Source organism: Caballeronia sp. GAWG1-1 (assembly GCF_023631465.1).
GTDB lineage: Bacteria > Pseudomonadota > Gammaproteobacteria > Burkholderiales > Burkholderiaceae > Caballeronia.
Genome location: NZ_JALQDB010000034.1, coordinates 112,956 through 168,715, shown reverse-complemented (window position 1 = coordinate 168,715; position 55,760 = coordinate 112,956). Strand labels below are relative to the sequence as shown.

General features: G+C 63.0%; 56 protein-coding genes and 1 tRNA gene (2 of these 57 cut by a window edge). 36 read left to right on the top strand and 21 right to left on the bottom strand.

Annotation, left to right across the window (positions count from 1 at the left end; all coding sequences use genetic code 11):
* From NCT03_RS24060 to NCT03_RS24040, 5 genes are all read left to right on the top strand, one after another.
* Positions 1-1,037 carry the 3' portion of a helix-turn-helix domain-containing protein gene (locus NCT03_RS24060; protein ID WP_250494179.1) on the top strand. It extends 184 nt beyond the left edge of the window, so only the last 1,037 of its 1,221 coding nucleotides appear in the window; the start codon falls outside the window, past its left edge; it ends in the stop codon at positions 1,035-1,037.
* Between the two features lie 41 nt (positions 1,038-1,078).
* Complete coding sequence (locus tag NCT03_RS24055; RefSeq protein WP_250494178.1) at positions 1,079-1,717, top strand: Vgb family protein; 639 nt, start codon at positions 1,079-1,081, stop codon at positions 1,715-1,717.
* A gap of 161 nt (positions 1,718-1,878) precedes the next feature.
* Entirely contained in the window at positions 1,879-3,996 is a 2,118-nt protein-coding gene (locus tag NCT03_RS24050; protein ID WP_250494176.1) for a hybrid sensor histidine kinase/response regulator, read from the top strand.
* Positions 3,997-4,137: 141 nt separating this feature from the next.
* On the top strand, positions 4,138-6,372 hold the full coding sequence (locus tag NCT03_RS24045; RefSeq protein WP_250494175.1) for a putative bifunctional diguanylate cyclase/phosphodiesterase: 2,235 nt from the start codon (positions 4,138-4,140) through the stop codon (positions 6,370-6,372).
* A gap of 89 nt (positions 6,373-6,461) precedes the next feature.
* Positions 6,462-6,680, top strand: a complete 219-nt coding sequence (locus tag NCT03_RS24040) for a hypothetical protein (protein WP_244830044.1) — start codon at positions 6,462-6,464, stop codon at positions 6,678-6,680.
* A 76-nt stretch (positions 6,681-6,756) separates the two neighbouring features.
* Here the strand turns inward: NCT03_RS24040 and NCT03_RS24035 are convergent.
* Positions 6,757-6,833: transfer RNA gene (locus NCT03_RS24035), tRNA-Val, on the bottom strand.
* A 180-nt stretch (positions 6,834-7,013) separates the two neighbouring features.
* On the opposite strand from NCT03_RS24035, the gene NCT03_RS24030 reads away from it, so the two are divergent.
* The 4 genes from NCT03_RS24030 to NCT03_RS24015 all read left to right on the top strand — a co-directional run bounded on the left by NCT03_RS24030 (position 7,014) and on the right by NCT03_RS24015 (position 10,234).
* The gene (locus NCT03_RS24030; RefSeq protein ID WP_244830045.1) at positions 7,014-7,412 is read left to right on the top strand and encodes a VOC family protein; all 399 of its coding nucleotides are present in this window, start codon (positions 7,014-7,016) and stop codon (positions 7,410-7,412) included.
* A gap of 62 nt (positions 7,413-7,474) precedes the next feature.
* A complete protein-coding gene (locus tag NCT03_RS24025; RefSeq protein WP_244830046.1) occupies positions 7,475-8,122 on the top strand; it encodes a twin-arginine translocation signal domain-containing protein in 648 nt (215 codons plus the stop codon).
* A gap of 81 nt (positions 8,123-8,203) precedes the next feature.
* A complete protein-coding gene (locus tag NCT03_RS24020; RefSeq protein ID WP_250494174.1) occupies positions 8,204-9,787 on the top strand; it encodes a GMC family oxidoreductase in 1,584 nt (527 codons plus the stop codon).
* A gap of 99 nt (positions 9,788-9,886) precedes the next feature.
* Positions 9,887-10,234, top strand: coding sequence for a ribbon-helix-helix domain-containing protein (locus tag NCT03_RS24015; RefSeq protein ID WP_244830050.1), 348 nt, complete (start codon positions 9,887-9,889; stop codon positions 10,232-10,234).
* 39 nt (positions 10,235-10,273) lie between these two features.
* Here NCT03_RS24015 and NCT03_RS24010 read toward each other — a convergent pair whose 3' ends face one another.
* On the bottom strand, positions 10,274-10,474 hold the full coding sequence (locus NCT03_RS24010) for a hypothetical protein (protein WP_244830052.1): 201 nt from the start codon (positions 10,472-10,474) through the stop codon (positions 10,274-10,276).
* A gap of 289 nt (positions 10,475-10,763) precedes the next feature.
* Here NCT03_RS24010 and NCT03_RS24005 point away from each other — a divergent pair, with 289 nt between their 5' ends.
* The 5 genes from NCT03_RS24005 to NCT03_RS23985 all read left to right on the top strand — a co-directional run bounded on the left by NCT03_RS24005 (position 10,764) and on the right by NCT03_RS23985 (position 14,864).
* On the top strand, positions 10,764-11,444 hold the full coding sequence (locus NCT03_RS24005) for a CsgE family curli-type amyloid fiber assembly protein (RefSeq protein ID WP_250494173.1): 681 nt from the start codon (positions 10,764-10,766) through the stop codon (positions 11,442-11,444).
* A 33-nt stretch (positions 11,445-11,477) separates the two neighbouring features.
* On the top strand, positions 11,478-11,918 hold the full coding sequence (locus NCT03_RS24000) for a curli assembly protein CsgF (RefSeq protein WP_250468527.1): 441 nt from the start codon (positions 11,478-11,480) through the stop codon (positions 11,916-11,918).
* A 14-nt stretch (positions 11,919-11,932) separates the two neighbouring features.
* A complete protein-coding gene (locus NCT03_RS23995) occupies positions 11,933-12,871 on the top strand; it encodes a CsgG/HfaB family protein (protein WP_244830057.1) in 939 nt (312 codons plus the stop codon).
* Between the two features lie 24 nt (positions 12,872-12,895).
* Positions 12,896-13,426, top strand: a complete 531-nt coding sequence (locus tag NCT03_RS23990; protein WP_250494172.1) for a hypothetical protein — start codon at positions 12,896-12,898, stop codon at positions 13,424-13,426.
* Between the two features lie 166 nt (positions 13,427-13,592).
* Positions 13,593-14,864 carry a hypothetical protein gene (locus NCT03_RS23985; protein ID WP_250494171.1) on the top strand — a complete coding sequence of 424 codons (1,272 nt, stop codon included), beginning with the start codon at positions 13,593-13,595 and terminating at the stop codon, positions 14,862-14,864.
* 76 nt (positions 14,865-14,940) lie between these two features.
* Here NCT03_RS23985 and NCT03_RS23980 read toward each other — a convergent pair whose 3' ends face one another.
* On the bottom strand, positions 14,941-16,989 hold the full coding sequence (locus NCT03_RS23980) for a glycoside hydrolase family 28 protein (protein ID WP_250494170.1): 2,049 nt from the start codon (positions 16,987-16,989) through the stop codon (positions 14,941-14,943).
* Between the two features lie 268 nt (positions 16,990-17,257).
* On the bottom strand, positions 17,258-17,893 hold the full coding sequence (locus NCT03_RS23975; protein ID WP_244830063.1) for a TetR/AcrR family transcriptional regulator: 636 nt from the start codon (positions 17,891-17,893) through the stop codon (positions 17,258-17,260).
* A 151-nt stretch (positions 17,894-18,044) separates the two neighbouring features.
* Here NCT03_RS23975 and NCT03_RS23970 point away from each other — a divergent pair, with 151 nt between their 5' ends.
* On the top strand, positions 18,045-19,163 hold the full coding sequence (locus NCT03_RS23970; protein ID WP_284503441.1) for a porin: 1,119 nt from the start codon (positions 18,045-18,047) through the stop codon (positions 19,161-19,163).
* Between the two features lies 1 nt (position 19,164).
* Here NCT03_RS23970 and NCT03_RS23965 read toward each other — a convergent pair whose 3' ends face one another.
* Complete coding sequence (locus NCT03_RS23965; RefSeq protein ID WP_250494169.1) at positions 19,165-19,911, bottom strand: SDR family oxidoreductase; 747 nt, start codon at positions 19,909-19,911, stop codon at positions 19,165-19,167.
* A 105-nt stretch (positions 19,912-20,016) separates the two neighbouring features.
* Between NCT03_RS23965 and pdxR the strand changes: the two genes are divergently transcribed.
* Entirely contained in the window at positions 20,017-21,465 is a 1,449-nt protein-coding gene (gene pdxR, locus NCT03_RS23960) for a MocR-like pyridoxine biosynthesis transcription factor PdxR (protein WP_250494168.1), read from the top strand.
* Between the two features lie 7 nt (positions 21,466-21,472).
* On the opposite strand, the gene NCT03_RS23955 is transcribed toward pdxR, so the two are convergent.
* The 6 genes from NCT03_RS23955 to NCT03_RS23930 form a co-directional block, all read right to left on the bottom strand.
* Positions 21,473-22,090, bottom strand: a complete 618-nt coding sequence (locus NCT03_RS23955) for an FMN-dependent NADH-azoreductase (protein ID WP_250494167.1) — start codon at positions 22,088-22,090, stop codon at positions 21,473-21,475.
* Entirely contained in the window at positions 22,087-22,545 is a 459-nt protein-coding gene (locus tag NCT03_RS23950; RefSeq protein WP_250494166.1) for a GNAT family N-acetyltransferase, read from the bottom strand. Before NCT03_RS23950 ends, NCT03_RS23955 begins: the two co-directional genes overlap by 4 nt.
* 92 nt (positions 22,546-22,637) lie before the next feature.
* On the bottom strand, positions 22,638-23,489 hold the full coding sequence (locus NCT03_RS23945; RefSeq protein WP_250494165.1) for a sugar phosphate isomerase/epimerase family protein: 852 nt from the start codon (positions 23,487-23,489) through the stop codon (positions 22,638-22,640).
* Between the two features lie 4 nt (positions 23,490-23,493).
* On the bottom strand, positions 23,494-24,657 hold the full coding sequence (locus NCT03_RS23940) for a dihydrodipicolinate synthase family protein (RefSeq protein WP_250494164.1): 1,164 nt from the start codon (positions 24,655-24,657) through the stop codon (positions 23,494-23,496).
* A gap of 8 nt (positions 24,658-24,665) precedes the next feature.
* Positions 24,666-25,445 (bottom strand): 3-ketoacyl-ACP reductase, encoded by a 780-nt coding sequence (locus NCT03_RS23935; RefSeq protein ID WP_250494163.1) that lies wholly within the window; start codon positions 25,443-25,445, stop codon positions 24,666-24,668.
* 127 nt (positions 25,446-25,572) lie between these two features.
* Positions 25,573-26,238 carry a TetR/AcrR family transcriptional regulator gene (locus tag NCT03_RS23930; protein ID WP_244830074.1) on the bottom strand — a complete coding sequence of 222 codons (666 nt, stop codon included), beginning with the start codon at positions 26,236-26,238 and terminating at the stop codon, positions 25,573-25,575.
* 196 nt (positions 26,239-26,434) lie between these two features.
* On the opposite strand from NCT03_RS23930, the gene NCT03_RS23925 reads away from it, so the two are divergent.
* The 5 genes from NCT03_RS23925 to NCT03_RS23905 all read left to right on the top strand — a co-directional run bounded on the left by NCT03_RS23925 (position 26,435) and on the right by NCT03_RS23905 (position 31,043).
* Positions 26,435-27,955, top strand: coding sequence for an acyl CoA:acetate/3-ketoacid CoA transferase (locus NCT03_RS23925; RefSeq protein WP_250494162.1), 1,521 nt, complete (start codon positions 26,435-26,437; stop codon positions 27,953-27,955).
* Positions 27,956-27,981: 26 nt separating this feature from the next.
* Positions 27,982-28,752 (top strand): enoyl-CoA hydratase/isomerase family protein, encoded by a 771-nt coding sequence (locus tag NCT03_RS23920; RefSeq protein WP_250494161.1) that lies wholly within the window; start codon positions 27,982-27,984, stop codon positions 28,750-28,752.
* A 71-nt stretch (positions 28,753-28,823) separates the two neighbouring features.
* A complete protein-coding gene (locus NCT03_RS23915) occupies positions 28,824-30,122 on the top strand; it encodes an MFS transporter (protein WP_250494160.1) in 1,299 nt (432 codons plus the stop codon).
* Positions 30,123-30,170: 48 nt separating this feature from the next.
* Positions 30,171-30,665: an MOSC domain-containing protein gene (locus NCT03_RS23910; protein ID WP_250494159.1), complete on the top strand. Its 495-nt coding sequence runs from the start codon at positions 30,171-30,173 to the stop codon at positions 30,663-30,665.
* 45 nt (positions 30,666-30,710) lie between these two features.
* Entirely contained in the window at positions 30,711-31,043 is a 333-nt protein-coding gene (locus NCT03_RS23905) for a DUF2322 family protein (RefSeq protein ID WP_250494158.1), read from the top strand.
* 59 nt (positions 31,044-31,102) lie between these two features.
* Here NCT03_RS23905 and NCT03_RS23900 read toward each other — a convergent pair whose 3' ends face one another.
* On the bottom strand, positions 31,103-32,464 hold the full coding sequence (locus NCT03_RS23900; protein WP_250494157.1) for an MFS transporter: 1,362 nt from the start codon (positions 32,462-32,464) through the stop codon (positions 31,103-31,105).
* 89 nt (positions 32,465-32,553) lie between these two features.
* On the bottom strand, positions 32,554-33,471 hold the full coding sequence (gene kdgD / locus NCT03_RS23895) for a 5-dehydro-4-deoxyglucarate dehydratase (RefSeq protein ID WP_244830083.1): 918 nt from the start codon (positions 33,469-33,471) through the stop codon (positions 32,554-32,556).
* A gap of 194 nt (positions 33,472-33,665) precedes the next feature.
* Between kdgD and garD the strand changes: the two genes are divergently transcribed.
* From garD to NCT03_RS23875, 4 genes are all read left to right on the top strand, one after another.
* Positions 33,666-35,258 carry a galactarate dehydratase gene (garD, locus tag NCT03_RS23890; protein ID WP_250494156.1) on the top strand — a complete coding sequence of 531 codons (1,593 nt, stop codon included), beginning with the start codon at positions 33,666-33,668 and terminating at the stop codon, positions 35,256-35,258.
* Positions 35,259-35,432: 174 nt separating this feature from the next.
* Complete coding sequence (locus tag NCT03_RS23885; RefSeq protein WP_244830087.1) at positions 35,433-36,134, top strand: ABC transporter ATP-binding protein; 702 nt, start codon at positions 35,433-35,435, stop codon at positions 36,132-36,134.
* On the top strand, positions 36,131-38,698 hold the full coding sequence (locus NCT03_RS23880) for an FtsX-like permease family protein (protein WP_250494155.1): 2,568 nt from the start codon (positions 36,131-36,133) through the stop codon (positions 38,696-38,698). Before NCT03_RS23885 ends, NCT03_RS23880 begins: the two co-directional genes overlap by 4 nt.
* Positions 38,698-39,888: a lipocalin-like domain-containing protein gene (locus NCT03_RS23875; RefSeq protein WP_250494154.1), complete on the top strand. Its 1,191-nt coding sequence runs from the start codon at positions 38,698-38,700 to the stop codon at positions 39,886-39,888. The genes NCT03_RS23880 and NCT03_RS23875 overlap by 1 nt, the downstream gene beginning before the upstream one ends.
* Before the next feature lie 6 nt (positions 39,889-39,894).
* Here NCT03_RS23875 and NCT03_RS23870 read toward each other — a convergent pair whose 3' ends face one another.
* Positions 39,895-40,599: a DUF4148 domain-containing protein gene (locus NCT03_RS23870; protein ID WP_250494153.1), complete on the bottom strand. Its 705-nt coding sequence runs from the start codon at positions 40,597-40,599 to the stop codon at positions 39,895-39,897.
* A 198-nt stretch (positions 40,600-40,797) separates the two neighbouring features.
* Entirely contained in the window at positions 40,798-41,454 is a 657-nt protein-coding gene (bluB, locus tag NCT03_RS23865; RefSeq protein ID WP_250494152.1) for a 5,6-dimethylbenzimidazole synthase, read from the bottom strand.
* Between the two features lie 248 nt (positions 41,455-41,702).
* Between bluB and NCT03_RS23860 the strand changes: the two genes are divergently transcribed.
* The 3 genes from NCT03_RS23860 (at position 41,703) to NCT03_RS23850 (ending at position 44,489) form a co-directional block, all read left to right on the top strand.
* Positions 41,703-42,926 carry a PepSY-associated TM helix domain-containing protein gene (locus NCT03_RS23860; protein WP_250494151.1) on the top strand — a complete coding sequence of 408 codons (1,224 nt, stop codon included), beginning with the start codon at positions 41,703-41,705 and terminating at the stop codon, positions 42,924-42,926.
* A gap of 172 nt (positions 42,927-43,098) precedes the next feature.
* A complete protein-coding gene (locus NCT03_RS23855; protein WP_244830100.1) occupies positions 43,099-43,512 on the top strand; it encodes a DUF1801 domain-containing protein in 414 nt (137 codons plus the stop codon).
* Positions 43,513-43,625: 113 nt separating this feature from the next.
* Complete coding sequence (locus tag NCT03_RS23850; protein WP_250494150.1) at positions 43,626-44,489, top strand: NmrA family NAD(P)-binding protein; 864 nt, start codon at positions 43,626-43,628, stop codon at positions 44,487-44,489.
* 4 nt (positions 44,490-44,493) lie between these two features.
* Here the strand turns inward: NCT03_RS23850 and NCT03_RS23845 are convergent, their stop codons facing one another.
* From NCT03_RS23845 to NCT03_RS23835, 3 genes are all read right to left on the bottom strand, one after another.
* Positions 44,494-44,871, bottom strand: coding sequence for a DUF1090 domain-containing protein (locus NCT03_RS23845; protein WP_250468453.1), 378 nt, complete (start codon positions 44,869-44,871; stop codon positions 44,494-44,496).
* A gap of 183 nt (positions 44,872-45,054) precedes the next feature.
* Entirely contained in the window at positions 45,055-45,696 is a 642-nt protein-coding gene (locus NCT03_RS23840) for a DUF1109 domain-containing protein (protein WP_250494149.1), read from the bottom strand.
* Entirely contained in the window at positions 45,693-46,238 is a 546-nt protein-coding gene (locus NCT03_RS23835; protein WP_250469490.1) for a sigma-70 family RNA polymerase sigma factor, read from the bottom strand. Before NCT03_RS23835 ends, NCT03_RS23840 begins: the two co-directional genes overlap by 4 nt.
* Positions 46,239-46,560: 322 nt before the next feature.
* On the opposite strand from NCT03_RS23835, the gene NCT03_RS23830 reads away from it, so the two are divergent.
* The 3 genes from NCT03_RS23830 to NCT03_RS23820 all read left to right on the top strand — a co-directional run bounded on the left by NCT03_RS23830 (position 46,561) and on the right by NCT03_RS23820 (position 48,275).
* The gene (locus NCT03_RS23830) at positions 46,561-47,175 is read left to right on the top strand and encodes a cytochrome b/b6 domain-containing protein (protein WP_250494148.1); all 615 of its coding nucleotides are present in this window, start codon (positions 46,561-46,563) and stop codon (positions 47,173-47,175) included.
* Between the two features lie 19 nt (positions 47,176-47,194).
* Positions 47,195-47,971 carry a molybdopterin-dependent oxidoreductase gene (locus tag NCT03_RS23825; RefSeq protein WP_250494147.1) on the top strand — a complete coding sequence of 259 codons (777 nt, stop codon included), beginning with the start codon at positions 47,195-47,197 and terminating at the stop codon, positions 47,969-47,971.
* 70 nt (positions 47,972-48,041) lie between these two features.
* The gene (locus NCT03_RS23820; protein WP_244830106.1) at positions 48,042-48,275 is read left to right on the top strand and encodes a pentapeptide MXKDX repeat protein; all 234 of its coding nucleotides are present in this window, start codon (positions 48,042-48,044) and stop codon (positions 48,273-48,275) included.
* Between the two features lie 94 nt (positions 48,276-48,369).
* Here the strand turns inward: NCT03_RS23820 and NCT03_RS23815 are convergent, their stop codons facing one another.
* Entirely contained in the window at positions 48,370-49,482 is a 1,113-nt protein-coding gene (locus tag NCT03_RS23815) for an MBL fold metallo-hydrolase (RefSeq protein WP_250494146.1), read from the bottom strand.
* 95 nt (positions 49,483-49,577) lie between these two features.
* Between NCT03_RS23815 and NCT03_RS23810 the strand changes: the two genes are divergently transcribed.
* Both NCT03_RS23810 and NCT03_RS23805 read left to right on the top strand, forming a co-directional pair.
* Complete coding sequence (locus NCT03_RS23810) at positions 49,578-50,216, top strand: TetR/AcrR family transcriptional regulator (protein WP_250494145.1); 639 nt, start codon at positions 49,578-49,580, stop codon at positions 50,214-50,216.
* A gap of 34 nt (positions 50,217-50,250) precedes the next feature.
* Positions 50,251-50,991 carry a beta-ketoacyl-ACP reductase gene (locus NCT03_RS23805; protein WP_244830109.1) on the top strand — a complete coding sequence of 247 codons (741 nt, stop codon included), beginning with the start codon at positions 50,251-50,253 and terminating at the stop codon, positions 50,989-50,991.
* A gap of 10 nt (positions 50,992-51,001) precedes the next feature.
* Here NCT03_RS23805 and NCT03_RS23800 read toward each other — a convergent pair whose 3' ends face one another.
* Both NCT03_RS23800 and NCT03_RS23795 read right to left on the bottom strand, forming a co-directional pair.
* Positions 51,002-52,411, bottom strand: a complete 1,410-nt coding sequence (locus NCT03_RS23800) for an HdeD family acid-resistance protein (RefSeq protein WP_250494144.1) — start codon at positions 52,409-52,411, stop codon at positions 51,002-51,004.
* 113 nt (positions 52,412-52,524) lie between these two features.
* Positions 52,525-53,397, bottom strand: a complete 873-nt coding sequence (locus NCT03_RS23795; protein ID WP_250494143.1) for a GNAT family N-acetyltransferase — start codon at positions 53,395-53,397, stop codon at positions 52,525-52,527.
* A 237-nt stretch (positions 53,398-53,634) separates the two neighbouring features.
* Between NCT03_RS23795 and NCT03_RS23790 the strand changes: the two genes are divergently transcribed.
* From NCT03_RS23790 to NCT03_RS23785, 3 genes are all read left to right on the top strand, one after another.
* Positions 53,635-55,113: an aldehyde dehydrogenase family protein gene (locus NCT03_RS23790; protein ID WP_250494142.1), complete on the top strand. Its 1,479-nt coding sequence runs from the start codon at positions 53,635-53,637 to the stop codon at positions 55,111-55,113.
* Between the two features lie 70 nt (positions 55,114-55,183).
* Complete coding sequence (locus NCT03_RS33875) at positions 55,184-55,315, top strand: hypothetical protein (RefSeq protein WP_255784709.1); 132 nt, start codon at positions 55,184-55,186, stop codon at positions 55,313-55,315.
* Positions 55,312-55,760, top strand: partial view of a haloacid dehalogenase type II gene (locus tag NCT03_RS23785; protein WP_250468443.1) — the 5' portion only. 220 nt of this gene lie beyond the right edge of the window; 449 of the gene's 669 nt are visible here — the first part of the coding sequence; it begins with the start codon at positions 55,312-55,314; the stop codon falls past the right edge of the window. The genes NCT03_RS33875 and NCT03_RS23785 overlap by 4 nt, the downstream gene beginning before the upstream one ends.

Sequence of the window (55,760 nt, the reverse complement as noted above, 5' to 3'; positions counted from 1 at the left end):
CGAAGGAAGCGGTTGCGCGTTCGCGATGCGTGGTCGCCGAAGCGGAGATCGCGTTGGCATCGCGCGATCTTGCGTGGCCGCAGAAAGCGCTCGATGCCGCGCGCGTCACGCTCGAAGCGCATGGCGACCACGTCAACGCGGTCCATGCGCGCATTTTGGCGGTGCGCAGGCTCGCGTTGCTCGGCCGGTTGGACGATGCTCGGCTCTTGCTCGCATCGCTCGACGCGGTAAGTCTTCCACCGGCATCGGAGGCCGCGCGCGAACTCATTGCGGCGGCAATCGCGATACGGCGTGTGGAGACGCAGCCTGCGCGCGAAGCGTTGACGCGCGCGCGAGAGGCGGCGCATCGGTCGGGTATCGCCGCGCTCGAAGCCGAAGCGGAAAGCGCGTCGAGCGTGCTCGATGCGCCAGCGGCCAGACGTATCGCACAAGGCGAAGCGCGGCTCCTGCGGCTCGATGAAGTGGAGGCGCTGTTTGCATCGGCTGCGTTCATCGTGGATGCGTGTCGCAATGTCGTGCGCGAAGGCGGCGTGACCATTGCGCTCGCCACGCGTCCGGTGCTTTTCACGCTGGCGCGCGCGCTTGCTGAAGCATGGCCGGACGATGTGCCGCGCGACACGCTCATCGTGCGGGCGTTTCGCATGAAGCATGCGGACGACACGCATCGGGCGCGCTTGCGGGTCGAGATCGGGCGCTTGAGGACGATGCTGCAATCGCTCGCAACGGTGAGCGCGACGCCGCGCGGCTTCACGCTGACGCCGCGTCGGGCAGATGAAGTCGTCGTTCTGGCGCAGCCGACGGAAGACGCCTACGCGACGCTGCTGGCCGTTCTCGCCGATGGTCAAACGTGGTCCAGTTCGGCGCTTGCGTTGGCGCTTGGATCGAGCCAGCGCACGGTACAGCGTGGGCTTACGACGCTCGCGGCGGCGGGCAAGGTTCACGCATACGGACAAGGACGCGCGCGCCGCTGGATGACCGCACCCCTGCCCGGTTTCACGACGGCCTTGTTACTCCCCGCTGGTTTGGCCTACGACTAGCATGAAGTCTCGATCAACCAGTGAGCAAAGAGGAAGGCGACATGAAACGCGCAAAGGCGGAGATCATCCGCGAATACGGACCTTTTCCCGAAGTGGAAGGCGTGCACGGCGTGAGCTGGGACGGACAGCAAGTCTGGTTCGCCTCGGGCGATGCCCTCAACGCGCTCGACCCCGAAAGCGGCAAGACCCGACGCAAGCTCGCGGTCGCGGCGCACGCGGGCACGGCCTTCGATGGCGAGCATCTGTATCAGATTGCCGAGGACCGCATTCAAAAGGTCGATCCAAAAACCGGCGAGGTCGTCTCGACCATTCCCGCTCCCGGCGGTGGCGCGGATTCCGGTCTCGCGTGGGCAGAAGGCACGCTCTGGGTCGGACAATATCGCGAGCGCAAGATCCATCAAGTCGATCCGGGCGATGGCAAAATTCTGCGCACCATCGATTCCGATCGCTTCGTCACGGGCGTCACCTGGGTCGATGGCGAACTCTGGCACGCCACGTGGGAAAGCGACGCGAGCGAACTGCGACGCATCGACCCGGCCACCGGCGAAGTCTTCGAGCGGCTCGACATGCCGGAAGGCGTGGGCGTCTCGGGACTCGAATCGGACGGCGGCGAGCGCTTTTTTTGCGGCGGCGGGCGCGCAGGCAAGATAAGAGCCGTGAAAAAGCCGAAGCCAGAATGATGCACCGGCGCTGTGCCGAAACCGTCAAGCCTCGAGTCGAAGACCAGGCATCCCCCTTGCGAACACGCTACTCCGACATTTCGCGCGCCGCGAATTAGCTTTACTCTGTCGGATTGGTGCGCGCCCTTCGCGCATCGTTCAAAGGAAAAGGATTCCCCGATTTGGATTCGACTTTTTTCGGTCGCCCTCAACTCGATTCATGGGTCGGCGAAACGGCGCGCTTCATACGCGATTTCGACTGGCGCAAAACGCCGTTGGGCCCGATCGGCGACTGGCCGCCGGTCTTGCGGTCGGTCGTGCAGGTCATGCTGCCCAACGCATTGCCGATGGCCCTGCTTTGGGGCGACGAAGGCACGCTCGTCTACAACGAAGCCTATGCGAAGTTCTCGGGTGTGCGGCATCCGGGCATCCTCGGCATGGCTATCGAGAAGGCATGGCCCGAGGCGGCGGACTTCAACCGTAACGTGATCGATTCGGGCATGCGCGGCGAATCGCTGACTTACCGCGACACGCGCTTCGTGCTGGCGCGCGAGCACGATCCCGTCGAAACATGGCTCGATCTGCACTACAGCCCGGTTGCATCGGATGAAGGCGTGCCGGTGGGCGTGCTTGCAGTCGTCGTCGAGACAACCGAGCGCGTGCTGCTCGAACGCAATCGGAGTGCGGCCGAAGCGGCGTTTCGCGGAACCAACGAGCGGCTGCAACTCGCGTTGAATTCGGGCGCCGTGCGCGGCACCTTCGTGTGGGAAATCACGCAAAACCGCGTAAAGGGCGACGAACGTTTCGCGCGCACTTTCCTCTTCTCGCTTCAGGAAGTGGAAACCGGCTTGCCGATCGAGGCGGCGCTCGAGATCATCCATCCGGACGACCGCGGACGCGTGACTTCGCTGATCGCCGCGACCTTGCGCGATGGCGCGCCGTATCGCGCCGAATATCGCATCCGCACGCCGGACGAGGGCTGGATCTGGATTCTCGCGTCCGGCCGCTGCGAATACGATGAAGCCGGAGCGCCGCAGCGGTTTCCCGGCGTGATCGTCGATATCAACGACCGCAAGATCGCCGAAGAAAGCCTCAAGGAACTGACGCGCGGTCTCGAAGACAAGATTTCCGAAGCCGTGGCGGCGCGCACCGCGGTCGAGGCGCAATTGCGCCAAAGCCTGAAAATGGAAGCGCTCGGCGCGATGACGGGCGGCGTCGCGCACGACTTCAACAACACTCTGCAGGCCATCAGCGGAAATTTGCAATTGATGCAGTATCTGCCGCCGACCGACCCGCGCGTGCCCGAACGCGTTCAGGCTGCGCTGGACGCCGTGCAGCGCGGCGCGACGCTCGCCTCGCAACTGCTGTCGTTCGCGCGGCGGCAGCCGCTCTCGCCGGTGGTCGTCAATCCGCAGCGGCTTTTTGCCGAGTTGCGCGAACTTCTGCAGCACGCGGTGGGCGCGTCGGTGGTGATCGGCGCCGCGTTGCCGGAACAGGCGTGGAATTTCTGCGTCGACCGCAATCAGCTGGAGAACGCGCTGCTCAATCTCGCGATCAACGCGCGCGACGCCATTCGCGGCGATGGCCGGCTCACGCTCACGTGTTCGAACGAGTCGCTGGATCACGCCGCGTGCGAGGGCAACGACCTGCGTCCCGGCGAATACGTGCGTCTTTCCGTATCCGATACGGGCACGGGCATGCCGCCCGATGTCCTCGAACGCGCCTTCGAGCCATTCTTCACCACCAAGCCGGAAGGACACGGCACGGGGCTCGGCTTGTCGATGGTGTTCGGCTTCGTCAAGCAGTCGGGCGGCCATATCCATGTGTCGAGCACGGTGGATGTCGGCACGACGGTGGAGATCTACTTTCCGCGCAGTTACGACGACGAGACCTCGTCGGCCGAAGCGGGCAGCATTCCCACGCACACAGGCAGCGCAACCGTGCTCGTCGTCGACGACGACGTCGCCGTGCTCTCCTCGACGGTCGCGATTCTCGAAGCCATGCATTACACCGTGCTCAAGGCCGCAAACGGCGACGCGGCGATGAGCGTGCTGGAAAGCGGCATCGGCGTGGACGTGATCCTGACCGACGTGGTGATGCCGGGCAAGGTGAAATGCGCCGATCTCGCCGAATGGGCGTTCGCCCAGCCGCAGCCGGTGCCGGTGATCTACGCGTCCGGCTATACCCGCGACATCATCTCGCGCGACGGCGTGCTGCGACCCAACGTGACGCTGCTGAACAAGCCTTATCGGGCGGAGCAACTGGCGAAGGAAATTGCGTCGGTGTTGAAACGCGAGTGAGCGCGCTTTCCATTCCATCTAAAGTATTTACCGATCCCGCCGTTATGCATCAGTAAGATAAACCAAAAGCAACAGCAACAGCGGACGGGGTCGAAGGTGCAGGGCAGAGCGTCTGATTTTCTCGGGATCATCGGCGAAAGCGTGGCCGGCGAATCTCACTATGTCGAATGCACACGGCGCCTGGACGGTTTTGGAGCCGCGTTCTTCGGCGTCTTGCTGGTCGCCGCGGTGACGCCTTTCATTCCGCTGCCGTGGAACCTGCTGCTGGCGGCCATCGCCATCGCGGCGGTCGTCGTGATCCAGCAGATGCAGCGCGCGCACCGGCAAACCTTCGTCGCGCGTCAGCTCTCGAATGGTCTTCTCTCCATCGCGGACGACTGCATCAAGCTTTTGAGTCCGGAAGGCAAGGTCGTCTGCATCTCCGAAGTCGGCCAGCGCCTGATCGAAGCGCGCGCCGCCGACGATGTCGTCGGCATCGACTGGCTCGCGCTCTGGGACGGCCCCGACGCGCGCCGCGCTTTCGAACGCGCCAAGGCCGGCGAATCCACGTCCTTTACCGGCGCGTGCTGCACCATGCGCGGCAATCTGCGCTGGTGGACTTCCACTTTCGCGCCGGTCTACGGCGAGTTCGGCAAGCTGATAGCGGTACTTTGCAAGTCGCGCGACATCACGGCGGAGCGCACGCTCATCGACGAATTGCGGGGCAAGGCGCGCGTGCAGAAGGACATGGAAGATCACGTCGATGCCGTGTTCTGGACCGCGAGCCACGACTTCCGCGAACTGCTGCATGTGAGTTCGGCATTCGAGCGCATGTGGGAAATGCCCGTGTCCGCGCTCGAAGCGGACGAGACCGCATGGTCGCAGCGCGTGCATCCCGAGGATATCGCCGGGCTGCGCACGCAGATGCGCGCCGCCGTCAACACGGCCATGCCCGCGCAAAGCTATTTCCGTTTGCGCTTGCCAGAGGAACGCACGCGCTGGGTTCGCGCGGATATCTATCCCGTCAGCGAAGACGGCGCGGTGTCGCGCGTGGTGAGCGTTTGCGTCGATGCCACCGAGGAGCGCAACCGGCTTCAGCAATTGCATCGCCTGGCGAACATCGACAGCCTCACGGGTCTTCATAATCGCAACGCGATTGTCGAGGCGCTCGACGCGCGCTGCGCATCGGGCGAGCCGTTCGCTTATCTCTTCGTCGATATCGACCGCTTCAAGTCCATCAACGACACCGCCGGCCACACCGCCGGCGACACCGTGCTCAAAGCCCTGGCCTCGCGCATTCAGGAAGCGCTGCCGCCCGATGCAATCGTCGCGCGGCCGGGCGGCGACGAGTTCACCGTGATCCTGCCGGGCGCGTTCGATCACGAACAAATCGCGCGGGCGTGCCGACGGCTTGCCATTGCGTGTCATCGCCCGATAGCGATGGATTGCAAGAGCATCGCGATGACCTGTTCGATCGGCGTGGCGCTCTTTCCCGAGCACGGCAGTTCGCCCGAGTCGCTCTTCATCAGCGCCGACATGGCCATGTACGCGGCCAAACGCGCGGGCCGCAACACGTTCCGCGTGTTCGGCGAGCGCGAGAAGGACGAACTGGCGCGCGCGCATCTCGAATCCGAACTGTTGAACGCGATTCGCCAGAACCAGTTCCTGCTGCATTTCCAGCCGCAATATCGCGTGGATTCCGGCACGCTCGTGGGCGTGGAAGCGCTGTTGCGCTGGAATCATCCGCTGCTCGGTCTGCTCGGTCCGGGCGCGTTCGTGCCGATGCTCGAAGAGAGCGGCTTGATCGTCGAAGCGGGGCACTGGATCATTCGCGAAGCCGTGCAGGCGGCGTCCCGACTCTCGCATGCAATGCCCGCCGTGCATTCGATGGCGGTGAACGTATCGCCGAAACAGTTTCGCGATCCGCGTCTCGTCTCCGTGCTTAGGCACGCGATCAAGCGATGCTGTATCGACCCGAACAACGTCACGCTGGAAATTACGGAGTCGGCGCTGATCGAAAACGTCGACGATGCACAGGACGTGCTGTCGAAAGTGCGCGAGATGGGCGTGCGGATTGCCATCGACGATTTCGGCACCGGCTATTCCAGTCTCAACTATCTGACGCGTTTCAGGCCCGACGTGCTGAAGCTCGACAAGTCTTTCGTCGATAACATCGCCACCGACGAGATGATGCGCATCGTGGTGGAAGGCGTGATCGAGCTCGCGCATAAGCTCGGTGTGACGGTCGTCGCGGAAGGCGTGGAAACGGCAGAGCAACTGGACTGTCTGCGCGAGGCGGGTTGCGACAAGGTGCAGGGCTATTTGCTGAGCCGGCCGGTCCCGCTCGACTCGCTGCTCAAGACAGTCACGAAAGTGCAGCGGCTGGCAGCGGGCTGACGCTGCGGCCTGCTTGTCGGCACGGCTCGCAGGCGGGTATACAATCGACTTGTTTATCTGTCGCGCGTTCGAATGCGCCTGCCGCCATCATGGAAACTCCATCGACCAAGGAAACGCCCAAGAAGCGGATGTCTCCCGTCATGCTCAACGTGCTGACCGCGCTCGTTGGCATCGGCACGCTTGGCGTGGGTATCGGCTGGCTGATCTATAGCTGGGTCGTGGATTTGGAAGTGCCTTACTTCGCCATTCCGCTCGTGCTCACCGTGCCGGTGATCGCCGCTGTCGCGTTCCGTAACTGCTGGGACTGAAAACACTCGATTTGATCGACGAAAAAAAACGCCGCGTTCTTATACGCGGCGTTTTTTCTTGATGCAATGCATTCGTTGGTAGGCTCGATTGGATTCGAACCAACGACCCCCACCATGTCAAGGTGGTGCTCTAACCAACTGAGCTACGAGCCTGTGAAGCGGCGGATTATAGAGAGCGGCATCGCAATGCACAAGAGCGCACGCAAAAATTTTTGCGGCGGCGCGGCAGGCTTTCAATTCGCCTCTCAGGGCAAGTCCCGAGTCGGCTATTTAGCCGGGCATTACCTTGACCCCAAGCGTCTCCCTAAACTTGCGTCACAAGGAGGAGACGCCATGTCAAAGCTGATCCACACGATGATTCGTGTGCAGGACCTCGACCGCTCGCTGCGCTTTTACCAGAACGCGCTGAATCTCGAGACGGCGCACCGGCTGGACTTCCCGGACTTCACGCTCGTCTATTTGCGTAACGACGAAACCGACGCTGAAATCGAACTCACGTGGAACAAGGGACGCGCCGAGCCCTACACCCATGGCGATGGCTACGGACACGTCGCCGTGAGTGTCGCGGATGCCAAGGCCGAGCGTGAGCGTCTCATCGAACTGGGCATGACGCCCAACGACCTGCGCGAATTCCGCGACGACGACGGCGCGCTCATCGCCCGTTACTTCTTCATTCAGGACCCGGACGGATACAAGATCGAAGTGCTGGAGCGGCACGGCCATTATCAGTAACACGATTTCGAGCAGCGCATACACATAAATAAGCTGTTGCAGTACCCCACAAGGAGATAGACATGCGAGACACGATCATTCCGATCGTCGCGCCGCGGCGGGCGGGCGACGTCATCGAGGCGGGCGTGCGGCACTCGGAAACGCAAGCCGCGCCGCCTAAAATTGCGTTGACACGACGCGAATTCCTGCGCGGTTCGGGCGTGCTGGTCGGCACGCTCGCCGTAACCTCGGTGTTCGCGAGCCTGGCGCCAAGCCGCGTGTGGGCGCTCGAACTGCAAGGGTTCGACACGCATCAGGGCGAAGTGTTGCTTGCGTTCACGCGCCAGGTGTTTCCGCATCCCACGCTGGACAACGCCGTGTATGCGCTCGTCGTCAAAGACCTCGACGCGAAGGCCAAGGCCGATCCGGCCGTGCGTCAACAACTCGCCGATGGCATCGGCAAGCTCGATGCCGGCGCCGGTTCCGACTGGACCAAACGCGCCGCGGCGGACCAGGCAAAGGATGTCGCGGCGCTTGCCGGCACACCGTTCTTCGAAACCATTCGCAGCACCGCGGTCGTCTCGCTCTACAGCAACGCGATGGCGTATGCGCACTTCGGCTATGGGGCATCGAAGGGAGACGGAGGCTATCTCTATCAGGGCTTCAACAATCTGTCATGGCTGCCGGACCCGCCGGTCGCCGCAAGCGGACCGATTCCGAAAGACGGCTGATTGCGCGCGGATCGAAACGACATCGGGCGAGCAGGCAGCAGCGCCGACTCTCGCGATACAGCGGACACAGCGGAGACAGACATGTACGCAGGCAACAAGGTGCAGTTCAAGCAGAGCGACGACCATGTGGTCGTCATCATCGGTTCGGGCGCGGGCGGCGGGACGCTCGCCAACGAACTTGCGCAGAAAGGGATCGACGTGGTGGTGTTGGAAGCGGGCGGCTCGCATACGCAAAGCGATTTTGCGACGGAGGAATGGAACGCGTTCCAAATGCTGTCGTGGCTCGACAAGCGCACGACGTCCGGGTCGTGGCGCGTGGCGAAGGACTTCCCGAATCTGCCCGCATGGATCTGCAAGACGGTGGGCGGCACCACCGTGCACTGGGCGGGCGCGAGCCTGCGCATCCAGCCGTGGGAGTTCAAGGCGAAGTCCACGTATGGCGATATCAAGGACGCGAACCTGCTCGACTGGCCCGTCACGCGCGACGAGCTGAACCCGTACTACGACCGCGCAGAGAAGAAGCTGGGTGTCACGCGCACCAACGGTTTCCCCGGACTGCCCGGCAACAACAACTTCAAGGTGATGTCGGCGGGCGCGGAGAAGGTCGGATACAAGGAATGCAACACCGGCCACATGGCGATCAACAGCACCGTGCGCGACGACCGCGCGCATTGCTTCCAGCGTGGCTTCTGCTTTCAAGGCTGCCGCATGGGCGCGAAGTGGTCGACGCTCTATACCGAACTGCCGCGCGCGCAGGCCACGGGGCACATGGAGTTGCGCACGCAGGCGCACGTGGTGCGCATTGAACACGATGCGCGCGGCAAGGCGAGCGGCGTCGTCTACTACGACGCGAGCGGCAAGCTGCAACGTCAGAAAGCGCGCGTCGTCGCGGTGGCGGGCAATTCCATCGAGACGCCGCGCCTCTTGCTGAACTCGCAATCGAGCAAGTTTCCGGACGGGCTCGCGAACGGCTCGGGACAGGTGGGCCGCAACTATATGCGCCACACGACGGGTTCGGTCTACGGCGTGTTCGAAGACAAGGTCGAGATGTTCAAGGGCACGACGATGGCGGGCATCATCGAGGATGAAGCCGTGTTCGATCCCAAGCGCGGTTTCGCGGGTGGCTACCATCTGGAAACGGTGTCGCTCGGTCTGCCGTTTTATGCTGCTTTCGTGGATCCGGGCACGTGGGGTCCGAGCTTCGCGCAGACCATGGATCAGTACGCTTACACAGCCGGCATGTGGATCGTCGGCGAGGACATGCCGCGCGAGACGAATCGCGTGACGCTCAATTCGGACGTGAAGGATCAATACGGCCAGCCGGTGGCGAACGTCCATTTCGACGATCATCCGAACGACCAAGCAATGCGCGAGCATGCCTACAAGCAGGGCAGCGCCGTGTACGAGGCGGCCGGCGCGAAGATGACGTATCGCGTGCCGCCGTATCCATCGACGCACAATCTCGGCACGGCCCGCATGAGCGCGCGCGCCGAGGACGGCGTGTGCAACAAGCATGGCCAGACCCACGAGGTTGCGAACCTGTATATCTCCGACGGCAGCCAGTTCACGACGGGCGCGGCGGAAAATCCGACGCTCACCATCGTGACGCTCGCGATCCGGCAGGCGGATTACATCGCGGGACAGATGAACGCGCGCCGCGTTTGAATGGATGCACTAATGCCTGCCATGCTTCCGGGTCCGACTCGATTGCTGGACGAGTCGCCCGGGAGTAGGGTTGACCGGCAATCACGGGAGGGCTTTCTCATGTGCGGGGTTTATATCAACGCCGATCCGATTCTGTATGAATCGCGCACGCGCTCGCTGCGCATTCACGGAGTGATCACCACGGTCAGGCTGGAGAATCTGTTCTGGGATGTGCTGCAGGAAATCGCGGAGCGCGAAAATCTGACAACGAGTCAGTTCGCGGTGAAGCTCTACGACGAGTTGATCGCACTGCGTGGCGAGATGCCAACCAACTTCGCCTCATTCTTGCGCGTGTGCTGCCTGCGGTATCTGTCGATTCGCGAAGTGAAAAAGGCGCCAGCCGAAAGCGAAGCGCGCGTGGGCAATGCGTTGAATGATTCGGGGTTGAGGGTGTTGAAGGCGCGGTAGCGGCTAGCGCCGCCGCCAGTCCAGACAGCGCTGAACCCCTCAATTACAAGTCCCATCGATATACTCGAACCCCGAAGCGATCGCAAACCTGATCGCTTCTTCCACGCAATCGAATTCCCCCGGCAGTTGCACCGAGCGCTCGCGGCCGTCCACGTCCTGAATGCGCGCCATCGCGGCAAACGCATCTCCATGCCGGACTGCCGCCGGCGTGACCAACATATCTCTGTAGCTGAAAACCATCGTTATCTCTAATCGCAATCAATTCTGTCAGCGGCGCTGCCTGTGGAAAACCCTAATTTGGCACGCTCTGCACCGATTAACGGCATCGGCAAACGTTTCTTTACAGTGATTTTCAACTGGCTTTGAGTGGCCTTTCCAATACGTTTTCATTTCTTGCGACTTTCCTCAGTCGAATGTGGCGACGACAACATAAAAGCCGTCGCGTCTCGATCAGAATCGGTTCCGTCTTACGAATAAAAACAAACGCTTCAAGGCAGCACCATAGCGGCCAGAGGCATACGGGGAAGTCATGCAGCGAGATAAAAACAATTCGCTCGAGAAGGGTTTCAAAACCCTCCGGCGAACGACCGCAGTGTGCATCACGTTTTGGGGAAGTATCACGGGCGCTCACGCGCAGGACGCGGAAGCGCCGGCCATCGCCACGCATGTGACGACCTCGGCGCAAGCTCAGCCGCTCATTTCGCTGCCGAGCACGCCGACGCCCAGCCCGCTGAACCGCGGCACCGCGCTGCCCGCCGCCAATGGTGCGCCTCTCAGCTCGCGCGGCACGGTGAACGGTTCGTCATCGCTCGACAGGGGCGATACCCTCGCCGATACCCCGCGTGCCCGCGGCGCCGACGTCAACGGTCAGAAGCCGCTCGACGATGCGCTCGGCGGCGTCGTCACCACCGACACCGTGACGCTCGCCGGCCAGGACTTCTACAACTGGTTCGCGCAGGCATGGGGCGCGATTCCCCTCTCCGAGCGCTACATCGTCTCGGTGCACGAGCGGCCCTCGGCGCGCTACGGCAGCCTCGTGTGGGTCGAGTTCGGGCAACGCCGCGTGTTCCAGGCGTTCCTGCCGATCGCTCGCTCCAATGTGAAGCCGGTGGCGGAAAACGCGGCCCAGATCGCGTTTCAGAACGTCATGCAGGCCGACATATCGCGCCTCTTGTTCCGCGACGCCGACATGGCGACGGACGAACTCTAAAAAAAGCAACACGGCCAATTACGGGGATTCACGATGAAGATCACTGCGCCCGCAAAACGCGCGATGCTCGCCTGCGCGCTCTCGACGACGCTCGCCGCCGCACACGCCACCTCGCTCGTCTACGAACCGGTCAATCCGAACTTCGGCGGCAATCCGCTGAATGGCACAAACCTGCTCAACGAAGCGAACGCCCAGAACAAGTACAAGGACCCGTCGCTGTCGGATCTCGGCACGAGCAGCCAGTCCACGCTCGACCAGTTCAACACGCAACTGCAGCAGGCGATCCTGTCGCGCGTCGCATCGTCGATTTCGAGCTCGATCGTCGGCACCGACGGCACCTTGCATCCGGGCACGATCAATACGGGCAACTTCTCGATTGCGATCACGCAAGTCACGGGCGGCAATCTGCAAGTGACGACCACGGACAAGACCACGGGCGCATCGACGACCTTCGTCGTTGGCAACGGACAGTGAGCTCGAACATCGTCATGAACAAGAACAACTTCAAATTTTCCGCGATGCGCGCCGCGCTCGGCGCCGCCGTCATCGGCTCGATGCTGCTCACCGGTTGCGTGACCGCGCCGATGCCCTCGGCGGGAAACGCAACCCTCACGCCGCCGACGCGCGTGACCCGCGATCTCACGCATCTGCCGCCGCCGAAGGGACGCATCGTTGCCGCCGTGTATGGCTTTCGCGATTTGACGGGCCAATACAAGCCGTCGCCGGATAGTTCGTTTTCCTCGCAAGTGACGCAAGGCGGCGCGTCGTTCCTCGTGAAAGCCATGCGCGATTCGGGCTGGTTCACGCCGGTCGAACGCGAGAATCTCCAGGACCTGCTCACCGAACGCAAGATCATGCGGGCGCTCGAAACGCCCGACGACAAGAACCGCGCGATTCCGCAGATAGGGTCGCTGGCGCCGGCGAGCATCGTGCTGGAAGGCGGCATCGTCGGCTACGACTCGAACATTCGCACGGGCGGCGCGGGCGTCGCGTATCTGGGGATTTCGGCGTCGCAGCAGTATCGCGTGGATCAGGTGACGGTGAACCTGCGTGCCGTGGATATTCGCAACGGCACCATTCTCAACAGCGTCTCGACCACCAAGACCATCTATTCGATTCAGGTCGATACGGGCGTGTACCGCTTCATCGGCTTCAAGGATCTGTTGCAGGCCGAACTCGGCATGACGCGCAACGAGCCGCAACAGTTGTGCGTGAACGAAGCGATCGAATCGGCGCTCGTGCATCTGATCGTGCAAGGCGTGGCCAATCAGTCGTGGTCGCTCAAGGACACGAAGGACTGGTATGACCCGACCATGCAGCGCTACTTGCAGGAAAACCAGGGCTATGCCGCGACGATGGAGCAGATCAATCCCGCGTATAGCCCCGAGAAGATCGATCCGCCGAGCGCATCGGCGGCCAAGAGTTAAGGCACATTGATGGAGGAGACTGAAATGAAGTCAATGCGTTCCTTGACACGCGCCCCGAAAATCGCGCTGCTCGCGGCGTGCGGCGCGGTCGTGAGTGCATCGCTCGCGGTGTTCGCGGCGGACCTCTCGCCGATCTCGGACTTCGGTCCTTCGGAGCCGGGCTTCGGCGGGCAGACGGCGCGTGTCAATCAGGCGGGCGCGGGCAATCGCATCGTCGGCCTGCAGGCAGGACAGAACGTGCTGCTCGCCAATCAGGCGGGCGTGGCGAACGCCGCCGCGACGGCGCAGGCAGGCAACGACAACTGGACGGCGCTTTCGCAGTCGGGCAGCGGCAACCAGTACGCCGGTTATCAGGCCGGAACGAACAACCGCTCGGTCACGGTGCAGAGCGGCAGCGGTAATGCAGCAGCGGTCACGCAGATCGGTTCCTCGATGTCTTCGCAGGTGACGCAGTACGGCGCCGGCAACGAGGTTTCCATCCTGCAAAGCCGCAACGGCGCAGGCGTGTCTGTGACGCAGACGGGCGGCGCGAGGGCTTCGGTCCTCATGAAGTAGGTGCCTGAACGCCATGGTCGAGTGCCAGGGTGAGAGGAGACCGCGGTAACGCAGTAAGGTGTGATGCAGGAGAGTAGGTGGAGTCGTGCCGGCTGACGGTAGGGGCCGTCAGCCGTTAGGGTGACTAATCGAAGTACTCAAAATATCAAATCAACGAGGCATAAAAATGAAAGTCAAGGCATCTATCATCGCTATGGGTCTGGCAGCACTGGCATCGACGGCAGCTTTCGCCGACAACTCGTCGGTAGGCGAAAAAGCCTTCGTGACGCAGATCGGCGCCGGCAACACGGCTACCGTGACGCAGACGGCATCGAGCAACGACACGGTCAATGTTCTGCAAGGCGCGAACAACGCGCAAGCTACTGTCACGTCGTCGAACGGCTCGAACAACGACACCGACATCAAGCAACTGAGCGGCGCGGCGAACTCGAAGCTCGGCGCGACGGTCACGCAAGACGGCGCACACAGCGAAACCACCCGCATCTCGCAGAACGGCACGAACTCGACGGCCAACGTAACGCAAACCAACGCGTCGCAAGACAAGGACACCGTCAACCAATACGGCGCCAACAGCAAGTCGACGATCTCGCAAACGGGCGGCGGCTCGAACACCGTCACCATCAATCAAGGTTCGACGCTTGGCAAGATCGACGGCGGCGAAGCCACCGTGACGCAATCGGCCACGATCGGCAACACGGTGAAGATTTCGCAAGACCGTGACCACGGCAAGGCCGTGGTGCAAACCACGGGCGGCGGCTACAACGACACGACCGTGACGCAAACGGGCGGCGTGACCGACACGTCGGTTCAGCAAAACAACGAATACGCCGACACGGTCAAGATCACGCAGAACGGCGCGGAAATCGCCAACGTCTCGTCGACCAACGGTGGCAACAACCACACGACCATCGACCAGAGCGGCGCCAACTTGCCGAACCTTGCAAGCGTGCATCAGATCAACGCGCAAAACGAGACGACCAACATCGTTCAGTCGGGCGCCGCGTTCAACACCGCTTACGTCGATCAACTGTACGCTTCGAACGACCACGCGACCGTCGTCCAGACCGGCAGCAACAACACGGCTTCGGTTGCACAGCGCTTCGGCGGCGGCAACACGGCAAGCTCGCTGCAACTCGGCTCGTCGAACAAGGCCGATCTGACGCAGGACAGCGCGGGTGAATCGAACATCGTGTCGTCGCAAATCGGCGATCTGAACACGGCGAAGGCTTCGCAGTCGGGCTCGTATGAAGACTTGCTGCTGACGCAAGCAGGCTTCGGCAACGCCGCGACCTCGTCGCAAACGGGCGCCAACAACGTCGGCGTGATCACGCAGATTGGCCTGGGCAACAACGCATCGGTGACGCAAGCTGGCTACGGCAACACGGCTGTCGTGACGCAAACGGGCACGGGCAACAAGGCGACCATCGCACAGAAGTAAGCATCGCGGTTCTTGCAGTACCTTGCGGGCGGCTCATGCGGGAGCCGCCCGTTTTTTATTTGCGTGTCTTATTGCGTTACGCGCCTTGCCCCGGGAAAGGCACGAAGGCGGCGCTGCAATCGACCGGGCCTGACGTGCCCGTGTTGGTCGAACGCGTGACCGTCACGCTGCCGGCGGTCTGAAAGGGCAGATTCGTTCCATCCGCGCCAATGGCAATAAGCGCATCCGACACGGCGAAGCCAGCCGGCGCCATATCCGCGATAACGTTGTTGAGCGAAATCACGAGCGGATTCACGACCGGCGGATTCGGCACACCCGCCGTGCCGCCGGACCATCCGGAGCCTTGCATGATGGGACTTGCCGAATTGAAGCCCTGAAACGTATAGCTCGATGCATTCACGATACGCACGCCATCGAGCGCGATGCCCTGCATGTTCGGATAAAGGCCGCCATTCTTCGTCGCGCTGTAATACGGCGAGAAGATGAGTGCCTGCGGGTTGCCGTCCGGCGACGACGAAGGCGTGCGGATGCAAATGTTCGAATAGCGGATGTTCGAGATCAGTCCGCTGCGGCTCCAGTCCGACTTGATGCGCAGGCCGTTGTCCGCGCCGTCGATCGCGAGATCGTAGACATTGACGTTGCTCACGCTCGGCAAGACGCCGTTGACCGCGACGACATCCGGATTGGCCGCGCCGTTGTCGGTGCCAGCGGTTTCGCTGCCGATCGACATGCCGTGGCCTTCGTAGAAGTGACTATGCGCAACGGTGAGGTTATAGGTCCGGCCGTTGACCGTGCCCGTGCCGCCCTTGATCGCCATGTTGTCGTCGCCGGTGCGGATGAACGAATAGGCGATCAGGATGTTGCTCGCGTCCCCCGCGAGCCTGCCGGGATTGCCCGCATTGCTCGTGATGACGCCCGAACTGCCGGGATCGATGCCGTCGGTGTTCTTCGCGGTGGCGGGGCTATACGGCATGCCGAGATAGTTCGTCATGGCTTCATAGGCGGCCGTCGGCGTGTAGATCTTGACGGCCCATGCCGTGAAGCCGTCGATGCCGCTCGGCACCACATGGAACTTCGGCGCATTCTGCAACGTCACGCGGTACAACGTGAAATTGCGCCCGTTGCTGATCTGGACGAGGCGCGGATTGTTCTGCGCCTGATTCAGCACCTTGTTGGCCTTCCAGCCGATGTCCCACCAGCTCATGGTGGTGCCGTCGGGGCGTTTGAGCAGATTCGGGTCGTTCGGCACGCTGCTCACGAGGGGACTGCCGCCGCGCCCGTCGATGACACCGTCGCCCATCACCGCGACATTGGCGACCTTGCTCGCGTTGATGAGCGCGAGGCAGCCGTTGTCGCTCGCGGTGATGACGCCGCAACTCGCCGTCCCCTTGGTCTTGTCGTACTGACGTGGGTCGCGCGACGCGAAGAGCGTGACGCCCTGATCGATCCACAAGGTGATGCCGGTCGGCATGGTCAGCGCGCCTGCGAGAAACGCGTTCGCGCCGCCCGATCCGGCCATCAGATGCACGGCCTTGTTGGTCGCGAGACTCGTGCTCGACTTGTTCGCGCAGTCGTTGAGCGCGGCCTGAATGCGCGCGGTGTCGGGCGCAGTGTCGGTGGCGTCGGCGCTATCGGGCAGGAGGCCGTTTGGCAGCGCGGAGAGCGTGGCGGGCAGTTCCTTGCAGACTTGCGCGGCGGTGGGCAACGACGGTTCGGGCGGCAATGCGGCGTCGTAGAGCGTCGTGCCGACCTTGAAGCCTGCGGGCGGCGTGACGACGGCCGAGTCACTGGCGGGCGCGGCATCGGACGCGGTTTGCGCAGGCGTGGCGTCGGAGGCGGTTGGCGCCGGTGTAGCGGTCGATGCAGGAATAGCTGCCGATGCAGGCGCAGCCGCCGAAGCCGCCGAAGCCGCCGAAGCCGCCGAAGCCGCTGAAGCCGCTGAAGCCGCCGAAGCCGCCGGTGCTTCGCCGTTATTCTCGACCGCCGCGTTTGTCGGCGTGGACGAAGAGCCGCCGCAAGCGCCGAGCGCGAAAGCCGTCGTAACCGATAAAAGCCACGCGGCCGCGATCCGCGACGGACTGCTCTTGGTTTCTCTCTTTGAACTGCTGTGGATGCAATTTCTCATGCTTGGGTCAAAGCCTCGTTGTTTGAATACGTCATCCGAGGGAGAACGCTGCCTGATGTCATCCGATAAGGCGGCGCAATCTTCTCATGTGGTCGTACAACTTCGAGGAGAATCTTAGCGATCCGAATCAAGAGAGATACTTGGGTTTGTCCCTTAAGCCATTTATAAGAAAAACATAAGAATCGCCGGCGAACTTGTCTTCGAAATCGCCGGTTGAATCGGTTTCAACGTAAGCGCGTCCTGGCTGGCGGGTACGGAGAAGACCCCGTCAACTGCTAGAAGGCATTAAAAACCGGTCGACGATATCCACGATCTGCGCGCGCTTGGCCACGAGAAACGCTTCGGCTTTCATGTCGATATCGAACAGCGTGCCGAAGGTGTGCTGATTCGCGATGCAGAAAAAAGCCAGGCTGCTGATGGTCATGTGCACGTCCTTCGCGCTGACATCGCGGCGAAATACGCCTTGCTCGCGGCCGCGTTCGAGGATGGCGTCGAGCAGGCGAATGATGCCCTGATTGCTTTCGCGCACCACGCCCGATTTCGCGAGGAATGCGCCGCCTTCTATGTTCTCGCTTGCCACGAGCCGCACGAAGCTCGGATGGCTCACGTAATAATCGAACGTGAAGGCGCAGATTTGCGCGAGCGCTTCGCGTGGTGGCATGTTGGCGTCGCCGAGCGCTTCTTCCTCGCGACGGATGCGCTGATATGCCGCTTCGAGCGTCGCGATATACAGTTTCTCTTTTGAATCGAAGTAGTAAAAGACGAGCCGTTTGGTGAGTCCGACGCTTTGCGCGACGTCTTCCACGCGCGTGGAGGCGAAACCGTTTTGAGCGAACGCTTCGGCGGCGGCTTCGAGCAAGGCCGCTTTCGTGCGTTCGGCGTCGCGTTGTTTAGGCTTGATCATGCGGCGAGGCTTCGAGTCGGTGAGAGACGCGATTGTATGCTTAACATGTTCCATCGCCGTCATTCGTGAAGACTTCGCGAGTTGGTGCTATGTTGCTGCCGGAGATACTTCCGTCAATAAGATTGCGCCAGTCAAAGGAGTGCAACACATCATGAGACATCGTTTGATCAAAGCGGCAAGTATCCTGTTCTTATCGACAGGTTTTGCGTCGGGCGCGTATGCGCAATCCACGGTCACCATGTATGGCCGTCTCGATGGCGGCATCGAATATCTGAACCACGTGGCGAACGGTCAAGGCGGCACGTCCTCGCGCTGGAGCGCCGAAGGCGGCGACTGGGGCACAAGCATGTTCGGGCTGAAAGGTATCGAAAATCTGGGCGGCGGCACGTCGGCCATCTTCACGCTCGAAACCGCCTTGCAGATCATGAACGGCACAACGGGCGGCGGACGCATGTGGTCGCGGCGCGCTTATGTGGGGCTGACTTCGAAAGAGTGGGGGCAATTGCAGGCCGGCCGTAATCTTTTCATCGATAGCGACGGCGTCTGGGAATTCGATCCCTTCGTGCAGCAGGCGGTGTCGTCGGCATCGCTCGTGAGAGGACGCAACTGGCAGCAAAGCAGCAATAACGTCGAATATCACAGCCCGGTGTTTCATGGCCTCGACGTGCAGGGGCAGTATGCGTTCGGCAATCAGCCGGGCGCGTTCAACAAGGGCGCGGCAGGCGAGTTCGGCCGCTCGGACGGCATCATGCTCACCTATCATTCGTCGATGCTCGACGTGCGCGGCATCTACGATGAACTGCGCAGCGTGGATGGCCGGCTCGACAACATCTTCCAGGCGTCGCGCGAATACTTTGTCGGTGCAAACGTGAAGGTCGACAAGTTCAAGCTGCAGGCCGCGTACACGCACTACGCCGCGCCGGATTCGCCCGCAGGCGTGGCGGATAGCGCCGATCACTACTGGCTCGGCGCGACTTACCAGTGGACGCCGCAATGGGCCGTGACGGCCGCGGGCTTTTACATTCACGTGGGCGACGGCACGGGCGATACGGCGCACGATCCAGCCAGTCACGCGACGCTCTATGCGCTCGGCACGACCTACAACTTCACCAAGCGCACGTTCGTCTATGGCACGGTAGCCTACGTGCGTAACAGCGCGAACGGCACGTTTTCGGTGTTCGCCACGCCGCGCGACACGACGCCCAGCACGAGCCCGCTCGCGGGAGAATCGCAAACGGGTGCGTATGTCGGCCTGATGCACATCTTCTGATTCAGGCTTCGCGGCGCAACCAGTCTGCAAGACGCGTGCGACCCAGACGCGCATCGGCGATCGGCACGAGCGAATTTTCTTCGAGCGTGCCGCCGAAGTACGTGGCGTTTGTATCGACGACGACATTGCGCGTGTCATTCACCGCCTGAAGATAGCGCGATATCAATTCGTTCATGGGCGCGCGCTCCGGTCCGGCTATATCGAGCACGCCATTCAGCGGCGCGGTCAGCGCGATATCCGCGACGATGGCCGCCACGTCGTCCGCTGCAATCGGCTGAAATCGATGCGGCGAGAGACGCGTTTGGTCATCGCTCGTACAGACATCGGCGATGCCTTGCAGAAACTCGAAGAACTGCGTCGCGCGTACGACGGTGTAAGGCAAACCCGATTCGCGAATCAGCTTTTCCTGCTGGTCCTTTGCGCGAAAATAGCCGTTGTCCGGCATGCGATCCGTGCCGACAATCGACAACGCCACATGATGTTTCACGCCCGCTGCGTGTCCGGCTTCGATCAGGTTCATGGTCGACGTGCGGAAGAACGCCATCACGTCATCGGGCGCCCATGAAGGCGCGTTCGTTACGTCGATAACCGTGTGCGCGCCCGTCAACGCTTCCTTCAAGCCTTCGCCCGTGACGGCATTCACACCGCCGCGCGACGATGCGGCCAGTACATCGTGAGCCTGTGCGCGCAGAATGGCGACTGCCTTCGCACCGATGAGCCCCGTTCCGCCAATAACGACAATCTTCATGTCCAGCCTCTTCAAGTGGATGAATGGTTGAAGCCATTGTGCAAGAATGATGGCTCACCCAAAAGGGACAAGATTCGCAAGATTGACTAGGCCATAGGATGCGTCATGGCGTGGAACATGGAAATCGACCGGCGCGAGGAATTGCCGATCTATCTGCAGATTTGCGAGCGATTCAAGTCGGCTATCGCGGCAGGGCATTTGCGGCCCGGCGACCGCGTGCCCGCCTTGCGAGGCTTGGCGACGCAGCTCAACACCGCGCGCGGCACGGTGGAGTTGGCCTACAGCATCCTCGTCAACGAAGGCTATCTGCACATGCGCGGCGCGGCGGGTACGTTCGTATCGTCGTCGTTGCCTCCGTCGGCGACCGCCGCGCGATCGCGCAAGAGCCGTGACCGCGCGCTTGCGCCCGCGCAGCCTCCGCGTGCGGATGACATCGGCAACGACGCGAAGCCGCTACGCCCCGGCCTGCCCGCGCTCGATGCCTTTCCGCGCAAGGTCTGGAGCAGGCTCGTGGCGTATCGCGCGAGAAGCGGCGATGTCGCCGCGCTCACCTATCCGGAACCAGCGGGCTATGGACCGTTGCGCGAGCACATTGCAACGTATGTCGGCTTGTCGCGCGGTGTGGAATGCTCGCCGGAACAGGTGTTCGTGACCAACGGCTATCGCGCGACGCTCGAACTCGTCTTGCGCGGCCTCGCTCGACCGGGCGACAGCGCGTGGTTCGAGGAACCGGGCTATCTGCTCGCGCGTAACTTTCTCATCGAAGCGGGACTGCGGCTCGTGCCGGTCCGGGTCGATGACGAAGGTCTCGATGTCGAACGCGGCGTGGCGCTCGCGCCGGATGCGCGCTTTGCGTTCGTTACGCCGTCGCATCAGAGTCCGCTTGGCGTCACGCTTTCGCTCGCGCGGCGCATGAAGCTGTTCGACTGGGCGAATCGCGCGGGAAGCTGGATCGTGGAAGATGATTACGACAGCGAGTTTCGCTACGTCGGGCGTCCGTTGCCGGCGTTGAAGAGCCTCGACCGGGATGATCGCGTGATTTATTGCGGCACCTTCAGCAAGGTGCTGTTTCCCGGCTTGCGGCTTTCGTATGTGGTTGTGCCCGAGCGGGCCGTCGCGCGCTTCGGGCAATTGACGAGGAGCACCAACGCGGGCTCGCCGTATCTATTGCAGGCGGCCGTGGCGGACTTTATCGCGCAAGGGCATTTCGCGCGGCATCTCAAGCGCATGCGTGCGTTGTACGACGAGCGTCGCACCTTGCTTGCCGATGCGCTCGTGCAGGCGTTCGGGGCGAGGCTGAGCGTAGAGTTGCCCGCTGGCGGCATGCATCTGGTGGCCATCTTCAATGCGGGCCGCGACGGTCCCGTGGATGATCTCGCTGTCGCCGCGCGCGCCCGCGAGGCAGGGTTCGCGGTGATCGGTTTATCGGCGTGGTATCTGGGCAAACGCACGAAGCGCACGTTGAGTGGCCTCGTGCTCGGCTTTGCCAATGTCGGCACCGCAGCGGAAGCGTCGCGTCTTGCGCGCATGCTGAGGCGCGCGTTCGATGGTTAAGGCGCGATTAGAGCGCGACGGAATCGCTCGAAGCGAAGAGCGCATGATGCGCGAGCCTGGCGCGTGCAACACGCAATGCGTCCTCCACTGCGGCGTCTCCCATGACGAGCCCCTGCAGCAACAAGAACTGCACGCTGTGAATGCCGATGGAACCCAGCGCATATCGCAGATACGGCGTCAGAAAGTCCGGCTGACGCGCGCGTTCCCCTGTATGGAAACCGCCGGACCCGACGATCACGAACGTGGGCCGGTCGCGCATCAAGCCGATCTTGCCTTCGGGCGTGGCCGCGAACGTGCGATGAATGCGCAACACATAGTCGATCCATAGTTTCAACGCGGCGGGAACGGTGAAGTTATGCATCGGCGTGTTGATGATTAGCGCATCGGTCGCTTCTATCTCGCCGACCAGCGTTTCGGAGAGATCGAACGCGCTGGCATCGGGCGTGCGCGAGGTAACGTTGCCGGCATAATCGCGTGTGATGGGCGCAAGCGGATGCGCCGTCAGATCGCGTTCGATCACTTCGACGATATTGGTGCTGCGCAGACGCTCGATCATCTCCATGGCGAGTCGATGGCCGTGGCTGTTCTCGCCATGCGGGCTGGCGTTGAGCAGAAGAAGTCTCATCGCGTCTGCTCCGTCGTGTCGTTCAGCGTCTCGACGAAATGCATGCCTCGCGCGAGCAAGCCATTGCGGTAGTAGAAGCGCTGCGCGAGCGCCATATGCAGGCCTGTGTCGAGCACGAAGTGGGCGCAATCGGATTCGCGCGCGATGTTGCGCACGGCATCGAGCAGGCTTGCGCCGATGCCGCTACGTTGCAACTCGTTCGTGACGACGAGATCGTCCACGTAGACAAAGCGTCCATATATCAGATTCATCTGCGTGCGATAACCCGCGAGTCCGAGGACCGTGTCCGCGTCGGACGCGGCGATCAAACGGTAGCCTTGTTCATGCTGTGCTCGCAGTTGCGTGCAGAAAGCCGTGGCATCCGTCAGATGCGGACGCAGTTGTTTCATCACCGAGAAAGCGCGCGTCCAGTCGGCGGGCGTATCGAGATGGCGTATGACGATCCTTGGGTTCATGCGTGTTTCTCCTTGAGGCATGAACCGTACGATACATTCTCGATGACCCAGCGACGAGGGCCAAGAAAGCGCAAACCAACTAGGCCAAGATTTCAGCACACACTCGGCAGACGCTGCGCGCAAATGTCGAGCACATCGGCGGGATCGCGGCGCCACCAGTTGTCCTTCGAAAAAATCTCCACTTCGATCAAACCGTCATAGCCCGCGCGTTCGACTGCGGCCCGCAGCGCCGCGAGTTCGATCACGCCGTCGCCCATCATGCCGCGATCGAGCAACATGTCGCGCGTGTCGCGCAGCCAGTCGCATACGTGAAACGCACGAATCCTCTTGTCGCGTCCCGCCGCGCCTATCGACTCGAGGAGCGCCGGGTCCCACCAGCAATGGTAGGCATCGACAGCGATGCCGAGAAAGCCATCCGCATGAGGATCGATGTCCGTGCATATCGCCAGCGCTTGCGCGATCGTGTTGATGGCCGAACGTTCTGCCGCGTACATGGGATGCAGCGGTTCGAGCGCGAGCGGCACGCCGCAGTCACGCGCGGTTTCATGCAATAAGCCGATGCCTTCCGCTATCTGCTCGCGCGCGCCGCGCAGGTCGCGACTGTCATCGGGCAGCGCGCCCACGACCATGACAAAGGCGCGTGCGTCGAGAATCGCTGCATCTCGCAGAGCCGCGCGGTTCGCTGCAATGTTCGCGTCGAACCCAGCACGCGTCGTCGCCGGAATGTAAGTCGAGCGGCAATAGCCCGTCACCGTGAGTCCGTGCGCGCGAATCTGCCGTGCAATCTGCTTGACATCTGCTTGTTCCACCTCATGCCGCCACGGCGCAATGCCGCCGAATCCCGCACGCGCGATACGGTCGATGGTCACGTCGAGCGGCTCGCGATGGCCAAGCGTCGCCGTGTTGATCGAGCATAGATCGAGTCTTCCTTGCAGGCTGCGCATGATGTCAGGCGCCGCAACCGAGGGCCGATAAAACCGCGCGCGCTCGCACAATCGCTTGCTCGGGATCGCGCAGTAGGCCGGCGCGATCGGCAAGACGCAATACATCCGCGAGATACACGGGCGGCCGCATGCCGTGATGCCCGCCGAGCATGAAGAAGTGATCCTGAAAGCCGTTCAGATACGCGAGAAACACGACGCCCGTCTTGTAGTACTGCGTCGGCGCACGAAAAATATGGCGCGATAGCGGCACGGTCGGCGCGAGCAACGCGTGATAGCGCGCGTGATCGTTGACGGCGAGCGCGGCGAGCGCCTGCGATGCGGCGGGCGCAATGGCATCGAAAATGCCGAGCAGCGCATGCGAATGCCCGACCTCGTCGCCTTCTATCAGAACAGGATAGTTGAAGTCGTCGCCGGTGTACATCTTCACGTCATGCGGAAGGCGGCGCCGAAACGCGATCTCCTTCGCGTCGTCGAGCAGCGAAATCTTGATGCCGTCGATCTTCGCCGCGTTCTCGCCGATAATGTCAAGACACGTCCGCGCCGCGCTCTCGTAGTCTGGCGCGCCCCAATAACCCGCGAGTTCCGGGTCGAACATGTCGCCGAGCCAGTGCAGGATGACGGGCTCATTGCACATCGACAGGACTTCACGATAGACGCGCCGGTAATCGTCGCCATTTCGCGCCACCCGTGCGAGCGCGCGGCTTGCCATCAGGATGACGCGGCCGCCTGCGTGCTGGATGGCTTCGAGTTGTTCGGCGTAGGCGCGGATCACGTCGTCGCAAGAGCCGACTGTATGCGGCGCGACGTGGTCGGTGCCGCAGCCCGAAGCGATCGAAGCGCCGGGCATGTCACGCGTATCCGCTATCGTGCGCGTGATCAGCTCGAGCGCGCTCTTCCACGGCAGGCCCATGCCGCGCTGCGCGGTGTCCATCGCTTCGGCGATACCGAGCCCTTGCCCGATCAGATAGCGCCGATACTCGAGCGTGCGTGCCCAGTCGATCGCAACGGGTTCGTGAAGCTCGCCGCTCTTGCGTGGATCGGCGACGACATGTGCCGCCGAGTATGCGACGCGATTGAACGGCGCATCGGGTTGGCGCGGCACGAGCGGCGTGCCAATCAGACGATAGGTTTCTAGTGTGCCGCGTTCGGTTGGAAGCGTGATCTGCATGCGTATGCTCAGTATTTGTGAACGAGAAGACCGCCGTCGATGCGAATCGGCTGGCCGATGCTGTAGGGCAAGCCGCCCGTGGCGAGCGTGCGCACGGCGGTAGCCACTTCTTGCGGCGTGCCCCAGCGCTTGATCGCGGTGAGACCGTGTTCCATTTGCACGTCGTAGCGCGCTTTCGAGGGCGCCGTCATCTCGGTTTCGATGAAACCCGGCTGCACTTCGTAGACGCCCACGCCGAAGTCCGCGAGCCGTAGCGAGAAGAGCGTCGTTGCCATGGAGAGACCGGCCTTGGACACGCAATACTCGCCGCGCCGCACGGAGGCCGCGACGGCATTCGACGAAGTAATGGTGATGATCGACGGTGGATAGTTCGCCCCAGGCGCAGCGGTATTGCGCGCGATGCGCCGCCCGAACGCCTGCATCAGAAAAAACGTGCCGCGCGTGTTCACCTGGAGGCACCGGTCGTAACTTTCCGGCGATACATCGAGCAAATCGCCGCGCGACATCACCGAGACGCCCGCATTGTTGACGAGACACGTCACCGGTCCCAGACGTTCTTCGATTGCGCCGAACAGGCTGTCGTGTTGCGCGATGTCGGCGAGATCGGAGAGTTGCACCGCGCATCGTGCGCCGCGTGCGATGACGGCGTCGCGGGCATCGTCGAGTTCGGCGGATGCGGCGATATCCGTGATGGCGATATCGAAACCGGCGCTTGCGAGTTCCAGCGCGATCGCGCGGCCAATGCCGCGACGCGCGCCGGTGACGAGCGCAACGGGACGTTCGTTCATTGCCCTTTCCCTCCATGATTTGTAAGTAACGATACGGTTCGTTATTTATAAAATCAAGCGATATCGAGCCGAAGAGGGTTTTTACCTAGCAGGAGAGCGGCGGCAGAGAAAGGCCGCCGAAATGCGGTCAGCGCGGACGCAGCAGGCTGAGCACGGTATCGATATTGAATTCGAGGCGTTCGCGCAGCGCCTCTTTCGAGACGAAATCGAAGCCGAAGATCACTTCGCCGGTGAAGCGATTGGTCAGGTAGTAGTAGCCGATGGCCGCGAGCGTCAGATGCAACTGGCGCGCGTCGATGCCGCTGCGGAAGTCGCCGGCCGCGACGCCACGGTCGAGAATCGACTGCAGCATGTCGATGAAACCGCCGTGCAGTTCGCGAAAACGCAGCGACTTCTTCACATGCCGCGCGCGATGCAGATTCTCGCTATTCACGAGCGCCATGAACTCGGGATGCTTGAGGTAATACTCCCAGGTGAACGTCATGAGCGCGCGGATGGCCTCGGCGGGCGGCAAGTGGCCGAGTTCCAGCTTGCGCTCCGCGTCGCGAATATCGGACCACGCGTCTTCCAGCACCGCCTGAAAGAGTTCGTCCTTGCCCTTGAAGTATTCGTAGATCATGCGCTTGTTGACGCCCGCCTTCTCGGCGATCGAATCGATGCGCGCGCCACCCAGCCCGACTTTCGCGAATTCCGCCTTGGCCGCGGCCAGGATCTTCGTCTGCGTCTGGATTGGATCGCGCGTGCGTTTGGTTTTCTTCGGCGCGTCCGGCGCTTCGGCGGTCGTTATCGGCATTGCCCCGTCTCATTCGTGTTCGAAGCCTGAACGTTAGCCGACGCCGCCGGCACTGGCAATGCGCGGACTGTCGACGTGATCATCGTAAACCCCACTTTGTTCATCGAGCGCTTGAAGCCAATCCGAGCGTGTGCCAACATCTTCCTTAAGTAACGAACCAGTTCGTTTTTAAAGAATCAGAGCGAGGTAATTTAAATTGGATAAATGGATTCACGCCAAGGCCGTCGCGAACGCGATCCCCGACGGCGCGACGATTGCAATCACCGGTTCCGGCGGCGGCTTGCTGGAACCCGACGCCGTGCTCGCCGCCATCGAAACGCGTTTTCTGACGACGGGGCATCCATGCGACTTGACGATGGTTCACGCGCTCGGCGTCGGCGACGGGCGCGGCAGCGGTCTGGGCCGTTTTGCGCACGAAGGCATGGTCAGGCGCGTGATCGGCGGACATTGGGTCTGGTCGCCGGCCATGCAGCAACTCGCCGAGAGCGGCCGTATCGAGGCGTACAGCTTTCCGGGCGGCGTGATTGCCACGCTGTTTCGCGAGATCGGGGCGAAGCGTCCTGGCGTGCTGACGCGCGTCGGCTTGCGCACGTTCGTCGATCCGCGCTTCGGCGGCGGCAAGCTCAACGATCAAACGCATGAGGATCTCGTCGAACTCGTGACGCTGGGCGGCGAAGAGTATTTGCGCTACATGCCGTTTCGCATCGACTGGGCCATCGTCATGGCGTCTTCCGCCGATGACAGCGGCAACCTCACCACGCGCCACGAACCCGCCGACCTCGATATCTACGCGGTCGCGCTCGCCGCGCACAACAACGGCGGCACGGTCGTCGCGCAGGTGAAGACGCGTTCGCAAGACTACGTGCCCGCGCGGCTCGTGCGCGTTCCCGGCGTGATGGTCGACCGGATCGTCGAGACGCCCGCGCAACGTCAATGTGCGATCAGCGACTACGACGCGGCGTTGAGCGGCGAAGCGCTCTTGGAAGCGCACTCTTCGAACGATGAGGCGGCTTATCCCGAAGGCATGCGCCTGATTGTCGCCGAGCGCGCGGCACGGGAACTTGGCGTGGACCAGTCGGTGAACTTCGGCTTCGGCTTTCCGGGCGCGATTCCCGCCGTGCTCGCAAGACAGGGGCGCGCCAACGACTACTGGGGATCGGTGGAGCAGGGCGTGCATCGCGGCGTAATGCTCGACGGCGCCATGTTCGGCACGGCGCGAAATGCCGATGCCATTCTCCCGAGCGTCGATCAGTTCGACTTTTACAGCGGCGGCGGTATCGACGTGACCTTCCTCGGCATGGGCGAGTTCGACGAAGAAGGCAACGTCAACGTGTCGAAGCTCGGCAGCACGGTGGTCGGCCCGGGCGGATTCATGGACATTGCACAGGGCGCGAAGAAGATCGTCTTCTGCGGCGCATTCGAGGCGAAAGGTCTCGAAGTGAAGCAGCACGCCGACAGCCTCGAAATAGTCACGCCCGGTTCGGTGCCCAAGGCCGTGAAGCGCGTGCGCCATGTCACGTTCAGCGGTGTGCAGGCGCGTCTCGAAGGCAAGGAAGTCCTCTACGTGACCGAGCGCGCCGTGTTCCGGCTCGATGCGCTCGGCGTGCGGCTCATCGAAGTGGCGAAGGGTATTGACGTGCGCCGCGACGTGCTCGCGCGCATGGCGTTCGAGCCGCTCGTCGACGAGCATTTGCTCGAAGTGGAGTCGGCCGCATGACAACGAATCGGAACGAGGAGACAGGCATGCAATCGGAATCCGGCATTCGCTTCGCCGTCGAGGGCGGCATCGCGGTCATTACGCTCGAACGCGTGGCGCGTCATAACGCGCTGACGCTTCACATGCTCGACGAAATCGCGCGCGCCGTGAAAGAAGTCGAACGCAACGATGACGTGCGCGTCTTGCGCTTCGAAACCGCGAGTCCGCGCTTCTTTTCGAGCGGCGCGGATATCAACGAGTGGGGCGACATCGATCCCCAGAAGATGGGCACGCGCTTCATACGCGAGGGAAATCGCGTGTTTCGTGGCATCGCGGAACTGGATATTCCGACCATCGCGGTGCTCTCGGCCAGTGCGCTTGGCGGCGGACTGGAACTCGCGCTTGCATGCGATCTGCGCTATGCGAGCGTCGATGCGAAGCTCGGTTTTCCCGAGGCCTCCGTCGGCGCGATTCCCGGCTGGATGGGCTGCGCGCGTCTCGCGGAACTCGTGGGCGCGGTACGCACGCGTGAACTGATTCTGCTCGGCGAACCTATCGATGCCGCGCGCGCGGTGGCTTGGGGCATCGTCAACGAAGCCTTGCCCGCGGATACCTTGCGCGTACGTGTCGATGCCGTGAGCGCGTTGCTCGTCGGCCGGTCGCGGACCTCGCTGTCGGTTGGAAAGCGGCTGCTTCGACTAGTCGAAACGGGCCAGGCAGAAATCGCGCACGAACTGGCGGCTTCGGTATGCAAGGCATCGCCGGATGCGCTCGAAGGGGTGGCGGCTTTTCGCGAGAAACGCAGCGCGAGATTTTAGTGCCTCTCGGCGCAGTCATCGTGGGCCAGATAATTACTTAGTAAACCGTATGAAGTGGAGAGAGACAAGACATGGACCGTTCCAGTTACCGCTGGCGCATCTGCGCGCTGCTGTTTTTTGCGACCACCATCAACTATTTGGACCGGCAAGTGCTCGGTCTGCTCAAACCCGCGCTCGCGGTGCAGTTCAGTTGGACGGAGACGCAATATAGCTACATCGTCGTCATTTTCACCGCTTGCTATGCAGTGGGCATGCTGCTGTCGGGAAAGCTCGTCGATCGCGTCGGCGTGAAAATCGGCTATGGCGTGTGCGTGTTGTTGTGGAGCATCGCGGCGTGCGGACACGCGCTCGTGCGCAGCACCTTCGGCTTCGGCGTGATGCGAGCCTTGCTCGGCTTATCGGAATCGGGCAGCTTTCCATGCGCGGTAAAGAGCGTATCCGAATGGTTCCCGCGCAAGGAACAGGCGTTCGCGGTCGGCATTCTGACTTCGGGCACGAGCATCGGCGCGGTGGTGGCGCCGGCGACCGTGCCTTGGCTCGCGGCCGTGTACGGATGGGAAGCGGCTTTCTTCGTCACCGGCCTGACCGGTTTCGTGTGGCTCGGCTTCTGGTACTTCATGTATCAGGCGCCTTTGGAACACAAGAAGGTGTCGCGGGAAGAACTTCGCCTGATCGACGATGGCGCTTCCACCTACGCCGCGCCGCAACCGCGCATCAGCTGGTTCGCGCTCTTGAAGTTGCGGCCGACATGGGCGTTCTTCGTCGGTAAATTGCTGACGGATCCCATCTGGTGGTTCATGCTGTTCTGGCTGCCTTCGTACTTCAATTCGCGCTTCAATCTCGACTTGAAGAACCTCGGGCTGCCGCTCGTGATCGTGTATGTCGCGACGTCCATCGGCAGCGTGGGTGGCGGGTGGGTATCGTCGAAACTGATTGCGCGCGGCTGGAGCGTTTCGAAGGCGCGTGGCACGACCATGTTCGGCCTCGCGCTGCTCGTCACGCCAATTGCATTCGCGCCGTGGATCGACAACATGTGGGCGATGGTCGCTTTGCTCAGTCTCGCGGCGGCGGCGCACCAGGGCTGGTCGGCGAATCTTTTCACTACCGCGTCCGACATGTTTCCGAAGCAACTGGTCGGCTCCGTGGTCGGCATTGGCGGATTGGCGGGTGCCTTGGGCGCGACGCTCTTTCCGCTTTTCGTCGGCGCGGTGCTCGACCACTTCAAGTTGCTCGGCAACATCGGCGCCGGTTACAACGTCATCTTCGTGATCTGCGGCAGCGCTTATCTCATTGCGTGGCTCTTAATGCGCGTGATTCGCGCGTCCAGGACGGTGACCGATGTCGACGGCCTGCAGGCCGACGCGAGTTAAAGGCAAACGATAGAATCGTACGTATCGCCGTGCGCTTCTATTGTCCTCATGCCGCTCAATCCTGCTTCGCCGCTCGCCCGTCTCATGCTCGCGCCCGTGCTGCCCGGCGGAATAGTATGGATAGGCTTGCGCACGGCGCGGCGCGCGCCCATGCAACAGGTCGAGAGTACGACGGCGCTGACAGGCGGCGGCCTTGACGGCGACCACTACAGCCGCAAGCAGGGCAATCGGCAAGTGACGCTGATACAGCTCGAAAGCATGCGTGCCATTGCGAGCCATCTTGGCCGCGACGAAGTCTCGCCATTCGATCTGCGACGCAATATCGTCACGTCGGGCATCAATCTGCATGCGCTGAAGGACCGTCGGTTTCGTATCGGCGATGCGGTGCTCGAAGCGAGCGGCGAATGTCATCCCTGTTCGCGGATGGAAGAGACTTTCGGCGTCGGCGGCTATAACGCCGTGCGCGGCTTCGGCGGAATCACGGCACGCGTGATCGAAGGCGGAGCGATCGCGCTTGGCGATGCGATCGTGCCTTTGACGTAAGATAGCGCGCTTCCGAACGTCCATTATCGAACAGGAGCGTCAAGCGTGATCGAGCCGAAGAGCGTATTCAAGGACAACCTGGCGCAGTTGCCGGGCATCGATGGTATCGGGCGTATCGATCTGATCGATAGCCGAGGCGCGGTGGTGTGGAGCATCGAAAACAAGCCGGGCAAGCAGGGCTCGCTCGCGGTGTATCACTATCTCAAGCAGGCCTTCGGCACGCTCGATGTCGAGGCCGCCGAGTATGGCCTCGCTCTTTTCGCCGAACATACGACCGATGCGCGCAGCCGTCCGGGCGCGCATCCGAATGTGGATCGGCTGGTCGAGATTGCAAATGGCGGCGAACCGTTGCGTATTGAAGTGATCGCCGCGGAATGAGAAAAAGCGGCCACGAAGGCCGCTTTCATCGACTTAAGCCGACACATCGAGCTGACACATCAAACCGGCCTTAACTCCACCCGCTTGATGTCCTTGACGATCACGAGATAGGCAAACACCGTGATCAGCGCATTGACGCCGACGAACGCCAGCGCGCCGTTGAACGAGCCGGTCCGCGCGAGGATATAGCCGATCACGATCGGCGTGACGATGCCCGCCGCATTGCCGAACATATTGAAGATCGAACCCGACAAGCCGATGGCTTCCTTCGGCGCCGTATCCGCGACCACCGCCCAGCCCAACGCGCCGATGCCCTTGCCGAAGAACGCGAGCGACATCAACGCCACGACGAGCCAGTCCGCATCCACATAGTTGCAGCCGATGATGCACGACGACAGCAACATGCCGGCGACGATCGGCAGCTTGCGCGCGAACGTGACCGAACGCCCGTGGCGGATCAGCGAGTCGGACAGCACGCCGCCCAGCACGCCGCCGAGAAAGCCGCAGATTGCAGGCAGCGAGGCGATCAGGCCCGCTTGCAGAATCGTCATGTGACGCGCCTGCACGAGATAGATGGGAAACCACGTCAGGAAGAAGTACGTCAGCACGTTGATGCAGAACTGCGCGAGATACACGCCGAGCAGCATGCGGTTCGTGAGCAACTGACGCACGGCGCTCCAGCCCAAAGCGTTGCCACCGTTGCCACCGTTGCCACCGACGCGCCCTCGCCGATGCCCGCGCACGAGGCCGCCGCCTTCCTCGATGTAATCGAGTTCCTGCTTGTTGATGCCCGGATGATCGGCGGGATTCTTCATGACAGCGAGCCATGTCAGCGCAAGCAGCAAGCCGGCGATACCCATGACGATATACACGTGATGCCAGCCGAAAGCGTGCGTGAGCCAGGCCATCAACGGCGTGAACACGACAGCGGCGAAATACTGCGCCGCATTGAAAATGGCCGATGCCGTGCCGCGTTCGCTCGTCGGAAACCAGCTTGCGACCACTTTGGCGTTGGCGGGGAAGGCGGGCGCTTCGGCCGCGCCCATCATGAAGCGCAGCACGAACAATGCGGTCACGGCGGTGGCGGCGCTGCCGAGCAGGCCGATCGAGCTTTGCAGCAGCGTAAACAGCGACCACAGAAAGATACTCGCCGCATACACGCGCCGCGCGCCGAAGCGGTCGAGCAGCCAGCCTGCGGGAAGCTGCGAGAGCACATACGCCCAACTGAAGGCCGAGAAGATATACCCCATGCGGATGGCGTCGAAACCGAACTCGGCGCGCATCGCGGAGCCGGTGACCGACAAGGTCGCGCGATCCGCATAGTTGAAGGTCGTGATCACGAAGATCAGCAACAGAATCACGTAACGCACTTTCGTGCGCTTCATGGCGTCGGCCGGAGCAGCAGCGCGGCTCATCGACATGGCAATCTCCTTTTGGTTACGGCAAAAAAACGCGCGGCGCTCGTTGATGACGGCGCCGCGCGTTTTTGTGTCTCCTGCCTGTCGTACTCTTACTGTGCGCCGAGCTTCTTGATCAGCACGTCGAGCTGGGCAACTTCTTCCTCGGTCAGGTCGGTGAGCGGTGCGCGCACCGGGCCCGCGTCGTGACCGACCAGCTTCGCGCCCGCCTTGACGATGCTCACCGCATAGCCCGCACGGCGATTGCGGATGGCAAGGTACGGCAGGAAGAAGTCGTCGATCAGCTTGCCGACGGTTTCGTGGTCGTCCGCCGCGATGGCGCGATAGAAGTCCATCGCGGTCTTCGGAATGAAGTTGAACACGGCCGACGAATACACCGGCACGCCGAGCGCCTTGTAGGCGGCGGCGTAGACTTCCGCGGTCGGCAGGCCGCCGAGGTACGAGAAGCGGTCGCCCAGACGGCGGCGGATGGTGACCATGGGCTCGATCTCGCCCACGCCGTCCTTGAAGCCGATCAGGTTCGGGCAGCGGTCGGCCAGACGTTCGAGCATGTCGGCGTTGAGCTTGGAGTTGGCGCGGTTATAGATGATGACGCCCATCTTCGGCACGGCCTTGCAGACTTCTTCGGCGTGAGCCGCGATACCTTCTTGCGACGCTTCGGTCAGATAATGCGGCATCAGCAAAATGCCCTGCGCGCCGTTCTTCTCGGCTTCCTGCGCAAACGCGATGGCCGTGCGCGTCGGGCCGCCCGCGCCGGCGAGAATGGGCACCTTGCCACGGCACACTTCGGTGGCCGTCTTCACGATCTGCGAATATTCGGGTTGCGTCAGCGAAAAGAACTCACCCGTGCCGCCCGCCACGAACAGCGCCGATGCGCCGTAGGGCGCGAGCCATTCGAGGCGTTCGGCGTAAGTATCCGCGCGGAAATTGCCTTGGCTGTCGAAGTCGGTCACGGGAAAAGAAAGCAGGCCTTCGGAAACGATTTGCTTGAGTTCTTGCGGTGTCGTCATGGTGTTATCTCGGTGGGCAGCGTCCGGCGGTTGCAGCGCTTATAGGTCATCGTACAACATGGGGTGACGTCGTACAACCGAAAGTGATTGAATTCGGCGCTATTCGGGGTAAACACCGACCAAAAGACAGCGGCTATGTTGTAGGATGACATAACTCTAGCCGGCAGAAGTTTTCGCGCCAAGGATCATCAAGAATGAATCAGTCCCCGCTCTATATTCGCGTGCACCCGGACGATAACGTCGCGATCGTCGTCAACGACGGCGGTCTGGGCGAAGGCGCCATGTTCGCCGACGGCCTCGTGCTGCGCGAGCGCGTGCCGCAAGGCCACAAGGTCGCGCTGGCCGATCTGCAGGAAGGCGACGCGGTCATCCGCTATAACGTCGTGATCGGCTATGCGAACAAGCCGCTGCCAAAGGGAAGCTGGATCAACGAGCACGTGCTGCGCATGCCCACGCCGCCCGAGTTGCACGATCTGCCGATCGCGACCATCAAGGCGCCGGACAGCTCGCCGCTCGAAGGCTTCACGTTCGAGGGGTATCGCAATGCGGACGGCTCGGTCGGCTCGCGCAACATCCTCGCCATCACGACGACCGTGCAATGCGTGGCCGACGTCGTGCAGCACGCGGTGACGCGCATCAAGACGGAACTGCTGCCGCAATACCCCAATGTCGACGATGTCGTGAGCCTCGGCCATACGTACGGCTGCGGCGTCGCCATCGACGCGCCCGACGCCATGGTGCCTATCCGCACGGTGCGCAATATCGCGCTGAATCCGAACTTCGGCGGCGAAGTCATGATGGTGAGTCTCGGCTGCGAAAAGCTGCAGCCCGAGCGCCTGATGCCGCCTGGCACCATTCCTATCGCGGCGGCATCGGTGGAAGTGGACGACGTTGCCGATATCGGCGATCTCACGGCGGACGAGAACGGCGGCGCGGTCGTGCTGCAGGACGAATCGCACGTCGGCTTCGAGTCGATGATCGATTCCATCATGCGCATGGCCGACTCGCACCTGAAACGCCTCAACAATCGTCGCCGCGAGACGTGTCCGGCGGCGGACCTCGTGATCGGCGTGCAGTGCGGCGGCAGCGACGCCTTCTCCGGTCTGACGGCGAATCCGGCAGTCGGTTTCGCGACCGACCTGCTGGTGCGTGCAGGCGCGACCGTCATGTTCTCGGAAGTCACCGAAGTGCGCGATGGCGTCGCCCAGTTGACGGCGCGCGCCGCGAACGGCGAAGTCGCGGCGGCGATCATCCGCGAGATGCAGTGGTACGACGATTATCTGAAGCGCGGCGGCGCGGATCGCAGCGCGAACACCACGCCGGGCAACAAGAAGGGCGGGCTGTCGAATATCGTCGAGAAGGCGATGGGGTCCATCGTCAAGTCGGGTAGCTCGACCATTTCGGGCGTGCTTTCGCCGGGCGAAAAGGTCAAGCAGAAGGGCTTGATCTACGCGGCGACGCCCGCGAGCGACTTCATCTGCGGCACGCTGCAACTGGCTGCGGGTATCAACCTGCATGTGTTCACCACCGGACGCGGCACGCCGTACAGCCTGGCCGAAGTACCGGTCATCAAGGTCGCGACGCGTTCGGATCTGGCGCGGCGCTGGCACGATCTGATGGATATCAACGCGGGCACCATCGCGACGGGCGAAGCGACGATTGCGGACGTGGGCTGGGAGTTGTTCCGTCTCATGCTCGATGTCGCGAGCGGAAAGAAGCAGACGCGCGCCGAGAAACTGAAGCTGCATAACGCGCTGGTTCTGTTCAATCCGGCGCCGGTGACCTGATTTTTTATCGCTGTTCGCTGGAACGATGCGCCCCGTCACCGGCATGGCTGGTGAACGGGGCGCAGTGGTTTGTGGTGGTGAGCGCGTCGAGGCGAGCGCTGCCGTCGCTGCTTGCCGCGATGGCTCCGGGTACACTACTTGCCCCTTGAAACGACCGTCCCACGCCTGGCCCTCATGCCCTCCATCGCTCCCGCACTCGAATGCCGCCGCCTCAGCAAGTCCTACGGCAACGGCCGCATCGTGCTCGCGGGCCTCGACTTCATCCTCGAATCGGGCGAGTTCGTCGCGATCATGGGCGACTCGGGCGTCGGCAAGTCCACTTTGCTGAATCTGATCGCCGGTCTCGATACCGCCGACAGCGGCGACGTACTGATCGATGGCGCGCCGATGTCCACCCAAAGCGACGATGCCGCCACGCGCACGCGCCGCGAGAAACTCGGCTTCGTCTTTCAGGCGTTTCACGTGCTGCCGCATCTCACGCTCGCGCAAAACGTCGCCGTGCCGCTGCTGCTCAACGCCATGCCGCCCGCGCCCGCGAACGCGATGCTCGCCGCTGTCGGTCTCGCGGGCCGCGACGATGATTTGCCGCGACAGTTGTCCGGCGGCGAGTTGCAGCGCGTGGCGATTGCGCGCGCGTTGGTGCATCGGCCGCGCCTCATTCTCGCCGATGAACCCACCGGCAATCTCGATCCGCAAACGGCGCACGAAATCCTCGCGCTCTTGCGCCACGAAACGAAATCGACGGGCGCCGCGACCATCATGGTCACGCATTCCGAAGCGGCCGCCGCGGTTGCCGATCGCGTGCTCGTGCTCGCGGACGGCACCTTGCACGAGGCGGAATCGCTCGCGGCGTTCAACGCAGCGCGCGTCCAATGACGGCGCTCGCCGCCGCGCCCCGCACGCTCACGCGCTGGTTGCTCGGCGCGCAATGGCGCAGTCATCGCGGCCGCGCGCTGGTCGCCATACTCACTATCGCGCTTGGCGTCGGGCTCGGCTACGCGGTGCAACTCATCAACAGCGCCGCGTTCAACGAGTTTTCCGCCGCCGCGCGCAGTCTGTCCGGCCAGGCGGACTTGCAGGTACGCGGCGCACAGCCGTTCGTCGATGAAAACATCTATCCGCAACTCGCCGCGCACGAAGGCGTGGTCATGGCGAGTCCCGTGCTCGAAGTCGATGCCGCCGTGCCCGGCCGCGATGCGCCGCTCAAGGTGCTTGGCATCGATGTGTTCCGCGCCAAGCGCGTCGCGCCGGACCTCACGGGCGTGCCGTCCGCCGACGCGCCGTTCGACGTGCTGTCGGGCGATGCCATCTTTCTGTCGACCGCCGCATTGCAATGGCTCGGCGCGCGCGCCGGTGGCAAGGTTGCGTTGTTGAGCGGGACCGAGAAGGTGCCGTTGCGGGTGGCAGGCGGAATCGCGCGGGCATTGCCGGGACAGCGCATCGCGGTGATGGACATTGCGGCGGTGCAGACGCGCTTCCATATGACGGGCAAGCTGTCGCGCGTCGATCTGCAACTCGCGCGCGGTGTCGATCGCGACGCCTTCCAGCGCGAGCTGCAGCAGTCGCTCGGAGCGCGTTTTGTCGTCGGACAGACGCGCGATGTCGAAAGCCGCACCGACCGGCTTTCGCGCGCGTATCGCATCAACATGAACGTGCTGGCGCTCGTCGCGCTTTTTACCGGCGCGTTTCTGGTGTTTTCGACGCAAGCGGCGGGCGTCGTGCGCCGCCGCGCGCAATTCGCGATGTTGCGCGTGCTCGGCATGACGCGCAGGCAACTCGTGCGGCAGATCATGCTCGAAGGCGCATTGCTGGGCGTGGTGGGCGCGATCATCGGCATTGCGCTGGGTTATGCGGTGGCGGCGGTGGCGCTGCGCTTTTTCGGCAGCGATCTGGGCGGCGGCTACTTTCCGGGCGTGCAGCCGCGAGTCGGCTTCGAACCGCTTGCGACGGCCATCTTTCTTGCGCTCGGGATTGGCGTGGCGCTGGCGGGGACGCTCGTTCCCGCGCTCGAAGCGGCGCGCGCGCGGCCCGCGCCCGCGCTCAAGGCGGGCAGCGAGGAAGCCGCGCTCACGCCGCTGCGCAAGCCGTGGCCGGCGTTGATCTGTCTTGCGCTCGGCGTGGTGCTGACGCAAGTGCCGCCTGTCTTCGATGCCCCCATCGCCGGTTATCTCGCCGTCGCGTTTCTGCTCGTCGGCGGCATCGCGCTCATGCCGCGTCTGACGGCCATCGTGTTTCGTGCGGCGAGCGTCGGCTATGCATCGCGAAAGAATAAGGCGCCGCGCGCGCGCAGCACGATCGCCACGCTTGCGCTCGCGCGGCTTGCGAATGCGCCCGGTCAGGCGTCGATTGCCATGGGCGGCGTACTGTCGAGCTTCACGCTGATCGTCGCGATGGCGATCATGGTGGCGAGCTTTCGCGTGTCGGTGGAAGACTGGCTCATGCATCTGCTCTCCGCCGATCTCTACGTGCGCATGGCGTCGAGCGGCGATACGGGCGGCTTGCGTCCGGCCGAGCAGGCGCAACTCGCGGCGACGAAGGGCATCGAACACGCGGCGTTTTTGCGCACCTCGCAGGTGACGCTCGATTCGGCGAAGCCGCCTATCGTGCTGATTGCACGCGAAATCGATGCCGTCGATCCGGGCGCCACGTTGCAGATGACGGGTTCCGTGCTGCCGCCTTCGTCGTGGCAACCGAACGAGACGCCGGTATGGGCGTCGGAGGCGACGGTCGATCTTTATGGCTATCGGGTCGGCGAGCGCATTGCGTTGCCGGTCGGCGCGGCGAAGGAGCGTTTCGTCATCGCGGGCATCTGGCGCGACTACGTGCGGCAGACGGGCGCGTTGCAGATTCGGCTCGCCGATTACCGCCGCATCACGGGCGACACCACCGCGACCGACGCCGGCATCACGCTGTCGAAGGGCGTGCCGGCCGCACAGGTGATCGACGCGCTCAAGCACTTGCCGTTCGGCGCCCCGCTCGAATTTTCGCAGCCGGGCGACATCCGCGCGCGCACGCTCACCATCTTCGACCGGAGTTTCGCGGTGACTTATTTGCTGGAAGGCGTGGCTATCGTAATCGGCCTGTTCGGCGTGGGCGCGACGTTTTCGGTGCAGACACTTGCGCGCGCTCGCGAGTTCGGCATGTTGCGGCATGTCGGCGTCACGCGCGGGCAGATCCTGGCGCTGCTTGCAAGCGAAGGCGGCTTGCTTACCTTGCTCGGTATTGCGATGGGTTGCGTGCTTGGGTTCGCGATCAGTTTGATCCTCGTGTTCATCGTCAATCCACAGTCGTTTCACTGGACGATGTCACTGCATGTGCCCTGGTCAATGATCGCGATCATCGGCTGCGTGATGCTCGCTTCTTCATGCGCGACGGCGGTGCTGGCGGGAAAACGCGCGGTGTCCATCGATGCCGTGCGCGCGGTGCGGGAGGATTGGTGATGCGTGCGTCTTTGCTTTCGACGATGATGCTTTTGGCGACCGTCGCAGGCGCGGCAGATGCGGCAGATGGGGCAGGCGCGGCAGATGCGGCAGATGCGGCGAATGCGGCAAGCACCACGGAGACGTCCGACACAGCCAGCGCCGCCGATCGGCAATTCGCATCCGTCAGCCCCGGCTACTCCATCCAATGGCCCCAAGACACCGGCTCCCACCCGGCTTACCGCACCGAATGGTGGTACGCAACCGGCTGGCTCGAAACACCCGATCACAAGCCGATGGGCTTCCAAATCACCTTCTTCCGTTCGAAGACAGGCAAGGGCGAGCCAACGAGTGCTTTCGATCCATCGCAACTCATCATCGCGCATGCCGCCCTGAGCGATCCCGCGCACGGCCGCCTCGTGCACGATCAGAACGTCGCGCGACAAGGCTTCGATCTCGCCTACGCGAAAAACGGCAACACCGACGTCAAGCTCGATTCATGGCGCATGACGCGCGCAGCGGACGGCCGCTACACCGTCAGCGCCGATGCCGCCGGCTTCGCATTGCATCTCGTCTTCGCGCCGACGCAGCCGCCGATGCTGCAAGGCGATGCGGGCTACTCGCAGAAGGGCCCGCTTCCCGCGCAGGCGAGCTACTACTACAGCGAGCCGCAATTGAGCGTTAGCGGAAGCGTCACGCGGCCGTCGGCATCCGAGAAAAAAGGCGATACGGTCGCCGTCACCGGCAAGGCCTGGCTCGATCACGAATGGTCGAGCACGCTGCTTTCGTCGGATGCATCCGGCTGGGACTGGCTCGGCGCGAATCTCGACGACGGCTCCGCACTCATGGCCTTCAAGGTGCGCAGCCGTGACGGCCACGCGATCTGGGCGCATGCCGCATTACGCGATGCCGCCGGACACGCGACACAATACGGCCCCGCCGACGTCGACTTCACGCCGCAACGTCAATGGCGCTCGCCGCACACGGGCACGACGTATCCAGTGGCGATGAAGGTGCGCGTTGGCGCGCTGCAATGGCAGCTCGCACCGCTCATCGACGATCAGGAACTCGACTCACGCGATTCCACCGGCGCGCTTTACTGGGAGGGCGCGGTGACCCTGACGGGGACGGGTTCCGCGCCCGCTCAACGGGGGCGCGGCTATCTCGAACTGACGGGTTATGCGAAGGCCATCGAAGTCGAAAAGCGCTGACGCCGGTTAGGGCGCCGTCGCGCTCGGCGTGCCGCCGGGACCGTAAGGATCGGGATTGCCGAAGCGAGGCAAGTTGCCGTTCATGCGCGCCCGGCGCAACTCGTCCTGCACTTCGGCGCGCGTTTTCGGCGCCTGAGTCGATACGACGTAAGCCGGCGCCGCGTTAGCAACCGGGCTTGGTTTCGCGGCTACTGGCATGGGCGCATCCGTGGCCGGAGCGCGCGCGGGTTTATCGAGCGTATTCGCGGCTGCGGATTCGAGCGGCGCGCGTTGCACGGGCGGCACAGGCGCGCGCACCGCCGCGGCTTCAGGCGGCGCTACGCGGGTTTGCGCGACGGCATGGTTACCGCGATGCTTTTCGCGCGCAGTCTTTCTGGTTTCCAATGCCCGCTTCTGTGCGCGATGCACGCGCGCCGGTTCTGCCTGTGCAACCGGCCTGGGCGCGGGTTCATCGCGTGTAATTTCGGGTGCGGTTGCCGTTGCGGTCGCGGTTTCGGGACGCGCATCGGCGACGGCTACGACAGGCGCCTTTGCAGGCTCCGGCGTTTCCTCGCGCACGCTGCCGCGCACGACTGCGCCGCGGTCGCGCGACATCATGTTCGTCCTGTCGTCGCTGCGTCGGTCCTGCTTGGGCAGCAGGTTGACGGCCAGCAAGGACAGCACGATGACACCCGCGCCAATAAACGTAATGCGGTCTGCGTAGCGGAGCATGAGAGCGTGATCCTCCTTGAATCGTCTGGCGAATATGGCGGACAGCGTGCATCGGACCACCGCGTATCAGATTGGTACGCGCGATGCCGTCCGACGGATGCGCCAATCGTTCGCCAATCGCCGCCAAACTCACTCGATTGATGTGAAGGATCACCGCGCCGCCGCGTCACTTGTAGTGCGCAACGCGCGGTCCAGGCATCAGCTTTGATCCGATGCCGCCGGCCAGCGGTTCTCGAACACGCATTCCTTGCGGGTACGGCGCTTGGCCCAGCCTTCGGTTTCGAGCATGGGTTCGTCGTAAAAGCGCTCGACATGTCCCAAGCAGAGAATCGCGACTGGCTGCGCGCCTTCCGGCATGCCGAGCAGGTCGGCGACGTCGTCGGGATCGAATATGGAGACCCATCCCATGCCGATGCCTTCCACGCGCGCCGCAAGCCACATGTTCTGGATGGCGCACGCCACCGACGCGAGATCCATCTGCGGCAAGGTGCGCCGGCCGAAGACGTGCGCCTCGCGTCCGTCCATGAGCGCCATCACGATGATTTCCGCGCACTCGCGCATGCCTTCCACCTTGAGCGCCATGAAAGCTTCGCGACGCTCGCCGAGGGCATCGGCGGTGGCGACACGTTCCCGTTCGACGATAGCGTGAAGCGCTTCGCGCGTTGCATCGCATGTGATGCGCAGCATGCGCCAAGGCTGCATGAAGCCGACGCTCGGCGCACACAGCGCGGCATCGACGATACGCTTCAACGCGTCTTGCGCGACCGGTTCGCGCGTGAAGTGGCGCATGTCGCGCCGTTCGTGGATTGCACGATAAACGGCATCGCGCGCGGCTTCGTCGAAAGGCTCGTTCATTGAGAAATGCGCTGGAAAGTGGGTTCGTGCTGCGCGGATTCTAGTTCATGCGGGTGCGCTCGCGCTGTTCGTGCTGCATGGCCGATGTCTCCATCAAGTGCAAACAAGCCCATGCTGAATGCAACAACAGCTTACAAAAACCTTGATTGATACCATGCGCGAGCCGTAGAATGCGAACCATTCTTATTTGACGAGCGTCGCTGGCATGTTGGCAATTGCGTTGAATGATCTTCCGAAGGCGTGCTGACGTGCGGCCCGTTCTGGTTCGGCTCCATCGATGGCTCGGCGTCGCGACAGCGCTCTTTTTGTTCGTGTCCGGTCTCACCGGCGCGGTGATCGCGTGGGATCACGAAATCGACGCGTGGCTCAATCCGGCGTTGTTTTACGCGCGCACGGAAGGCGCCGCGTTGCCGGCGCTCGAACTCGCGCATAAGGTCGAAGCCGCCGATCCGCGCGTTCAGGTGACGTATCTGCAACTCGGCGCCGAACCCGGCCACACGCTGCAGATGCTCGTCACGCCGCGCACGAACCTGGCAACGGGTGCGCCATTCGATGTCGATTACAGTCAGGTCGCGGTCGATCCGGCAACGGGCGTCATTCAGGGCAAGCGGCTGTGGGGCACGGTGTCGCTGGCGCGTATCGATCTGATGCCGTTCCTCTACAAACTGCATTACACGTTGCATCTGCCGGTGCTCGGCGGCATCGATACGGGAACGTGGCTGCTCGGCATCGTCGGGATTTTGTGGTTCTTCGACAGCGGCATCGCGCTCGTGCTGTCGTTTCCGAGCGTCAAGGCATGGCGCAAGTCCTTCGCGTTTCGCTTTAGGCGCGGCGGTTATGCGCTCACGTTCGATCTGCATCGGTCGGGCGGCGTCTGGATCTGGGGCTTGCTGCTGATGGTCGCCATTACTTCGATATCGATGAATCTCGGCGATCCGGTCGTGCGTCCGCTCGTCTCGCGCCTCTCGCCGCTCGCGCCGACCATGTTCGATAACCCGGAACTCACGCGCGCGGCGCCCAAGGGCAGCACGGCGTTGCCGGCCGAAAGCGTCCTCGCGAACGCCGTCGCGGATGCAAAGCGCCTCGATATCGCCGCACCGCCCGGCGCGCTGTATTACCTTCCGGCGATGCAAGCTTACGGCGTCGGCTTCTTCGCTCCGGGCAACGATCACGGCGACGGCGGTCTCGGCAACGCCTGGCTTTACTACAACGGCTACACCGGCAAGCTCGCCGGATCGTCGATTCCTGGACGCGGGTCGGCCGGCGACATCTTCATGCAGGCGCAGTTTCCGTTGCACTCGGGACGCATCATTGGCGTGACCGGACGCGTGCTCATCAGCTGCGTCGGCGTCATGGTGGCGATTCTCAGCGCGACTGGCCTGATGATCTGGCTGCGCAAACGCACGGCGCGCTCGCGCTCGGCGGCGTCGGCACGCGAACGCGTCGCACGCGGCCAGTCGGTTTCGTCCTGATTTGCTGGGCGGCATCGGCGGGTGCTTCGTGCATGACCTGAGAGTGGAAGACGCCTCTGCGAGTCGAAAGACCGCCGAGGCGTTTTTTTGTGGCGCGTGCGCGGATTCGCGGGACGGCGAGACCCTGTGCAGTACCATCACTCGGTGCATGAAAAGAAGACATGGAGCACTCATGAATGCATCGGAACAGATCGACGAATTGATCGCGGGAATCACCGACTGGCGCGGCGAGACGTTCGCGGACATTCGCCGCGTGGTTCTCTCGGCGGACCCGCGCATCATCGAGGAATGGAAGTGGATGGGCAGCCCGGTCTGGTCGTGCGACGGCATGATCGCGGTGGCCAACGCGCACAAGGGTAAGGTGAAGCTGACCTTCGCGCACGGCGCGGGTATTGCCGATCCGGACCAGCTCTTCAACGCGGGCCTCGAAGGAAACGCGCGACGCGCCATCGACTATCTTGAAGGCGACAAGGTCGATGCCCGCGCTTTGAAGGCGCTCGTGCGCGCGGCTATCGCTTATAACCAGACCAAGCTCAAGAAGAACGCGCCTGCGCGCAAGCGGGTGAAGGCGGGTAGCGAAGGTTGAACGGCGGACATAACGCGGCGTCATCAATCCAATAACCTCAAAGCCATTTTTAGCATCGAATACGCGCTCTACCATTCGACTCATCGTTTCATAACGAACACGGAGAGTCGATCATGTACGTCATCACGGGAATCAGCGGAAAGGTAGGCGGCGCGCTCGCCAAGGCATTGCTCGACGCGGGTCAGACGGTCCGCGCGGTCGTGCGCGATGCAAAGAAGGGCGACGCGTGGAAGGCGCGCGGCTGCGAGGTAGCGCTCGCCGACATGACGGATGCGCGAGCGCTCGCGGATGCGTTCGAAGGCGCGACGGGCGTGTTCATTCTTCCGCCCTCGGATTTCGATCCGGCGCCCGGTTTTGCGAGCGCGCGCGAAGTGATCGATGCGATCGTCGCCGCTATCGCGCTAGCGAAGCCGAAGAAGATCGTTTGTCTGTCGACCATCGGTGCGCAGGCGAAAGAAAGCAATCTGCTCTCGCAACGCACGCTGATGGAAGAAGCGTTGAGCAAACAGCCGATTCCCGTGACCTTTCTGCGTCCGGGCTGGTTCATGGAAAACAGCGAATGGGACGTCGATACGGCGCGCGCCGAGGGCATCGTCCATTCGTTCCTGCAGCCGCTCGATCGCGCCATCCCGATGATTGCCACGGAAGACGTCGGCCGCACCGCCGCCGCCTTGCTCCAAGAGGAATGGAGTGGTGTGCGGTATGTCGAACTCGAAGGCCCGCAACGCGTCAGCCCAAACGATATCGCAGCGGCGTTCGCGCAGACGCTCGGTAAGCCGGTGCGCGCGCAAGCCGTGCCGCGCGAACAGTGGGAAGCGTTATTCGTGAGTCAGGGCATGCAGCATCCCACGCCGCGCATGCGCATGCTCGACGGCTTCAACGAAGGCTGGATCGACTTCGAAGGCCCGGTGGAGCGTGTCCGCAAGGGCTCGGTCTCGCTGCTGGCGGTGATCGGGAAACTCGTTTCCTCGCGCTGAAGTTTCAAGGCGCCGCTTCGGTCTGCGCACGCGCGAGTTCCGCGTGCGCTTCATCCACCTTGCGCTGGCGCTCCGCGATCTTCTTCGCGCTCTTGCCTTCGGTCTTCGCTTTCTGCAGATCGTGCTCGCGTTCGGCGAGCTTCTTTTGCGCGGATGCGACCTTGCGCTGGCTCTCGTTGCGTAAGGACGCTTCCGTGCAATTGGCGTTCAGTTTGCCAAGTGCGGTTTCCAGGCCATCTATACGACTCGCATTGCCATGCGCACGCGCATAGGTAATTTCCTCTTCGATCGAGGCGCGCTTCGAGTCGCAACTGGTCTGTGCGGAACAGAAAAGCGGCATGGCCGCCATTGCCAGACATGCCGCCTTGAACGCCGTTTTCATAGTCGATCCTCGCGATGAATGGTCCGTCAGCATAGCGCAAAGCGCTTGACCCATTTGCCTGCTTGCGCCAACTTGCCGGTTGCGGATCTTTCGATCGAAACGAAAGATGGCTTGGAATGACCGGCGCTCCATTCACGCACGCACGAAAGCACGGCGAGCGCAGCGAGCAAGCCCGACGTCTTATCACCAACGCAGCAAGCGCGGCCCGAGCCATGCGCCGATAGCGGCAGGCATGAGCATGCCGATGGCATACCACACGCTCCAGAACGCGGGGCTCATCTCCGGGCAATGCAGGCAATACGCCAGCGTGGCGAGCGAGCTTGCGAGTAAGCCCGCGACCGCGCCAGCGAGCCGCAAACGTGTGGGTGCAAGCCCTTTGACGGCCCAAAACACGGCCGGAAACGTCGGCAACGATAGCAGTGTGATATTGAACGGACAACTGCGCCACGAATGCCCAAGAACGAGCGGCGCGCGGTCCACGGGAAGCGCGGCCGCGAGGACGAACGCCCCGGCGACCCACACGACGACGAAAGGCAGCACCACGAGCGCCCACGCATGACCCGCGCGCGCACCCGGCCTGCCGAGCCGCGTCACGGCGAGCAACGCGCCGATGCCGACGCACGAGGGAAATGCGATCTTCGCCCAGAACATCGCGGTGCCCGCGACGCTGCGCAAGTCGGGCCGCATTCCATAGACCATCAGCATTAACACGACGGAGCCGAGCACACCGAGCGGCAACGCCTCGCCGAAGCGTCGTGCAATGGCCGCGCGATCGACGCGCGTTGCACCATTCGAGAGGAGATCGATCAGGTCATCGGTTTTCATCGGATACCCCGGATGCGCGCGGCAAGTGCCTTCAGGCCGCGATGCACGCCCACCTTCACCGCCGACTCGGACAGCCCCGTGATGCGCGCCGTTTCGGTGACGGAAAGGCCTTCGAGCTTGACATGAACGATAGGCAAGCGCTGCTTGTCAGGAAGATGTTCGAGTAACTTGCCGATGTCGTGACGAGCGCGCGCGGGTTCGTCGTCGCTGAGCGCGAAGAGGTCGGTATGGTCGTCGAGCGGGTCGTTCAGCGATTCGTGACGCGAGCGCGAGCGGAAGAAGTCCGTCAGCTTGTAGCGGGCAATGGCATGCACCCACGCCGTGAGCGGTTCGTCCGGCCGATACGTATGCCGCGCATTGTGCACGGCGAGCAGGATTTCCTGCACGAGGTCTTCGACATCTTCGCGATGCTGCGGAATACGTTTGCGCAGATAAGCCCGCAAATGCCGCGTCAGCGCCTGCAGGAATTCGCGGTAGGCAGTCTGCTCGCCGTCCAGGCCGAGCACGAACAGAGCCTTCAGGCGGTGTTCCGCGTCATGCAAGATGGGTCCTGTGTTGACGAGGCGACGAATGGGCGATTCCGCATTGCGCTGCGTGGCCGCGCGGTCACGTTCACGTTCTGGATCGGTCGATCCAGAATAGCCGAAGCCAAGATGCGTCGCAACATTGGCGCTGATTGCGTGCAACGTGCCGTCGGTGTTCATCGTCATCGTCGTGTAGTGGAAGGGTCGACCTGGGTAGTTCGTTGCAAAGCGTCCCGTGGTTACAGTTTCTTTGCATCGATAAAAATGATGTGTCGCTGTAACCGGCGGCGCGTTGGCGGCGAATTACTCGGAACACAACCGCGTGGCGCCCCGAACGATCATGCAAACCACTCTTGTCGATCAGCCTTCTGAACCCGTGCATCCGCTCTGGCTGCGCGTCTCGCACTGGCTCAATGCCTTTGCCGCTTTCATCATGCTGTTCTCGGGATGGCGCATCTACGACGCATCGCCCGTCTTTCCCGGCTTCGTCATTCCGCCATCGATCACCCTTGGCGGCTGGCTCGGTGGCGCGTTGCAATGGCATTTCGCGGCAATATGGCTGCTGTTCTTCAACGGCATCTTCTATCTGATACTCAATCTCGCGAGCGGCCGTTTCCTCGCCAGGTTCTTCCCAGTGTCGCCACGCGCCGTATGGCGTGACCTGGTCGCGGCGCTTACCGGCAAGCTCTCGCATGGCGACTTGCGCCAGTACAACGCGGTGCAGAAGCTCGCGTATCTCGTCGTCGTGATCGATCTGATGGTGCTCGTGCTCTCAGGGCTCGCGATATGGAAGTCGGTGCAGTTTCCGCTGCTGCGCGAACTCATGGGCGGCTATGACCGGGCGCGCGTCGTCCATTTCTGCGCGATGGCGGTGATGGCGGCGTTCATCGTCGTCCATGTGGCGATGGTCGCACTCGTGCCGCGTTCGCTTCTGACCATGCTGCGCGGCCGTTGAACCGATACGAGACTCCACGATGAAACCCAAGGACAGAAGCATCATGACGCTCGATCGTGCATCGATTCTCGCGGATGCGCGGCGCGAACTCGATATGCCGTCGCGGCGTCTTTTCGGCAAGCGCCTGTTGTCGCTCGGCGGACTGGCGATGCTCACCGGCTGCTCGATCACCGACGACGACTCGGTGAACACATTCCTGACTGCGGTATCGCGGCTCAACGACCGCGTGCAAGGCGCGCTATTCGATCCCGCGCGGCTCGCACCGACCTACACGGAAGCGCAAATCACGCGGCCGTTTCCATTCAACGCGTTCTACGGAATCGACGACGTACCGAGCGTGAATGGCAGCGACTATCGGCTGAAGGTGAGCGGGCTCGTGGCGGGGCAGCGCGTATGGACCTTGCCGCAGCTTTACGCGCTGCCGCATGCCGAACAGATCACGCGCCATATCTGCGTGGAAGGCTGGAGCGCCATAGGACGTTGGGGCGGCACGCCGTTCTCGGAGTTCCTGCGTCGCGCCGGCGCGGATACGACGGCGAAGTACGTCGGTTTTCGTTGTGCGGACGACTACTACGAGAGCATCGACATGCCGACGGCGCTGCATCCGCAGACACTGCTCACTTTCGATTACGACGGCGAACGCTTGCCGGCGAAATACGGTTATCCGATGAAGCTTCGCATGCCGACCAAGCTCGGCTACAAGAACCCGAAGCATATCGTCGAGATCTTCGTCACGAACACGTATCCCGGCGGCTATTGGGTCGACCAGGGCTACAACTGGTTCGGCGGTTCATGATCGCCGCTCGTTGAAATCCGGCTTTGGCCGGAGCAAAAGACTCAACCTCACTCACTCAAGGAGAAGTAGCATGAAGCAATTGATGACGGCAGTTTTCACCGCGGTCCTTGCAATCGGCACGACGGCCGCATACGCGCAGGCAAGCGATACGATGGCGCAGGGCTCGATGAGCAAGGACAGCATGTCTCACGATTCCATGAGCAAGGACGCGATGTCGCATGACTCGATGGGCAAGGGCGACAAGATGAAGAAGCACGACAAGATGAGCAAGGATCACGCGGCTTCGGGCGCGATGGCGCAGTAAGCGCAAAGGCCGGGAGTGATATCCCGGCCTTATTCCTTTTAGAACAGATGCGCTTCAACGCCATGCGAAGCGACAACCGCTGCGGCAACGAGCATCACGAAGACTCACGTCCCGCGCACCACCGCCATCCTGTCTTCACCGTCTCGACTTCCGGCACTTCGCGCCACCACTTATCACCGCGATGCGGCTCGACCAGATTCAGCCGCTCGCCCATGCGCGGCGTCGCCAGCGCGATACCCCGTGCAAGCGCGAGCCCCGTCACGCGCTCGAACGGTTCCTGCCAGCGATGCATCGCCAGATCGAACGTGCCGTTGTGAATGGGCACGAGCCAGCGGCCGCGCAAGTCCACGTGCGCCTGGACGGTCTCCTCGGGCTGCATGTGCACGTAGGGCCACTGCGCGTCGTAGGCGCCGGTTTCGATGAACGCGACATCGAACGGTCCGAGCCGCTCGCCGATGGTCCGAAATCCATCGAAATAGCCGGTATCGCCGCTAAAGAACACGCGCAAGGCGTCATCGACGATCACCCACGACGCCCACAATGTGCTGTTGCCGTCGAAGAGACTGCGGCCGGAAAAGTGCTGAGCGGGCGTCGCGGTGAATGCGAGGCCGTCTAGCTCCACGCTTTGCCACCAGTCGAGCTGGCGCACCTTGCTCGCGTCGATGCCCCATTCGATCAGCCTGTCGCCCACGCCGAGCGGCGTCAGAAACACGTCCGTCGTCGCGGCGAGCGCAAGCACGGTCTCGCGGTCGAGATGGTCGTAGTGATCGTGTGAAAGGATCACGCCGCGCAACGGCGGCAGGTCGGCAAGCGCGATGGGCGGCGCATGAAAACGCTTCGGCCCGACATTGCGGAACGGCGATGCGCGCTCGCCGAACACCGGATCGGTCAGCCAGAACTCGCCGCGCAGTTTGAAGAGCAGCGTGGAGTGGCCGAGGCGAAAGAGGCTGCGGTCCGGCGCGGCATCGAGTTGCGCGCGCGTCAGTGTCAGCACGGCCGGCGGCTCTACGGGCGCGGTGCCGCGCGGCTTGTTGACGATCATGTTCCACATGATGCGCAAGGTCTTGCCCATGCCCTCGGCCGGACGCGGCTTGACATTGCGAAAGCGCTCGCCGTCGTGCTGCGGCGACGTATGCGACAGTTCGCGTCCGCGCCTGGCTGCGGTGAGTCCGAGCGCGCGGCTGATCGAGGCGGTAATCGACGTCATGGCAAATGGCATCCGGTTGGTGCAGCAGGAAAGTAGACTGCCCAGTGTAGTTTATTTTCGAGATGAAAGTAAACCGCTCAGTGTAAAATTGCCTGATGGAATCGAACGCTGACCAACCTCGTCTGACCGACCGCAAACGCGCCGCCATCGTGAGCGCGGCGGTGGAGGAATTCATCGCCTCGGGTTATGACGCCACGAGCATGGACCGCATCGCGGCGCGCGCGGGGGTATCGAAGAGAACGGTCTACAACCATTTCGACGGCAAGGACGCGCTGTTCGCGGCGATCCTCCATCAGTTGTGGACCGCAAGCCAGTCCGACGACGCTCCTGCCTACGACCCTCGATCGCCGTTGCGTGCGCAGTTGCTCGACCTGCTTGCGCGCAAGTTGAATCTGTTGAACGACGCCGCGTTTTTATCGCTTGCGCGAGTGGCGATTGCGGAGGGCATTCATTCGCCCGAGCGCGCGCGGGAAATGGTCGGCAAGCTTGGCGAGCGTGAGGAAGACTTGATGCGATGGATACGCGCCGCCGCCGCCGATGGCCGCCTGAATGTGGCGTCGGACCCGGCGTTCGCGGCGCAGCAGTTGCATGGCATCGTCAAGGGATTCGCGTTCTGGCCGCAGGTCACGATGGGTCAATCGCCCTTGTCCAAGCGCGAGCAGAAGCGGGTGGCGGAAGCGGCGGTGGATCTCTTTCTGGCGGGGTACGGCGTGCCCGATTCATCGTCGAAATAACTTTAATTTTTCCCTTAAAACAAGGTTCGAACGAATGAGACTGAAAGGAAAAGTAGCGATCATCACGGGCGCGGCGCAGGGCATCGGCGCGGCCACGGCACTCAAGTTCGCGCAGGAAGGCGCGATCGTCGCGGCATGTGACCGCAATGCGGAAGCGCTGGGAGCGGTGGTCGAAGCGTGTCGGCAAGCGGGCGCCGAAGCGAGCGCATTCTGCGTCGATATGTCGGATCGCGAGCGCGTCGACGAGATGGTGGCGACGGTGCGCGACCGCTACAAGCGCATCGACGTGCTCGTGAACAATGCGGGCATCACGCGTGACGCACGCCTGCAGAAAATGACGCTCAAGCAATTCGACGATGTCATCGACGTGAATCTGCGCGCCGTCTTTCACGCGAGCCAGGCCGTGGTCGATGGCATGATCGCGCAAGGTTCGGGCGTGATCCTGAATGCGAGTTCGGTGGTCGGCATCTACGGCAATTTCGGGCAGACCAATTACGCGGCGGCGAAGTTCGGCGTGATCGGTTTCACGAAAACGTGGAGCCGTGAACTCGGGCCGAAGGGCATCCGCGTGAATGCGGTTGCACCCGGTTTCGTCGATACCCCGATTCTCGCGACCATCCCCGCCGAAGTGCTAGAAAAGATGCGCGCCGATGTGCCGCTCGGCCGTCTCGGCAAGCCCGAGGAAGTCGCGAATGTCTATGCGTTCCTCGCAAGCGACGAAGCCAGTTACGTCAACGGCGCGGTGATCGAGGTAGCGGGCGGCATGACGCTTTGAAGGTTGGCGTTCAGCCCGGTTCCTTCACTTGCCCGGCTTGCGCGGCGGCGTCTTGCGCCGCCTCTTCTTCCGCACGCCAGCGCTGACGCGATCGATACATCGTCGCCAGCGCAATGCGCGCCATCTTCACCCAGCCCGAACGGCGCGGATCGGCCAGCATGCTGAGCGCGCGCGCGTAGTCGAGCGTCAGGCCCGGCGTCCACGCCATGGTCGCCGCGCGCTTGCGCACTTGCGCCGCCACCCATAGCTCGGGCGTCGTCATGATGCGCACGAGCGGATTCCACCCGCCGCGCTTGCCCCACACACGCGCCGATGCGCCTTCGATGGCCGCTTCGAGCGCGCGCGCCACGGTGCTCGAACAGTTGCGATACGTGAGGTTGTAGGTCGTGTCGCGCTGATATTCCTGCCAGAAGCGCGCGAGCCTTTCGGGATCGTAATTGCGGATGCGTACCTGTTGCGTCGACGGGCACCATGCTTTCGATTCGGTCGCGTAGTCGGGTTGAAACATGCCGGGCACATCGTTATCGCGGGTCGCACGCAAGAGGCGCGAGAACTCGTCCGGCGAGCGGTCTATCTCCACCGCCGGATACAGGCTGATATACACGCCCTCGGGCGTTTCGAGCGCGGCATGGCCGGTCGAGATGGTGCCGTTGCGGTCGACGGCGGCAATGTACCGGTCGATGATCAACTGCCTGCGCGGCTGCATCTTCGCGGTGCCGACCGGCGTCCATACATGCACGGTCAAGGCGGCTTCGTCGGGTCCGGGAGGGCCGTCCCAGACGACGCCCGCGACCGGCGTGCGTGCCGCCTGCACGGACGCCTGCGATGCAGCTGCGGCGGCCGCGGCGTCATCGGCTGCGGGGTTGCGCGCGAGACGCCGCACGCGCGAGGCGAGCAGCAGCATGTTCCATCCACCGAAGAAAAGGCCGAACGCCACGCAATAAGCCACCGTGCCCGCGTAGTAATCCGGATACGGCTGGTAGAAGAAAATGGCGATGGCGATCTCGAACACGCCGCCTGCCATCGCGAGCTTCCAGCGGCGATAGCGGACCACGCGCGCGGAGACGATCTGCAACGCGCCATCCACGAGAAAGAGCGTGCCGAAGATGAGCGACAGCACGAAGTTGCCGCGCTCGCCGCCGATCAGCACGAGCAGCGCCGACAAAGAGAACGCCGCGCCCTTAACGTAGCGCAGCGTGCGTTGCCCGCCCATGCCGGTCCATGCAACCGCAAGCGTGGCGAGTCCTTCGAGCAGCAAGGCGAGCGCGAACGGGATGATGGGAAAGTACAGCGAGCCGTCGAGGGCATCGACGAAAATGACTCCGCCCAGCGCGATGCTCAGAAAGCCGAGCACCATGACTTCGCGCCAGCGCGTGCGCAGATAGTCCACGCCGAGAAGAATCATCACGAGACGAACCATGTCGAAGCTCCGTCGAACTGTTCGGTGCGTGGAGTGCGTCCATTCGCAAACGACGCGGCCACTCACTATATAAAGCATCGGACGGGGAAGCGGCAAGCTCGCGATGACAAGCCCTAACCTAACGCCTGACTGGCGATGGCGTATTCGATCGATGTGGCATCGACGGGCAAGGGACCATTGCGCACCACGCGCTCGATGCTGTCGACATGCGGCAAGCCGAGGCCTTCGAGCCATGTCGAAAGTCCGAGCCTCGCGGGGCTATCGACACGTACGAACATACCTGCATGCAGCGCGAGCCAATAACTGATGAGCGCTTTCGCGCGGCTTTCATTCGGCGAGTCGGGCGCGACCACCGGGCCGATCACATGACCGTCGCCGAAGCGCCGGAACAATGCGAAGCCGAGCAACTCGCCGTCGCGATCGAGCGCGATACCGCTTGCGACATCGAGCAATTGCGGCAGCACGGCGCTGCGATCCAGCCCGCTTGCGCGCGAGGCGAGATCGACCAGACGCGGCGTGTCGTTCGCGCCGATGGGCCGCAGCCGCTCGCCCGGCGGCAGCGAAACGAGCGGCGGCTGAAACGCCGCGCCCTGATGCTGATGGATGGTGCCGGTCTTCTCGAAGCCGAGCGTTTCGCATAGCGCGAGCCCGGAACCGATCGCATGCATGACGACCGTGCGCGCGCCGAGTTCCCGTATGTGCCGCTCGATCAGCTCACGGCCGATGCCGAGTTGCTGATGCTCCGGCGACACGATGAACATGCCGATGGACGCGGCCTCCACACCGAACTTCCACGCGAGCGCCGTACCGACCACCGCGCCGGAAGCGTCGACGGCGGCGATGCCGCTGCTGGTCTGCGCGGCAAACCGCCAGTCGTCCGGGCGATGCCGCCACCGGACGGCGCTCGACAACGCGTGTCCTGCCGCGATGTCGTCGGGCGTGAAAGCGCGATATCGAATCGCATCGTGCTGGTTAGAGTCGGGCACGCCGGCCTCCTGGTTCTGAGCGTTCTGTAGACGGTTATCGCGACTGTGACATCGCACAACGCGCATGACTAGGACGATCTTCCTATCAAGCGTTGCGCCTTTGATGCAATGCAAAACCACGGGTTAGGCGTGCAAGAACGCGCCCGATATGCCGATTGCGCAATTTTGTCAGCGAATTATGCCGGGCCTTCGGACCTAAGATTTCATACGACATCAACGCATACAAGGCCCAAGCACATGGACCGTTTCGATCCCGCCGTCATTGCCGTGCCGCGCGGCCACTTCATCGGCGGCGAGTTCGTCGATGCAGGCACCACGCGCATCGACGTCACGCGGCCTTCGGATGGCGTCGTGTACGCATCCATTCCAGTCGCCGATGCGGCCATGATCGACCACGCCGTGCAGAACGCCTACACCGCGTGGCGCACGAGCGGCTGGGCAAGCTGCGCGCCACGCGAGCGGGCCCGCGTGCTGCGCCGTTTCGCGGATCTCGTTGCCGCCGACGCCGCCACGCTCGCGCCGCTCGAAGCGCTCGGCTCCACGCGTCCCGTGCGCGATGCATTCAACTGGGACGTGCCGTTCACCGCCGAAGGCATCCGCTTCTACGCGGAACTCGCCGACAAGATCGGCGGTGAGGTCGCGGCGACGGATCATCGGCATCTCGGCATGACCATGACCGAGCCGTATGGCGCGATCGGCGCCATCGCACCGTGGAATTTTCCGCTGGTGATGGCGTCGTGGAAGATCGCGCCGGCGCTCGCGGCCGGTAACGCGGTGGTTCTCAAGCCTTCGGAGATGACGCCGTTTTCGGTGCTGCGTCTCGCCCGGCTCGCGCTCCAAGCCGGCGTGCCGCCAGGCATCTTCAATGTTGTTCAGGGCGATGGCCGCACGACCGGCGACGCGCTCGTGCGTCATCCGCGCATCGCCAAGGTGACGTTCACGGGTTCGACACGCACGGGCGCCGCGATCATGGCCGCCTGCGCCGAGACCGGCACCAAGCCCGTGACGCTGGAATTGGGCGGCAAGAGTCCGCAGATCGTCTTCGCGGATGCCCCGCGTATCGATGAAGTCGCGCGGCGTATCGCCGGTGCGATCGCCGGCAACGCGGGCCAGGTATGCGTCGCGGGATCGCGGCTCCTGGTCGAGCGTTCGATCGCGGATGAACTCGCCGATCGCATTGCACATGTATTCGGCGAACTGCATGCCGGACCGACCTGGGCCGCCGACACCACCTTGCCGCCGATCATCTCCGAGCCGCAAGCCGCGCGAATCGAAGCGATCGTACAACGCAGCGTGGCGAGCGGCGCCGCGCTGCGCTGCGGCGGAGAACGCCCGCATGCCGCGACGCCCGGACCGTTCTATGCGCCGACGCTTCTGACCGGCGTGACACAGGAAACGGAAGCCGTGCGCCACGAAATCTTCGGCCCGGTGCTGACCTTGCAGACCTTCGACAGCGAAGAGGAAGCGCTCGCACTCGCCGCTCACCCCGACTATGGCCTCGCCGCCGGCGTGCACACGGCGGACCTCGGCCGCGCGCTGCGCATGGTGCGCGGCATCGAGGCGGGCACGGTGTGGGTCAACCGCTACGGCCGCACCAGCGACTTCGTGATTCCCACCGGCGGCTACAAGGGTTCGGGCATCGGCAAGGACCTCGGGCGGCAAGCCTTCGAAGCCAATTTGCGCATCAAGAGCGTGCTGATCGACATCGGTCAATGAACGATCGATCGTGCGTCGGAAACGCGCCGCATAAGCTGCTGCGGACATGCCTCGAAACGAGTTGTTTTGCATGGTCGAAGCACCCGCATTCAACGACATCAGTATTTTTGCCCTGATTAAATTTTCCTCAGGAAATGCGTTTTTCCTGGCCCTCGCCCCTGAACCCTGCGCGGTTCATTACCCGATAGGACTGACACCATGATCGATTTCGAGCCTAAGTACATCACCTTCGACTGCTACGGCACGCTGACGAAGTTCCGCATGGCCGATATGGCCCGCGAGATGTACGGCGACCGTCTGAAGGGCGCCGAGCTTGAAAAGTTCGTCGCATTCTTTTCCGGATACCGCCGCGACGAAGTGCTCGGCGCGTGGAAGCCGTATCGCGATGTCATCGTCAATGCCGTGCGCCGTGCGTGCCAGCGCATGAACGTCGAGTTCAACGAAGCCGAAGCCGAAAAGTACTACCTCGCCGTGCCGAGCTGGGGCCCGCATCCGGACGTCCCGGAAGGTCTGTCGCGTCTCGCTTCGAAGTACAAGCTAGTGATTCTCTCGAACGCATCGAACGACCAGATTCAAAGCAACGTCGACAAGCTCGGCGCGCCGTTCCATCGCGTGTTCACGGCACAGCAGGCGCAGTCGTACAAGCC

What these genes read in the sequence shown, in the direction of transcription:
- NCT03_RS23840 (WP_250494149.1), bottom strand. Translation starts at nt 45,696, where the DNA reads ATGAAAACCGATGACCTGATCGATCTCCTCTCGAATGGTGCAACGCGC.
- NCT03_RS23985 (WP_250494171.1), top strand. Translation starts at nt 13,593, where the DNA reads ATGAAAGTCAAGGCATCTATCATCGCTATGGGTCTGGCAGCACTGGCA.
- NCT03_RS24015 (WP_244830050.1), top strand. Translation starts at nt 9,887, where the DNA reads ATGTGCGGGGTTTATATCAACGCCGATCCGATTCTGTATGAATCGCGC.
- NCT03_RS23800 (WP_250494144.1), bottom strand. Translation starts at nt 52,411, where the DNA reads ATGGTTCGTCTCGTGATGATTCTTCTCGGCGTGGACTATCTGCGCACG.
- NCT03_RS23805 (WP_244830109.1), top strand. Translation starts at nt 50,251, where the DNA reads ATGAGACTGAAAGGAAAAGTAGCGATCATCACGGGCGCGGCGCAGGGC.
- NCT03_RS23790 (WP_250494142.1), top strand. Translation starts at nt 53,635, where the DNA reads ATGGACCGTTTCGATCCCGCCGTCATTGCCGTGCCGCGCGGCCACTTC.
- NCT03_RS23915 (WP_250494160.1), top strand. Translation starts at nt 28,824, where the DNA reads ATGGACCGTTCCAGTTACCGCTGGCGCATCTGCGCGCTGCTGTTTTTT.
- NCT03_RS23970 (WP_284503441.1), top strand. Translation starts at nt 18,045, where the DNA reads ATGAGACATCGTTTGATCAAAGCGGCAAGTATCCTGTTCTTATCGACA.
- NCT03_RS23935 (WP_250494163.1), bottom strand. Translation starts at nt 25,445, where the DNA reads ATGAACGAACGTCCCGTTGCGCTCGTCACCGGCGCGCGTCGCGGCATT.
- pdxR (WP_250494168.1), top strand. Translation starts at nt 20,017, where the DNA reads ATGGCGTGGAACATGGAAATCGACCGGCGCGAGGAATTGCCGATCTAT.
- NCT03_RS23810 (WP_250494145.1), top strand. Translation starts at nt 49,578, where the DNA reads ATGGAATCGAACGCTGACCAACCTCGTCTGACCGACCGCAAACGCGCC.
- NCT03_RS23955 (WP_250494167.1), bottom strand. Translation starts at nt 22,090, where the DNA reads ATGAGACTTCTTCTGCTCAACGCCAGCCCGCATGGCGAGAACAGCCAC.
- NCT03_RS23920 (WP_250494161.1), top strand. Translation starts at nt 27,982, where the DNA reads ATGCAATCGGAATCCGGCATTCGCTTCGCCGTCGAGGGCGGCATCGCG.
- NCT03_RS24055 (WP_250494178.1), top strand. Translation starts at nt 1,079, where the DNA reads ATGAAACGCGCAAAGGCGGAGATCATCCGCGAATACGGACCTTTTCCC.
- NCT03_RS33875 (WP_255784709.1), top strand. Translation starts at nt 55,184, where the DNA reads ATGGTCGAAGCACCCGCATTCAACGACATCAGTATTTTTGCCCTGATT.
- NCT03_RS24005 (WP_250494173.1), top strand. Translation starts at nt 10,764, where the DNA reads ATGCAGCGAGATAAAAACAATTCGCTCGAGAAGGGTTTCAAAACCCTC.
- NCT03_RS23910 (WP_250494159.1), top strand. Translation starts at nt 30,171, where the DNA reads ATGCCGCTCAATCCTGCTTCGCCGCTCGCCCGTCTCATGCTCGCGCCC.
- NCT03_RS24010 (WP_244830052.1), bottom strand. Translation starts at nt 10,474, where the DNA reads ATGGTTTTCAGCTACAGAGATATGTTGGTCACGCCGGCGGCAGTCCGG.
- NCT03_RS24000 (WP_250468527.1), top strand. Translation starts at nt 11,478, where the DNA reads ATGAAGATCACTGCGCCCGCAAAACGCGCGATGCTCGCCTGCGCGCTC.
- NCT03_RS23830 (WP_250494148.1), top strand. Translation starts at nt 46,561, where the DNA reads ATGCAAACCACTCTTGTCGATCAGCCTTCTGAACCCGTGCATCCGCTC.
- NCT03_RS23845 (WP_250468453.1), bottom strand. Translation starts at nt 44,871, where the DNA reads ATGAAAACGGCGTTCAAGGCGGCATGTCTGGCAATGGCGGCCATGCCG.
- NCT03_RS23825 (WP_250494147.1), top strand. Translation starts at nt 47,195, where the DNA reads ATGAAACCCAAGGACAGAAGCATCATGACGCTCGATCGTGCATCGATT.
- NCT03_RS23880 (WP_250494155.1), top strand. Translation starts at nt 36,131, where the DNA reads ATGACGGCGCTCGCCGCCGCGCCCCGCACGCTCACGCGCTGGTTGCTC.
- NCT03_RS23945 (WP_250494165.1), bottom strand. Translation starts at nt 23,489, where the DNA reads ATGCGCAGCCTGCAAGGAAGACTCGATCTATGCTCGATCAACACGGCG.
- NCT03_RS23980 (WP_250494170.1), bottom strand. Translation starts at nt 16,989, where the DNA reads ATGAGAAATTGCATCCACAGCAGTTCAAAGAGAGAAACCAAGAGCAGT.
- NCT03_RS23855 (WP_244830100.1), top strand. Translation starts at nt 43,099, where the DNA reads ATGAATGCATCGGAACAGATCGACGAATTGATCGCGGGAATCACCGAC.
- NCT03_RS23975 (WP_244830063.1), bottom strand. Translation starts at nt 17,893, where the DNA reads ATGATCAAGCCTAAACAACGCGACGCCGAACGCACGAAAGCGGCCTTG.
- NCT03_RS24025 (WP_244830046.1), top strand. Translation starts at nt 7,475, where the DNA reads ATGCGAGACACGATCATTCCGATCGTCGCGCCGCGGCGGGCGGGCGAC.
- NCT03_RS24030 (WP_244830045.1), top strand. Translation starts at nt 7,014, where the DNA reads ATGTCAAAGCTGATCCACACGATGATTCGTGTGCAGGACCTCGACCGC.
- NCT03_RS24040 (WP_244830044.1), top strand. Translation starts at nt 6,462, where the DNA reads ATGGAAACTCCATCGACCAAGGAAACGCCCAAGAAGCGGATGTCTCCC.
- garD (WP_250494156.1), top strand. Translation starts at nt 33,666, where the DNA reads ATGAATCAGTCCCCGCTCTATATTCGCGTGCACCCGGACGATAACGTC.
- NCT03_RS23870 (WP_250494153.1), bottom strand. Translation starts at nt 40,599, where the DNA reads ATGCTCCGCTACGCAGACCGCATTACGTTTATTGGCGCGGGTGTCATC.
- NCT03_RS23965 (WP_250494169.1), bottom strand. Translation starts at nt 19,911, where the DNA reads ATGAAGATTGTCGTTATTGGCGGAACGGGGCTCATCGGTGCGAAGGCA.
- NCT03_RS23930 (WP_244830074.1), bottom strand. Translation starts at nt 26,238, where the DNA reads ATGCCGATAACGACCGCCGAAGCGCCGGACGCGCCGAAGAAAACCAAA.
- bluB (WP_250494152.1), bottom strand. Translation starts at nt 41,454, where the DNA reads ATGAACGAGCCTTTCGACGAAGCCGCGCGCGATGCCGTTTATCGTGCA.
- NCT03_RS24020 (WP_250494174.1), top strand. Translation starts at nt 8,204, where the DNA reads ATGTACGCAGGCAACAAGGTGCAGTTCAAGCAGAGCGACGACCATGTG.
- NCT03_RS23950 (WP_250494166.1), bottom strand. Translation starts at nt 22,545, where the DNA reads ATGAACCCAAGGATCGTCATACGCCATCTCGATACGCCCGCCGACTGG.
- NCT03_RS23990 (WP_250494172.1), top strand. Translation starts at nt 12,896, where the DNA reads ATGAAGTCAATGCGTTCCTTGACACGCGCCCCGAAAATCGCGCTGCTC.
- NCT03_RS23885 (WP_244830087.1), top strand. Translation starts at nt 35,433, where the DNA reads ATGCCCTCCATCGCTCCCGCACTCGAATGCCGCCGCCTCAGCAAGTCC.
- NCT03_RS23875 (WP_250494154.1), top strand. Translation starts at nt 38,698, where the DNA reads ATGCGTGCGTCTTTGCTTTCGACGATGATGCTTTTGGCGACCGTCGCA.
- NCT03_RS23995 (WP_244830057.1), top strand. Translation starts at nt 11,933, where the DNA reads ATGAACAAGAACAACTTCAAATTTTCCGCGATGCGCGCCGCGCTCGGC.
- NCT03_RS23900 (WP_250494157.1), bottom strand. Translation starts at nt 32,464, where the DNA reads ATGTCGATGAGCCGCGCTGCTGCTCCGGCCGACGCCATGAAGCGCACG.
- NCT03_RS23815 (WP_250494146.1), bottom strand. Translation starts at nt 49,482, where the DNA reads ATGACGTCGATTACCGCCTCGATCAGCCGCGCGCTCGGACTCACCGCA.
- kdgD (WP_244830083.1), bottom strand. Translation starts at nt 33,471, where the DNA reads ATGACGACACCGCAAGAACTCAAGCAAATCGTTTCCGAAGGCCTGCTT.
- NCT03_RS23940 (WP_250494164.1), bottom strand. Translation starts at nt 24,657, where the DNA reads ATGCAGATCACGCTTCCAACCGAACGCGGCACACTAGAAACCTATCGT.
- NCT03_RS23850 (WP_250494150.1), top strand. Translation starts at nt 43,626, where the DNA reads ATGTACGTCATCACGGGAATCAGCGGAAAGGTAGGCGGCGCGCTCGCC.
- NCT03_RS23820 (WP_244830106.1), top strand. Translation starts at nt 48,042, where the DNA reads ATGAAGCAATTGATGACGGCAGTTTTCACCGCGGTCCTTGCAATCGGC.